Below are 54602 nucleotides of genomic sequence, written 5' to 3' on the forward strand. Positions count from 1 at the left end.
ACTTGTTGGTGGTCAGGACGATGCCCACCAGCGCCACCAGGTAGATCAACCCACGTACCGGCAGCGCCAGGCGGAAAGAGCCCAGGTACAGGCTGAACACCGCCAGCATCATCGCCAGGCTCGAGGACATCCGCGAAAAGCCGGCGATGCGGTCCAGACCATAGGCGCTCCAGGAGCGGTTGCCGCTGATCTCGACGCCGCCCATGGAGTAGGTGTAACCCTTCCACGGCACGTTGATGGTGAGATCCAGGGCAATGCCGAGCAGCGAGGCGAGCAGGCAGAAGAAGATGATCCAGCCCATCGCCTTGCGATGCATTTCCAGGTAGGGGCCGCAGAGCAGGCCGAACAGCAGCGGCGCGTAGATGAACACCGAGAAGAGGCCGCTCTTGAACTCGGCCCCATGCAGCCGGCCGAGCAGTAGCGAAGCTGCTGCGAGGATCAGCAGCAACCAGAGGCCACGCTGCTGCGGGCGGGTGAAAAGCTCCCAGCCCACCGCGACGATGCAGGCCACCTTGGGCAGGTAAACGATGGCCGACAGACCCGCCTGGTCGGTGTAGAAGCGCAGCGCACCGTTGAAGGTCTCCACCAGCAGCAAGGCCACCAGCACCCCGAGCGCCAGCAACGAGCGGTCGAAGGTCACGCGGCGGTCGACCTCAAAGCGTGGATACGGGGATTGCAGTTCCATGCTGGACTCCGCGGGTAAGCAGGGTGTGGCGCAGGATGGCTTCGTATTCGTCAAGCATCCGTTCCACGCTGAGCATTGGTGCCACGACCTCACGGGCGCGCGCGGCCAGGCGCTGGCGCAGCGCCGGCTCACGCACCAGGCGTTCGATCGCGTCGCCCAGCGAGTCGCTGCGCTCGGGCGAGCAGAGCAGGCCGTTGATTTCGTCCAGGACGATTTCCGTCAGGCCGCCCATGCGTGAGGCGATCACTGGCAGGTGATGGGCGCAGGCTTCCAGCGCCACCAGCCCGAAGGATTCCGGTGACAGGCTGGGCACCACGGCGACGTCGATTTCACCGAAGAATTCGGCCGCCTTGCGGTAGCCGACGAAGTGCACGCGCTGGGGATCGGCAAGGGACTTCAGCTGGTTCACGTAGGTGCTGTCGCCCCGTCCGGCGATCAGCAGCGAGGCATCGTCGCCGCGTGCCTGGAACTGCTCGATCAGCCACTCCACGCCCTTGTTCGGGGTCAGCGCGCCGATGAAGCCGAAACGCAGCGGACGTCGCCCGCTTACCGGCGGCGCGACGGGCACCTCCGCCATCGGCGAGCCGTTATAGACCACATGGGTCTGGCTGCCGGCGAAGTACCCGGCATCGAGCAGCGCATTGAGCTGGTAGCGACTGACGCCGACCACCGCATCGATTTCGCTCGAAGCCGATGCGTGGGAGCGCCGCAGCAGCGCACAGGATGCGCACTGCTGCTCACAGTGGCGACCCTTGTGGAAGCGCACGCCGCGCGGGCAGGTCAGGTACTGGTCATGAAGTATCTGTACGAGCGGCAGACCGGCGTCGCGGATTGCGTCCCAGGCGGAGATCGACCAGCCCGACAGGTTATGGCAGACCACCACGTCCGGCTCGACCTCTTCCAGCACCTTCGCCAGCACGCTGCGCATGCTGCGGTTGTAGCGGTCCAGCCCGTGCCAGGCGAGGCGCTGCAGCGGGCCGTGGCGCTTCTCGTCGAACGGCCAGTAGAGATTGCGCAGGCCGGCGCGCAGCACCGCTACACCGTTGAACGTCTCGCGCTGCAGACCCGCATCCGGCCCGGTGCAGAGCACCTGCACGTCATGCCCACGCCCGCGCAGGCCCTCGGCCATGAGCTGCAGCATGACCTCCGCCCCGCCACCGATGTGCGGGGCGTAGAGGGTGTTGAGCAGCAGCACTCTCATAGCGGGTAGGCCCGGTTCATGCCGAGTGCGCCGGCTTCGCCATCGCGGATCGCCTGCAGCAGCAGGGCCAGGCGGCTCTCGCGCTGGTGGCGGCGGGCGAAGAAGTGCAGCAGGCGGATGAACACCCAGCGGTTGAAGCGGTACATCAGCGGCGAGGTGACCCACAGGTTCTTGTCGAACCAGGCCTGGTTGCGCGCGGCGTAGTAGGCGCGCAGGTCGGAGCTGCCGAGCAGGTAGGTCTCGTAGATGTTGGAGGTGCGCTCCTTGATGTTCCAGGAGTGCTCCAGGTCGTCCAGGCCAGCCTCGGGCACCAGGTAGAGATGCCCGCCGAGGGCGCCGATACGGAAGGTGTACTCGGTGTCGTCGGCGTAGAGCACCAGATCGCGGCGCGGCAGGCCGATGCGCCGGAACAGGTCGGCATGCCCGAGCAGGCCGCCGTAGTAGGCGAATGGCAGCTCCAGCAATGGCTGCGCGCGGCGCGGCTTAGGCTTGCCCCAGGGCGTGCGGCGCCAGAGCTTGTAGGGCAGTTGGCGGACATGGAAGCCGAAGTAGCTGGAGCGTGGCGGCGTGATGAAGCGGGTCGGCACGCCGGAGGCGACATCGGCCTGGTGGGTCGGGCGAAAGCCAAGCACGGCGGTATTGTCGGCGCCATGGCGCAGTGCACAGTCGATCAGACGTTGCTTGAGCAGAGGGAAGGAGCCCGGCGTCGGCGCGTTGTCGTCATCCATCAGCCAGATGAAGTCGCAGCCGGTCTTCAGCGCAGCCTCGATGCCCACGGCGTAGCCATTGGCCGAACCGGTATTGCTGTCCAGCTCGATCACCTGCACGCGGTTGGGCCAGAGCATGAACAGCTGGTCCAGCTCCGCCACCGAGGCATTGCTGACGACAATGGCGCGGGTGATGTCCTTCTCGCGGAAGGCACGAGCCAGCAGCTCTTCCAGATATTCCAGGCGATCGCCATAGGTCAGCGTCACCAACACGGTCGATCCATTCATCTCGCCACTCCTCCTTGTACCTGGCCTTGTCTGGGTTATGCGCCTCAGGCGCGCCAGCCGTCGTTGCCGCCCACCGCCGAGAGCTGGCTGAGCGGGACCCGGATGCGTTGTTCGCGTTGCAGCAGGTTGAGCAGGATCAGGGCGCGCTCGGTGCCGTCGTCGCAGAGGAAGATGGCCTCGACCTCGCATTCGCCTGCGCACTTCAGGCGCACCACCTGGCCTTCGTGGAAGCTGCTGGCAGGCCGCTCGGGCATGCTCGCCAGGCGCTGGCGGATGCCTTCCACCAGGTCGTCGGCCACTGCCAGCGGCTGCGCGCCGAAGCTGACGATGCGCGCCACACCACGGGTGGAGCGGATCGGGAACCAGTTGTCGTGCTGCTGATCGAGGCGGATGAACAGGTAGCCGGGGAACAGCGGCTGGGTCCGGCTGCCCTGCTTCACCACCGGGCGATAGCAGGAAAAACCCTGGCGACCAAGGTTCTCCTCGGCGCGCAGTTCCTGGTGTGGTTTGGTCTGGATCAGGTACCAGCGGTACTGCGCGACATCCAGATCAACGCTGATCACGGAATTCATGACTCACTCTCCATGGCGCTTTCAGCGCGCCCTCGGATGTCTGACGCGGGAGAAATGGAACGCTCCAGGGTGTAGCGGCCCAGCAACCGCTGCATCTCGTCCGGCGGGTTGAACATCAGCACGTCGATGATCGACAGGCTGGGGACGAAATCAGGGCTGAACTGCGGGTAGCTCAACTCGTCCATGCGCAGGAATTGCAGCTCCAGGCCGTGGGCCTGGAACACCTCGGGCGAGTACAGGTGACGTCCGCCCTCCGGGTTGAGGTAGACGTCGCCACCGCTCTGTTTCACCGCTTCGATCAGGCGCTGGTCGCGGCCGATATCGTCGGCCAGGTCCAGCTCGGAAACCCGCGCCATGGGTGTGTCGATGCCCATGTAATGGCAGATGCGGCGGATCGAGTGTTCGGCGAAGTGCGACAGGTTGCGCTCGGGGTGTTCGAGGATTTCCTCCAGCAGCGGCATCACCTGCGGGTAGCACGGTGCGCGGTGGTAGGCATGGCGGATGGTGTGCAGCAGGCGCTGGTTGCTCAGGCGCATCTGCTCGCTCAGCCTTCTCTCATTGATCGCCTGGGTCTGCGAGCCCTGTTCCAGCGGGAAGCTGAACTGCCAGATCTTCCCGCCGACCAGCAGGCGATTGCGATTGATCCAGCCGCGCCGGGTGTACTGCAGGCTGTCGCCGAGAATGAACAGGCTGCTCGCGGCGATCAGCTGGAAGTACCCCAGGTAGGGGAACAGGTACGGCTGCATGAGGCTGACGATATGGACCATGGCTGCATCCCTTCCCTATTCCTGATTCAGTCCTTGGCGTCGTAGCGGTAGGCGTAGGCGCCGTAGTCGTATGCCGCGGTCGAGGCCTTGCGTTTCACACCGTTGAGGATCGCGCCCTGCAGGTGGATGCCGCTCTGCCCCAGGCGCCGCCGTGCGGTGTCGATCTCGCTCGCCGGGCTCTGGCCGAAGCGCGTCACCAGCAGGCAGATGCCGCACAGCCGGCCGACCAGGGCGGCGTCGGTCACCGCCAGCACCGGCGGGGTGTCGACTATCACCAGGTCGTACATCGACGAGGCATCGCGCAGCAGCTGGGCAAAGTTCTCGTGCATCAGCAGCTCGGAGGGGTTGGGCGCGGCGAAGCCGCAGGAGATGAAGTCCAGCTCCGGCACCTCGGTGGGCAGGATCACTTCGCTCAGCGGGCGGTGCGAACTCAGCGCGTCGGACAGGCCGTGGCGCGGGGTCAGGCCGAACACCCGGTGCAGGTAGCCCTTGCGCATGTCGGCGTCGATCAGCAGGGTGCGCAGGCCCGATTGCGCGACGATGGCCGCGAGGTTGCTGGAGACGAACGACTTGCCGGCGCCCGGCGCCGGGCTGGTGAGCATCACCACGTTGTTGCGCGCTTCGAGCAGGGCGAAATGCAGGTTGGTGCGCAGGCTGCGGATCGCCTCGTTGGCCAGGTCACCGGGGGCCGACGCGGCCAGCAGCTTGGGTGTATGGCCGAGGATGTCACCCTTGCGCTCCTTCTCCAGGCGCTCCTGCTGCCGCGAGTAGGGGATCGCGGCGAGGACCGAGAGGCCGAGCTGTTCGATCGCCTCGGGGTTCTCCACGCCACGGTAGAAGGCCTGGCGCAAGAACAGGATCGCGAGGGCGACGCAGAAGCCGAGCAGGGTGGCGAGCAGCACGATGACCTTGCGCATCGGCTTGGCCGGCTGCTCGACGTTGGCCTGGGCGGTGTCGATCACCCGCACGTTGCCGATGGTGCCGGCGCGGATGATGTCCTGCTCCTGGGCCTTGTTCAGCAGGTTGGTGTAGGTCTGACGGGTGACCTGCATGTCACGGGACAGGCGCAGCAGTTCCTGCTGGGTAGCCGGCAGGGTCTGGATGCGTTTCTGCAGTTGTGCCTTGCGGTCTTCCAGACTGCCCATCTGCTTGAGCAGCGCCTGGTAGGTCGGATGCGTCGGGGTGTACAGGCGGTCGTACTCGGCGCGCTTGAGCTTGAGCTCGGAAAGCTGGTTGTCGATGCCCACCACCTGGTCCAGCACACCACGGGTCTCGACGCTGATGTCGGCGGATTTGGCAGTGGTCTGGTAGGCGTTGTAAGCGGCCTCGGCCTTCTCCAGGTCCAGGCGTACCACCGGCAGTTGCGAGCGCAGGAACTGCAGGCGCTGGGACGCTTCGGCGGAACTGCGCTCGACGTTCTGCAGCACGTAGAGGTGGCTGATCTTGTCGAGGATGCGGTCAGCCTGCAGCGGGTTCGGATCTTCCAGGGTCATGTAGATGATCCCCGAGTCCTTGCCGGCCTCGGCCACCTTGAGCAGCTTCTGGTAGTTCAGGGTCGTGGTGAGCAGGCGGTTCTTCGCCACGATGAACTCGGTGCCGGGGCGCGCCACCAGCTCATCCACCTCGATGCTGAAGCCCTTCTCCATCACGGTTTTCTTCAGCTCGCCGCGCAGGATCAGCTGGTCGTCGGCGTTGAGCAGGTGATAGGCGTCGCCACCGTCGGCCACCAGGGTCAGCGGTTCGCCCAGGTACTCCTCCGGTACGTCGAGCGAGAACACCTTGATCTGCTCGCCGCCCCAGCCGTAGGCCCCCATGCCCAGCCAGGGCGCAGCCAGGGTCTGCCCGGCCTCGGGATGGTAGCGGCGCGCCAGGTAGTCACCGATCAGCGGCAGGCGCTTGGGCTTGGCGATGATGTCCAGCTTCAGCAGCTCGACCGCCTTGCCGAGTACCGCGCGGGATTTCAGCAGTTCGATTTCGGTGGAGGCGATCGACACCGAGTCGGGGCGATTGATCACCTCCGGCGTGCCGTTCAGGCCGTTCTTCTTCTGCTCGATCTGGATCATCGCGCCGGAAACGTAGATCGGCGTGGCGACCACTGCATAGAAGAGCCCGAGCACCGCGAACAGGCCGGTGACGGCGAGGATCATCTTCTTGTGATCGAACAGCAGACGCAGCAGGCCGGCAACGTCGATGCGGGTGTCCTGGAGCGTTTCCAGGGACGAGCGGGGCATGACACTCATGGACTTCCATCCTCCATTGAGGTGGCGCGGATCAGCGCGCCTGAATCGGGTTCAGCCGCTTGAGCAGGTTGGCGCCGTGGTTGCCGATCAGCAGCAGGAAGGCCTGCACCTTGCGCATGGGCGAGACGGCGGCCATGGACATCCGGCAGACCTGCATCAGGAAGTACTCGTTGAGCTCCTGGCTTCCCACACGCTGGTAGTAGCGCGACAGGCAGTAGTAGGTGTGCAGGGTCATCTGCTGCTGCACGCGATCGGCCTGCATGGAGAAGATCCCGCCCTGGTGCACGCGATAGGCAGCCGGGCGGATTTCCTCGATGAACTTGCCCTTGCCGAAGGCCCCCAGCAGCGACCACCAGCACAGGTCGACCATGCGCGTGGTGCGAAGCTCCTCGGGCATCTCGGTCAGGACGTTGCGGAAACAGGTGGTCAACGTCGAGATCGGCCGCGCCTGCTGCAGCTCCAGACGGCTGGCGTCGCGGCGGTACTTGCCGGTGAGTTGCCGGGGCTTGATCACGCCGTCTTCGTTGTAGGTGTAGGCGTCGTGGTAGGTGATCACGTAGTCCGGGTTCTGCTCCAGGAAGTCGACCTGGATCTGCAGCTTGCGCGGGTCGGTCCAGTAATCGTCGCCCTCGCAGTAGGCGATGTAGCGCCCGCGCGCCTTGCGGAACACCGGCAGGCCGTGGGAGACGCCCTTGGAGTACTGGTTTTCCTTGTGGAAGATCGGCTTGATGATGTGCGGGTAGCGCGCGGCGTAGTCGGCGATCAGCTCACTGGTGCCGTCGTTGGAGGCGTCGTCGTTGACCAGCACTTCGAAGCGGAAATCGGTGACCTGCTCGAGGAAGCTGTCCAGCGTGCGGCCGATGTAGTTCACCTGGTTGTAGGCCAGGCAGACGATGCTCAGGAGGGGCTTCGGGTCTTCCGGCCAGTTGGAGAGGATCTGCAGCTCGGAGCGGATATCCATGTCTAAACACTCGGCTTTTGGGACGGTTTGAACAGGCGCAGCAAAGCCGGGGCAGAGCCCGCGCCCACGAGGAACAGAGTGATCAGGCCGCACACGGCCAGCGCCGCCAGCAGCCACAGGCGCTCGCCGGAACGGGCCAGCAGCGCGTAGAAGGGCTCGCTGAGCAACAGACCGGCGGCGCTGAGCGCGGCGATCTGCAGCGTGTCGCGCAGCCAGGTGCCGTGCAGGCCGGGGGCGAAGGTGCGGTGCACGATCGCCGGCCAGATCAGGAACGACGCCAGGCGCAGTCCGAACCAGCACATCGCCACGCCCACTACGCCGTAGAGATAGGCGCTGGCGATCACCAGCGGCACCGTCACCAGGGTGGAGATGACGCTGTACCAGACGTGCATGCGCAGCTGACCGTGGGCGTACTGCAGGTAGAACTGGAAGCTGGCCACCGCCAGCAGGCCTGAGCCGAGTACGTACCAGGCCAGGATCGGCCGGCACCAACTGGCGGCCACGGCATCGCCGCTCCAGGCCAGGACCAGGTCATGACCATGAGCGGCGATCACCGCGACCATCGGGAACAGCAGCACACAGACGAAGCGGTTCGCCTTGAGATAGAGCTGCTGCATGTCTTCGTGGCGTTCTTCGGCGACCAGCATGGTCATGCGCGGCAGCAGCGACTGCGCCAGCGGATTGACCAGCGTGAGGATGCCGCCCGAAATCAGCGCCACCAGGGAGAAGTAGCCGTACTGCTGCAGCGGCAGCAGGTTCGACAGCAGGACCTTGTCCAGCTGGGTAAGCACGATCCACAGGCAGGAGGAGAAGGACATGCCCAGGGCGAAGGGCAGCACCGGGCGCACCGTGTCCCAGCAGAAGCGGGTCAGCAGGCGCACGTCCATCCACAGGTAGGCCTTGCCGCCCAGCAGCAGCGCCTCGATCAGCGACACCACGACCTGGAACTGGAAGAACACCAGCGGGTCCTGGCTGACCTGAGCCACCAGCAGCAGGCCGCCGAAGTAGCGCAGGGTGGTGATGAACACGTTCACTGCGTTGATGAAGCCGTGCAGCTCCTGCCCCTGCAGCGCACTGCGGTACAGGGTGGCGTATAGCCGCAGGGCCACCAGCAGGCCCATCAGGCTGATGCACTGCGCCACCAGGTCGGGCGAGAGTTGCTGCACGTTGAGCCACTGCCCGGCGATCCAGGTGCTTGCGCCCCACACCGCCAGGCTGCTGAGGAGGGTCAGCGGCAGCATGATCAGCTCGAAGGAGCGCAGCAGGCGCGCCTGGCCCTGACCTTCACCGTTGACGCCGCGGCCATGGGCGACCTGGCGCACCAGCGCGGGCGACAGGCCGGCATCGAGCAGCAGCAACCAGCTCTGCAACACCGCGAAGAAGCCGATCAGACCGTAGGCCTCGGCCCCGAGGTGGCCGAGGTAGAACGGCTGGATCAGGATGCCGATGACGATGGCGTACGCCTGCCCTGCGTAGTTCAGCAGGGTGTTGCGGACCATCGACAGCGAGCGGGCGGCGCGCATGATCGTCCCCTTACACCGCGACGGCGACGCGGCCGCTTTCCAGCAGCAGCACTTCGATCACCGCGCGCTGGATTTCCTGCGGCAGCCCCGGGTACAGCGGCAGGCAGAGAATGCGCTGGCTCAGCTCGCGGGACAGCACTTGAGGCACCTGCGGAGCGAGGTAATCGAGGGTGTCCAGCGACGGGTAGAAGTACCGCCGCGGGTTGACCCCGATCTCGTTCAGCGCGGTGCGCACGCGCAGCACCTGGGCCTCGTCGCGCAGGCCGATGGGGTAGTAGCTGTTGTTCAGCCGGGCGTAGCTCTCGGTGGCTTGCAGGTCGTAGTAGCCGCTGAGCGCGGCGGTGTAGCGGGCGGCGATCTCCTCGCGCTGGGCGAGGATGCTGTCGATTTCGTCGAGCACGCACAGGCCCATGGCGGCGGAAAACTCGTTGAGCTTGGCGTTGATCCCCAACCCGACGATCTGGTCGACGCCGGCGATGCCGAAGTTGCACATCAGGCGGATCTGCTTCGCCAGGTCGTCATCGGAGGTGACGATGGCGCCGCCCTCGATGGTGTGGAACAGCTTGGTGGCATGGAAGCTCAGGGTGGTGGCATCCCCCCAGGCCAGCACCGAGCGGTCGCGGTAACGCGAGCCGAAGGCGTGTGCGCCGTCGTAGATCACTTTCAACTGGTTGCGCTGGGCCACCGCCTGAATCTCCTCCACCGCACAGGGATTACCGAACACGTGGGTGGCGACGATGGCGGTGGTATCCGGCGCAAGGCTGGCTTCGATGCGCGCAGGGTCGAGGTTCCAGGTCCGCGGATCGATGTCGGCGAAGCGCGGACGGATGCTCTCCCACTGCAGCGTGCTGCTGGTGGCAACGAAGCTGAAGGGGGTGGTCACGGCACTGCCGGTCACGCCCAGGGCCCGGTAGGCCACTTGCAGGGCGATGGTGCCGTTGTTGGTGAGAATCACATGGCGAACGCCGAAGTAGTCCTGCAGGCGCTCTTCCAACTCCGTGACGAAGGGGCCGTGGTTGGTGATCCAGCCGGAGGCATAGATCTGTTCCACGTAGGCCTTGAACTTGTCCAGGTTGCCCAGGTAGGTCTTGGTCACATTGATCACGGTCGCATCCCTCTGTTGGATGGAAAGTCCGTTGGCAGTCGAGCCGGCGAACACGCCGCTCAACCCAGCGCCGACAGCGCGAAGGGTGCGTCGTCGATGCGGGATTCCATGGATTGCGCCGCTTGCGGCGCGCGGTTGGCCAGGTGTTCCTGCAGGGCCTCGATGACCCGGCCGCTGGCGTCGTTGTGGAACTGCCAGACGCCGTAGATGCGGCTGTCGAAGGAACGCTCGCTGCCCAGCATCGGGTTGGCCGCAAGACCGGAGCCAAGGCCGAAGCTGTAGAGGCCGGGAATCGGCCGGCCGGTGTGGTCGCGCAGGCAGCCGGCAGCGTCGGAGTCCAGCCCGCCTTTGCTCTCGCGCACCTGCAGCGGCTCACCATTGGCACGGCGTAAAGCCGGCAGGCACGGCTGGTAGCCGATGGCCTGGACGAATACGCCATCGTCGCTGCAGCACTGCTCCAGGCGCTCGCGGACGGCGGGTGAGCGATCCTCCAGGCTCAGCAGCTCGACCTTCACCCGGGTGCCGCTGACCAAGCCGTTGGACAGCACGTCGGTACCGACCTGGTGGGCGCGGTAGCGCAGGCCCCCGGAGCGGTTGACTCGACCGGACACCGGGCAGACGTCCATGCCTTCGTCCACCACGTAGCCGGCCGCGCGCGCTTCTTCGACGCTCTCGAAGAACAGGCGGATCGGCGCGCGGTGCAACAGGGTAATCTGCTCGAGGCCCAGGCAATCCAGGGCGCAGGCGAGGTTGTCGAGAATCGAGAAAGCGCTGTGGGAGCCGCCGACCACGGTGAAGCGGGTACCCGGAGTCACCCGGTCGCCGAACAGCTCCACCAGCTCCGCGGCGTTCAGACTCAGCAGCGCGTCGGAGGAATAGACCGTGGGGCCGTCGTGGGACAGGTGCAGGTCCTGCTCGGCCAGGCTCCAGTTCAGGTACTCGCGGTTCTGCCGGCCGCCCAGGTTCATCACCAGCGAACCTGCGCCAATCTGAGCGGTGTGGGAGCCGCTGCGCAGTGCCAGCTGGAAGCTGCCGTCGTCCAGTGCGGTGATCTTTTCGATACGTGTACCCAGCGCCACTTCGACGCCCAGGTGCTCGGTGACGTAGCGCATGAACAGCGTCGAGGCGTGCGCCAGCAACTCGCCCACCTGGGTGAGCATCGGCGCGCCGTGGGGATCGTTCTGCAGGGCGCGGAAAGCCTGGGAATGCGCCAGCGGCGCAAAGATGGGCAGCAACGCCGGATCGCGCAGGCAGTCGAGGAACACATCCCCCACCGAGTTGGCGGTGATGTGGTAGTCCCCCAACCGGCCACGGCCGACCGCCAGCGCAGCGTCCACCACCAACAGACCATCACGGGCGAGGCTCGCCAATGCGCCGGTCTTGTAGGCGTTGAACAGGAAGCCCATGCCTGCTGGACCGGCGCCGCCGACCACACAGGCATAGTTGGAACGAAGCGATTGCTCGGCCATCAGCCTTGACTCCCAGCGCGGCGGGGCGCGCGGCTCTCGTGAGGCCGGCGCTGTCGGCCGGCAGGGTGGCGGCGTTCGCGCCGGGATTCCGTCACTCGCGGCGCGGCCGCAGGCGCGCGCACCTGTTTCGAGAAGGTCGCGGGGGCTGGTCCGGAAGGGGTGGCGAACACCTGCAGGGCAACTTCAACACGGCATCGAAGTTGCTGTTTCAGAGTTGAAACAATCAGTGTCTGGCGCGGATAAAGTTCAACCGAAAGTTCAGGCCTGTTACACCTTGAACTACGCCTGGAAAGAGGGGCATAACTAACTTTCGAACTAACAAAAGCACTAGGACTAAACTTTTCAATTGCGCCGCGGGGAGGGGCGCAATACTCCTGCCGTTTCACCAGCGAAACACTTTCCGCCCGGGAAGCGTTGCTCTTCCTGCTTGTTTTCACGGCATGGAAAGTGCCGTCGAATTCCATCAATGCAGCGGCCATCGTTACTCACTCCACTCCAGGAGACGCTCTGCACCGGGCCTTTGGTAAAATTCGAAGACAAGGCTACCGCCCGAGTTCGAATGACCCGATTCAAACAACGACAATCAACTGTTCGTCCCTGGAGTGGCCGCTAGTTTTCGCTGGGCAAAGCTACCGCCCTTCGGCCTGTTCCGAAAATCTGGAAAAACAACAGCAAAAAACTATCGCGCTTCCGCAGCCAAGAAGGCCGGCGAAAGTTGTCAGGCAGCGATAGGAAAATGACAGGAAGAAGAGGGGGGCAGAATCTTCCTTGACCTTACTGCTCTTGCGACTACTCCCTGAGGTGTCTCATCCGGACACCACACGATATTGCTATGTGGATAGTAATAGAGGGGGGGACAAAGGCGTGTCAACGTAGGAAGCGATCCTACGCCGGGAATCCGACAGAAGGCAAATCAGTATTCGTAAATCATTGATTTATAAGGCGCCATAATCCCGACATAGGCATTTTGACAGCATAAACGTACACCTTCGTATCTGCGCGAAAAGGATTAGTCGGAAAGTATTAATGTATCCGCCGCGGACACGGCAGATGTGTTTCATCCCTGAACAATACGATCCTTTCCGGTACGTTTTGCCTGATACAGCGCCGCATCGGAACGGCTGTAGAGCGCGGAAAGATTCTGGTCATCCGGCTGTAGCAGCGTCAGCCCCTGACTGATGGTGACGCTGAAGAAATGCTCGGCCTCGTTGAAGCGCAGACGCTGCACTTCCCGCTGCAGGCGCTCGCCAATCTGCCGCGCCATGTTTTCGTCGCAGCCGGGCAGCAGCACGGCGAATTCCTCTCCGCCGATACGGCCGAACAGATCACCGCGACGCAGCGCGCCCGCCCCACTCTGAGCGATGCGCTGCAAGACCACGTCACCGACCTGGTGGCCGTAGACGTCGTTGATCTTCTTGAAGTCGTCCACGTCCAGCAGCAGGAAGGCCAGCGGCGTGGAGGTCGCCTTGCAGTCGCGGAAGGCCTGCTCGGCGCTGTCGAAGAAGTAGCGGCGGTTGCTGCTCTGGGTCAGCACGTCGGTGGTAGCCAGGCGGTGCAGCTCGGTTTCCAGGTGCTTCTTGTCGGTAATGTCCTCGGCGATGCCGACGATCATCAGCGGCAGGCCGGCGTCGCTGTGCTGACTGACGAAACATTTGTCGCTGAGCCAGCGCACTTCGCCGTCGGCACGCAGGATGCGGTACTCGCGCTGCTCGATGGCGCCGCGCTCCAGCACCTCGTGCAGGGTGCTCTGGGCGTAGTCCAGGTCATCGGGGTAGATGCAGTTGCGCCACTCGTTGTAGTCCGCCAGCAGCAGCGCAGCGGAGCGGCCGAAGATGCGTTCGTACGCCGGACTGACATAGACCATGCGCTGCGCCTGCCAGTCGAAGGCCCAGAGTACCGAGTTCACGCTCGCCAGCAGCGCACTGAAGAGCTGTTCGCGCTCCTTCAGCCGGGTTACCTCGGCACGGCTGTGCAGCAGTGCCAGCAAGGCCTCTTCCTGATCGGCCGGCAATTTATTCTCATCCATGTATCAGCGTCCTCCCGCTCATTGACCGGGGCTATGACCGCAAACTACGCCAGGCTGCTGCAAATTAAACGAAAAGCCCGCCGAACGGCGGGCTTTTCTGAGACGCATCTCTCAACGTCCTAGGACGTTTCCGCCATATCAGACGGCCGGACGCAGGGAGTAGGTCTTCAGTTGCTCGGCGAACTCGCGCAGGGACTGGATGCCGCTGGCCTCCGCCTCGTGCACCCACTGCTTGATCGCGGCGAGCATGTCGTGGCCGTTGGCGCTGGTTTTCACCCAGATCTGCTGCAGGGCCAGGCGCTTCTCGTAGATCACCTGCAGGGATTGGCTCTGCGCGAGCAGATCCTGGATGCGCGCATGATGGCGCTCTTCCAGCAGGCTGGTTTCACGCGAGAGCAGGCGCTTGGCGCGGCGGAACAGGTGGCGCACCGACTCGTCGGCCTTGGCCACTTCCTGCTTCACCAGCGGACCGATCACCAGCTTGCGGTACTGGGCCATGATCTGGAACCGGTTGTTGAGGATGGCCATGGCGGTATCCATGTCCAGGCTGCCCTTGCCTTCCACGCGATGCGCGATGGGCGCCACGCGGGCAACCTTGGCCAGGCGCAGGAAGCTGAACACCTTGATCCAGGCCCAGCCCAGGTCGAATTCCCACTTCTTCACCGACAGCTTCGCCGAGTTCGGGTAGGTGTGGTGGTTGTTGTGCAGCTCCTCGCCGCCGATCAGGATGCCCCAGGGCACGAGATTGGTAGCGGCGTCACGGCACTCGAAGTTGCGGTAGCCGACAGCATGGCCCAGGCCGTTGATAACGCCGGCGGCCCATACGGGGATCCACATCATCTGCACGGCCCAGACGGTCATGCCGAGCACGCCGAACAGAGCGAGGTCGATGATCGCCATCAGCACGATGCCGCCGGTGGGATAGCGCGAGTAGACATTGCGCTCGATCCAGTCTTCCGGGCAGTTCTTGCCATAAATACGCAGGGTGTCGGCGTTCTCCGCCTCCTTGCGATACAGCTCGGCGCCAGTACGCAGCACGGTACCCAGGCCCTTGTACACCGGGCTGTGCGGGTCTTCGGCGGTTTCGCACTTGGCGTGGTGCTTGCGGTGGATGGCCGTCCACTCGCGGGTGTTCATGGCCGTGGTCATCCACAGCCAGAAGCGGAAGAAATGCTGCAGCGCCGGATGCAGCTCAAGCGCTCGGTGCGCCGAGTAGCGGTGCAGATAGACGGTGACGCTGACGATGGTGATATGTGTCAGGACCAGGGTGACTGCCACCAGTTGCCACGGCGACAGGTCAAGGAAACCGTTGTACCACATAGGCGATACTGTACCTCGGAAGGGGTGTAGGACTACTCCCTGGCAGGCAGGGACAGCCGCATTATCACCAAGCGGGTCCGGATTACCATCCGGTCTTTTAGATACGAACGCGGCCAACTGGCCATCATTTATACTGCGCAGCCAATAAATCCACCCCACTACCGCATGAATCCACGCCTCAGCGCCCTGCGCATCAGCTTTCTGTACCTGATCGCCGCCACCCTCTGGGTCTGGCTGAGTGACCAATGGTTACAAAATGTCCTGCATGACCCCGCCTCACTGGCGCGGGCGCTGGAGCTGAAGAAGTACGGGTTCCTCGCACTCACTTTCCTCGTGCTGTTCTTTCTGCTTTGCCGCCACTTCCGCCGGCAGGACGCCGCGTTCGCCGCGCTGGCGGACAAGGAGCAGCGTTTGAGCCGCGTATTCGAGGTGGTCGAGGACGGCATCTGGGACTGGGACCTGGAAACCCAGCGCGTCTACTACTCACCCGGCTACGCCAACCTGATCGGCCTGCCCCTGGAGCACCTGAGCGACGACCTGCTGCTCTGGGAACAGCGTCTGCACCCGGAAGACCGCGCGCGCATCCTCGCCCTGCACCAGGACTGCATCCAGGGCTTGCGCACACGCCTGGAGTGCGTCTACCGCATCCGTCATGGCGACGGCAGCTACCGCTGGGTCCGCAGCAGCGGCCGCCTGACCCGCGGCGAGGATGGTCGCCCGCTGCGCCTGACCGGCGTCAACCGCGACATCACTCACCAGCGCAGCAACGAGGATCACCTGCGCCAGGCTGCCGCCGTATTCGAGGCGACCCAGGAAGGCCTGCTGGTGACCGACGCGCGCGGCGTGATCGTGCACACCAATCCGTCCTTCTCACGCATCACCGGCTACAGCGCCGAAGACGTGCTTGGCGGCGAGCCGTCACTACTCAAATCCGGCCGTCAGGACGCCGCCTTCTACCAACACATGTGGACGGCCCTGCACGAGAACGGCGTCTGGAGCGGCGAGATCTGGAACCGCCGCAAGAGCGGCGAGGTTTATCCGCAGTGGCAGCACATCCGTGCCGTGCGCAATGAGGAGGGTGAACTGACCCACTACGTCGCGGTGTTCTCCGACCTCAGCAGCCTCAAGCGCTCGCAGCACGAGCTGGATTTCCTCGCCCACCACGACCCGCTTACCGGCCTGCCCAACCGCCTGCTGCTGCGCGAGCGCATCGACCAGGCGCTGGCCCGCGCCGAGCGTGAACAGGGTGGTGGCGCACTGCTGAGCATCGATCTCGATCACTTCAAGCACATCAACGACAGCCTCGGCCACAACATTGGCGACCAGCTGATTCGCGCCGTCGCCGAGCGCCTGGAAAGCTGCCTGGATGAACGCTGCTCCCTGGCCCGCCTGGGCGGCGACGAATTCGCCGTGGTCCTTGAGAGCCAGCAGCCGCACCATGCCAGCAGCCTCGCCCAACGCCTGCTGGAAGCGATGAGCGCGCCCTTCGAGGTCAACGAGCAGACCATCTATATGTCGGTGAGCCTGGGCGTCAGCCTGTTCCCCGAGGACGCGCGCAACGTCGACCACTTGATGCAGCATGCCGACGCCGCGCTGTTCCAGGCCAAGGCCAGCGGGCGCAACCTCTACGCTTTCTATACCCCCGAGCTGACCGCCCGCGCGCGCTCCCATGTGCAGGTGGAATCGGCGCTGCGCCATGCGCTGGACCATGACGAGCTGCGCCTGTACTTCCAGCCGGTGCACGACCTGGCCACGGGCCGCATGGTCGGCGTCGAGTCACTGGTGCGCTGGCAGCATCCGCAGAAAGGGCTGATCGCGCCCGGCGAATTCATTCCGGTGGCCGAGGAAAGCGGCCTGATCACCGCCATCGACGCCTGGGTGCTGGAGCAGGCCTGCCGGCAGATGCGCCAGTGGCTCAACGCCGGAATCCATCTGGACTTCATAGCGGTCAACGTCTCCAGCCGGCTGTTCGGTCGCGGCGGCCTGGAAGAGCGTGTGGCCCTGGCCCTGGAGCAGAGCGGTCTGGAGCCGCATCACCTGGAGCTGGAAGTCACCGAAAGCGCGGTGATGGAGAACTTCGACCAGGCCCTGGAGCTGCTCTGCCAATTGCGCCTGCTGGGCGTCCACCTGGCCATCGACGACTTCGGCACCGGCTACTCCTCGCTGATGCGCTTGAAGCGCATGCCGGTGCACAAGCTGAAGATCGACCAGGGATTCGTCGCCGGCCTGCCGGACGACTCCGAGGACGCCGCCATCGCCTGCGCGGTGATCGCGCTGGGCCAGAGCATGGGCCTGCAAGTGGTCGCCGAGGGCATCGAACGTCCCGACCAGGCCGCCTTCCTGCTCACCCACGCCTGCGATTTCGGCCAGGGATACTGGTACGGCGCCCCGCAGCCGGCCGAAGTCCTGCTGGCACAATTACCGCGCGGAACCGCATGAATCCGCCCTAAAAACTTTCTGATATATAAAAATTCTTAAACAGTATTTTTAAGAATATCCAGCTCCTGCCTAAGATGCGCTCACACCGCACGCGCCGTTGGTGAATCGGCCGGTGGTCAACCCATTAGGAGCAGATACCCATGAGCGCAACCCTCCGTAGCCTGGACGGCCAGGACGAAGCCAACATCCTGCGCGAAGTGCAGAGCGCCCTGCGTGGCCTGCGTTTCGGCGCCGTCGAGATCACCGTGCACAACGGCCAGGTGGTGCAGATCGAGCGCAAGGAAAAATTCCGCCTGCAACAGAGCCCGGGCAAGCCTGCCTGAGCCACCGTGTCCCTTTATCAAGGGGCAGGACTGGACCACCGGAGCGTCGCCATGACCGCACTGCCCCACCGGTACTGCAGCTGCCAGCCACGAATGCGTGGCTGACATCGCCCCCCGAAAGACCCTGCCAAACAAACACAAATAGAACTGCATTTTTTTCAGGAGCTGCACATGTCCATCCGCCGTTTCGCCCTGGCCGCACTGGCCAGCGCCTTGATCGCAGGCCCCGTCTCCGCCGCGACCCAACTGCTGAACGTTTCCTACGACCCGACCCGCGAGCTGTACCAGGCCTACAACGCCGCCTTCATCAAGCACTGGAAGGCCCAGGGCGGTGACGACCTGACCGTGCAGCAATCCCACGGTGGCTCGGGCAAACAGGCCCGCGCCGTGATCGACGGCCTGAAGGCCGACGTGGTGACCCTGGCCCTGGCCGGCGACATCGACGAGCTGAACAAGCTGGGCAAGCTGCTGCCCGCCGACTGGCAAGCCCGCCTGCCCGACAACAGCACCCCGTATACCTCGACCATCGTGTTCCTGGTGCGCAAGGGCAATCCCAAGGGCATCAAGGACTGGGCCGACCTGACCAAGCAGGGCGTGGAAGTCATCACCCCGAACCCGAAGACCTCCGGCGGCGCCCGCTGGAACTTCCTGGCCGCCTGGGCCTGGGCGAAGAAGGAATACGGTAGCGACGAGAAAGCCCAGGAATACGTGCAGAACCTGTACAAGCACGTTCCGGTTCTGGACACTGGCGCCCGCGGTTCGACCATCACCTTCGTCAACAACAACATTGGCGACGTGCTGCTGGCCTGGGAGAACGAAGCCTTCCTGGCCAAGAAGGAACAGGGCGGCGAGAACTTCGAGATCGTCGTCCCGTCCGTGTCCATCCTGGCCGAGCCGCCGGTGGCCGTGGTCGACAAGACCGTCGACAAGAAAGGCACCCGCAAGGTCGCCGAGGAATACCTGAAGTACCTGTACAGCGAAGAAGGCCAGCGCATTGCCGCGCAGAACTTCTACCGCCCGCGTAACGAGAAGGTCGCAGCCGAGTTCGCCAACCAGTTCCCGAAACTCAACCTGGTGACCATCGACAAGGACTTCGGCGGCTGGAAAGTTGCGCAGCCCAAGTTCTTCAACGACGGCGGCATCTTCGACAAGATCTACCAGGCGCAGTGATGCGCCACCCGCCCGGCCCTGTGCCGGGCGGCCCGATCCGGGCGGGCCGGTGCACAGCCCGCGCGGAACGAAAACCCCCGCCCCATGGCGGGGGCTCAACGCGTTCACGAGAAAGGACAGACAATGTCGCGACGCATCTCCCCGGTCATACCCGGCTTCGGGCTGACTCTGGGCTACACCCTGGTGTATCTCAGCCTGTTGGTGCTGATTCCGCTGGGGGCCTTGTTCCTCAAGACCACTGAGCTCACCTGGGATCAGTTCTGGACCATCATCACCGCGCCGCGCGTCATCGCCGCGCTCAAGCTGAGCTTCGGCACCGCGCTGATCGCCGCCCTGATCAATGGCGTGATCGGCACCCTGCTGGCCTGGGTACTGGTGCGCTACCGCTTCCCGGGCCGCAAGATCATCGATGCGATGATCGACCTGCCCTTCGCCCTCCCCACCGCCGTGGCCGGTATCGCGCTCACCGCGCTGTACGCGCCCAACGGCATGGTTGGCCGCTTCGCTACCGAACTGGGCTTCAAGATCGCCTACACCCCGTTGGGCATCACCCTGGCGCTGACCTTCGTGGTCCTGCCGTTCGTGGTGCGCACGGTGCAGCCAGTGCTGGCGGACATCCCCCGTGAAGTTGAAGAAGCCGCCGCCTGCCTGGGCGCCAAGCCGCTGCAGGTGTTCCGTCACGTGCTGCTGCCGGCGCTGCTGCCGGCCTGGCTGACCGGTTTCGCCCTGGCCTTCGCCCGTGGCGTCGGTGAATACGGTTCGGTGATCTTCATTGCCGGCAACATGCCGATGAAGACCGAGATCCTGCCGCTGCTGATCATGGTCAAGCTGGACCAGTACGACTATACCGGCGCCACCGCCATCGGCGTGCTGATGCTAGTCGTCGCCTTCGTCCTGCTGCTGTTGATCAACCTGCTGCAACGCCGCATCGAAACGCCTTGAGGAGCGCGCCATGAGTACCGCAAGCCTTTCCGCCGCGGCCGCTGCCAACGCTGCTCGCCGGGGTAATGTCTGGGGCCGCCGCGCCCTGATCGCGCTGGCCTGGCTGGCCTTCGCCGTGTTCCTGCTGCTGCCGCTGTTCGTGGTGCTGAGCGAGGCGCTGAAGCAGGGCTTCGGCACCTTCTTCGAGGCCATCCTGGAACCCGACGCGCTGGCCGCACTGAAGCTGACGCTGATCGCCGTGGGCATTTCGGTGCCGCTGAACCTGGTGTTCGGCGTGGCCGCCGCCTGGTGCGTAACCAAATTCGAGTTCCCCGGCAAGAGCATCCTGGTCACCCTGATCGACCTGCCGTTCTCGGTCTCGCCGGTGATCGCCGGCCTGATCTACGTGCTGCTGTTCGGCGCCCAGGGTTACTTCGGCGAGTGGTTGAGCGACCACGACATCCAGATCGTCTTCGCCGTGCCCGGTATCGTCCTGGCGACCATCTTCGTTACCTTCCCCTTCGTCGCCCGCGAGCTGATCCCGCTGATGCAGGAACAGGGCACGCAGGAAGAGGAAGCCGCGCGCCTGCTCGGCGCCAACGGCTGGCAGATGTTCTGGCATGTGACCCTGCCGAACATCAAATGGGGCCTGATCTACGGCGTGGTGCTGTGCACCGCGCGCGCCATGGGCGAATTCGGCGCGGTGTCGGTGGTTTCCGGGCACATCCGCGGCGTCACCAACACCCTGCCGCTGCACGTCGAAATCCTCTACAACGAATACAACCACGTCGCCGCTTTCAGCGTCGCCACCCTGTTGCTGCTGATGGCCCTCGTCATCCTGCTGCTCAAGCAGTGGAGCGAGTCGCGCCTGTCCCGAACCAAAGTCAAAGCTGACGATGAATAAGTGAGAGCCCAGCCATGAGCATCGAGATCCGTAACGTCAGCAAGAACTTCAACGCCTTCAAGGCGCTGAACGACATCAACCTGGATATCCACAGCGGCGAACTGGTTGCCCTACTCGGCCCGTCCGGCTGTGGCAAGACCACGCTGCTGCGCATCATCGCCGGCCTGGAAACCCCGGACGCCGGCAACATCGTGTTCCACGGCGAGGACGTCTCGCAGCACGACGTGCGTGATCGCAACGTCGGCTTCGTGTTCCAGCACTACGCGCTGTTCCGCCACATGACGGTGTTCGACAACGTCGCCTTCGGCCTGCGCATGAAGCCCAAGAAGGAACGCCCGAGCGAGTCGCACATCGCCGAGAAGGTCCACGAACTGCTGAACATGGTGCAGCTGGACTGGCTGTCCGACCGCTACCCGGAACAGCTCTCCGGCGGTCAGCGCCAGCGTATCGCCCTGGCCCGCGCCCTGGCGGTGGAGCCGAAGATCCTGCTGCTCGACGAGCCCTTCGGCGCCCTCGACGCCAAGGTGCGCAAGGAGCTGCGCCGCTGGCTCGCACGCCTGCATGAGGAGATCAACCTGACCTCCGTGTTCGTCACCCACGACCAGGAAGAAGCGATGGAAGTCGCCGATCGCATCGTGGTGATGAACAAGGGCGTGATCGAGCAGATCGGCTCGCCGGGCGAAGTCTACGAGAACCCGGCCAGCGACTTCGTCTACCACTTCCTCGGCGACTCCAACCGCCTGCACATCGGCGGTGACGAGCACGTGCTGTTCCGTCCGCACGAAATCTCGCTGTCGCGTTCCGAAGTGGCCGAGCACCGAGCCGCCGAAGTCCGCGACATCCGTCCGCTGGGCGCTATCACCCGGGTGACCCTCAAGGTCGACGGCCAGGACGAGCTGATCGAGGCCGAAGTGGTGAAGGACCACGACAGCCTGGCCGGCCTCGCCCGTGGCGAGACGCTGTACTTCAAGCCGAAGGCTTATCAGCCAGTGGCGAATATCTGAACCAACGTTCGGCCTATCCGCCCCCGGTCGGATCTCTGCGCAGCAACTTGCCCTCTCCCCCCCGCCCTCTCCCTGATGGGAGAGGGGGCTATCCGTGCCGGCTGATACCGAAGTTTTCTCCTGCACCGAACGGTCCCCTCTCCCTTCAGGGAGAGGGTTAGGGAGAGGGGCCGCGCTTCCCCAAGGCTTTCAAACCCTCGTATCCTGGCCGCCTTGCCTTCAATAAGACCCGGCCATGTTCGACACCCTCCCCCAGCACCTCGAACTGATTGTCCTCACCTTCCTCCTCGCCGGCCTGGTGAAGGGCGTGGTGGGGCTCGGCCTGCCCACGGTCGCCGTCGGGCTGCTCGGGCTGGTGATGCCGCCGATGCAGGCTGCCGCGATCCTCGTCGTTCCCTCCACCGTCACCAACGTCTGGCAGCTTGCCGCCGGGCCGCGCTTCCTCGGTCTGCTCAAACGCCTTTGGGGCATGCTCGTCGGCATCGTCGTCGGCACCTTGCTGGTAGGCTGGCTGCTGGCGGGGCGCAACTGGCCGGCGGCTACGCCGCTGCTGGGCGTGGCGCTGATCCTCTATGCGCTGCTGGGGCTCTCGAACAAGCGCTTCCGCGTGGCGCCACGGCATGAGCGCTGGCTGTCGCCGCTGATCGGCGTGATCACTGGCGGCGTCACCGCCGTGACCGGCGTCTTCGTGATTCCCGCGGTGCCTTTCCTGCAGGCGCTGGGACTGGAGAAGGACGACCTGGTACAGGCGCTGGGACTGTCCTTCACCGTCTCGACCCTGGCCCTGGCGATCACCCTCAGCCAGCACGGCTCGCTGCTGCAGGCCGATGTCCTCGGCCTGTCGCTGCTGGCCCTGCTGCCGGCGCTGGCGGGGATGTATCTGGGCACCTGGCTGCGCTCACGGATCAGCCCGCTGGCGTTCCGCCGCTGCTTCTTCGGTGGATTGCTGTTGCTCGGCGCGGACCTGGCCATCCGCGGCCTCTAAACCTCACGCCATGGCACTGCCGCTGTAGGGCGCATAACGCCTATGGCGTTATCGGCCATTCCGGCGGATAACCCGTGCCGGGTTATCCGCCCTACGTGAGATGCTGAACAACGCCGAGATTGCGCCCCGAAGGGTAGTCGCTCACTTCTCGTCCAGGTGCCGAATCAGGAAGTCCCGGCTCGATTCGACGATGGTCTTCTGCACCTTCACCGTCGCGACCATCCGCGCCAGCACCAGCGCACCGACGCACTGCGCCAGCAATGCCCAGGCGTCCTCCGGCGACCCGAGTGCCTCGGCCCAGGCCTGCTGCAACTCCACCAGGGCATCCTCGGCGCTCTGCCGCACGGATTCGTCGGCACGGGCGATTTCCGCCCCCAGCGCTGGAATCGCGCAACCGGCGCTGGCGTCCTGTACGTGGCTGACACTCAGGTAGCGCTTCAGCCCTCGCTCCAGGCGCGCCCGGTCGAGCACCTTGCCCTTGGCGGCCAGGCGCTCGACGCTCTGCTGCAATTCGCGTTCGACGATGGCGGCGAACAGTTCGTCCTTCGAGCCGAAGTGGTTGTAGAACGCCCCGCCGGACAATCCCACCGCCTTCATCAGACCGTCCACGCCTGAGGTGGCAAAGCCGCCCTGCTTGGCGAGCGCGCCGCTGCTGTCGAGCAGGCGCTGGCGGGTTTCTTCCTTGTGGGTGGCTGAGTAGCGCATGGAGCGCCTCCGTCGAAGCGGTTGACGATGCGTCGAATGTTAACATAACGTTCGTTTACCTAACGACCGTTTACCCATTTTGCGCAACCCAGAGGAAACGAGAATGTCGAACAAGAAAGTCGTCCTGGTCATCGGCGCCGGCGATGCCACCGGCGGCGCCATCGCCCGCCGCTTCGCCCGTGAGGGCTACGTCGCCTGCGTCACCCGGCGCTCCGCGGACAAGCTGCAGCCGCTGGTGGACCAGATTCGTGCCGAAGGCGGTGAGGCCCACGGCTTCGCCTCCGATGCGCGCCAGGAAGAGGCGGTGATCGAGCTGGTGGAAACCGTCGAACGCGACATCGGCCCCATCGAAGCCTTCGTCTTCAACATCGGCGCCAACGTACCTTGCAGCATCCTTGAGGAGACCGCGCGCAAGTACTTCAAGATCTGGGAGATGGCCTGCTTCTCCGGCTTCCTCACCGGCCGCGAAGTGGCCAAGCGCATGGTCAAGCGCCAGCGCGGCACGATCCTGTTCACCGGCGCCACCGCCGGCCTGCGTGGCGCCTCGGGCTTCGCTGCCTTCGCCGGCGCCAAGCACGGCATCCGCGCCCTGGCCCAGAGCATGGCCCGCGAGCTGGGACCGATGGGCCTGCACGTCGCCCACGTGGTGGTGGACGGTGCCATCGACACCGAATTCATCCGCGAGAACTTCCCGCAGAAATACGCGCAGAAGGACCAGGACGGCATCCTCGACCCCGAGCATATCGCCGACAGCTACTGGTACCTGCACAGCCAGCCGCGGGACGCGTGGACCTTCGAGCTGGACCTGCGCCCCTGGATCGAGCGCTGGTAATCCACTTATAACGACAACAAGAAGAGAGCCACTCATGAGCAAATCCGTCGAGTTCTACTTCGACTTCGGCAGCCCGACCTCCTACCTGGCCTATACGCAGTTGCCGAAGATCTGCGCCGAGACCGGCGCCGCGCTGGTCTATCGCCCGGTCCTGCTGGGCGGCGTGTTCCAGGCCACCGGCAATGCGTCGCCCATCGCCGTGCCGGCCAAGGGGCGCTACACGCTGATCGACATGACCCGCTTCGCCCGCCGCTACGGCGTGCCGATGAAGATGAACCCGCATTTCCCGATCAACACCCTCACGCTGATGCGCGCAGCCACCGGCGTGCAGTTGCGCCAGCCGGAGCGCTTCGAGGCGCTGCTGGCCTGCGTGTTCAAAGGCATGTGGGTGGACGCGCTGAACCTGGGCGATCCGGCGGTGCTCGGCCCGCGACTGGCCGAGGCGGGCTTCGACCCGCAGGCGCTGCTGGCGCTGACCGCCGAGCAGGACGTGAAGGACGCGCTGAAGGCCAACACCGAGGCGGCGATCAAACGCGGGATGTTCGGCGCGCCGACCTTCTTCGTCGGGGACGAGATGTTCTTCGGCCAGGATCGTCTGGACTTCGTCCGCGAGGCGCTGGCGTAAGTCGGTTCGCGCGCAGGAGCCGAGCGTCCCCTCTCGCAGAGTCGCCGACGAGCACCAACGTAGGATGGCGTGGAGCGCAGCGATACCCATCGATTCCATGCACCAACCGCATGGGTATCGCTGCGCTCCCCACATCCTACAAAGCACCGTCGACAATCCCCGGCGTAAAGCGCTTACAGGGCCAGAACCGCCGACCGCCGCAGGCCGAAAAACTCCAGTTCAGCGAGCAGCAGGACCACCAGCGCCTGACCGATGACGAAGGCGTAACCCAGGGCAGTCGGCTGTACGTAGCCGGTCACCAGCAGGGCGACGCTTTCCACCACCCAAAGCGCGTTCAAGGCAATCACCGCCCAGACACCGGTGCGCGACAGCGCCAGTTGCTGGCTCATCCAGTAGAGCACCAGCGCCAGCGGTAACAGCACGATGCCTGCCACCAGCAGCAGGACGAAGGGCAAGCCGAACAGTTCGCCCAGCGGTTGCGCGGCCAGCGCCATCAGCAGGCCCATGGCGCCACCGGCGATAGCATCGACTTTCAGGGTCAGGCGAAGCAGCGGGGAGGATTGCAGCAGAGTCATGGCGAAGCTCCTTCAAGGGGCGCCACCGGTTGGCGGCGTGTGGCTGAAGAATCCGCCCGGGACGTAGGTGCGTCGATTACCTGCCAGGTAATGGCCGTTACGGGGCGCCCCGTCTATTGTTCGATGCCATGACCCGCACCGCCACGAACGGCCCAGCTATGAATAGCCCAGCCCAGAAAAACCCGGCCCAACCCGTCGGCGCCCTGCTCCGCCAATGGCGCCAGCGCCGCCGACTCAGCCAGCTCGATCTCGCCTGCGACGCGGAGATTTCCACGCGCCACCTGAGTTTCGTCGAAACCGGACGCGCCCTGCCCAGCCGCGAAATGCTCCTGCATCTGGCCGAACAGCTGGACATCCCGCTGCGCGAACGCAACCGCCTGCTCAGCGCCGCCGGCTATGCCCCGGTGTATTCGGAAAAGGGCCTCGACGACCCCGCGCTGACCGTCGCCCGTCAGGCCATCAACCAGTTGCTCAAGGCCCACGAGCCGAACCCAGCGATGGTGGTGGACCGCCACTGGAACCTGCTGGCCTCCAACCGTACGGTGGATATTTTCCTGATCGGCGTCGACCCGGAGCTGCTGCAGCCGCCGATCAACGTATTGCGCATGAGCCTGCACCCCAAGGGGTTGGCGCCGCGAATCCTCAATCTGGGGCCGTGGAAGGCGCATGTGGTGGAGCGACTGCAGCGCGACTTCGAGGCCAGCGGCGATCCCGCGCTGGCGGCGTTGCGCGACGAGGTGGCGGCGTACCCGGCACCGCCCTACGACGAGGCGGCCAACGGCGACATGGTGCTGATCCCGGTGCAATTGCAGACCGAACTGGGCGTGTGCAGCCTGATCGGCACCATCACGGTGTTCGGCACACCGGTGGACGTGACGCTGTCGGAACTGGCCCTGGAAACCTTCTTCCCGGCCGACCCCGACAGCGCGCGAATCCTGCGCCAGCTCAGCGGTACGGACTGAAGCGAATCAGGCGGTCGCCTTCTTCTCGCGGATGCAGGTGGGGCCGGCGCGCTCTTCCACGGCATGGCGGACTTCATCGCGCAGGCCGAGCAGGAACGCGGCTTCGGCGGCCACGAACAGCGGACCGACGATCAGCCCGGTGAGGTCATCGACGAACGCCGGTTTGCGCCCTTCGTACCAGTGGCCGACGAACTGGATGATCCAGCCCACCACGAACAGGCCGATGCCCCAGGTGAGCCAGTAGGCAGTCGTGCCGGCAGCCAGCGCCGCGCCGATCCACAGCGACAGCGCCAGCAACGCGGTCATCAGCAGGCCGAAGCGCAGGTCCAGGCGCAGGTAGAACACCACCGAAGCCAGCGCCAGCAGCGTGGCGGGCGAGACCAGCAGGCCGGCCAGCTCGAAGCCGGGGCGCGACAGCAGGGTGGCGATGGCCAGCACGATCATCGGGATGCCGATGAAGTGGCTGACGATGTTCCGCCGGTCACGGTGGTAGGCGGCATATTGGGCAAGGTGATCGACCAGAGTTTTCATTGTTGTTCTCCCGCAAGGTACTGGCATGATGGCGATGTGTGCCCTGCCACTCTGTCAGCTAGCCGACATTGCCCATGACCGACGCCAAGCCTTACCTCTCCTGCCTGCAAGAAGGCCGCTGGTTCCAGACCCTTCCGGACGGTCTGCGCCAGGCCTTGCGCGACGCCGCCGTGGTGCGGCGCCTGCCCGCCGGCCAGCGCCTGTTCGCCCGTGGCGACGCGCCGTGTGGCCTGTATTGCGTGGTGGAAGGCGCAATGCGCGTCAGCGTGGTTGGGGAAAGTGGCAAGGAAGCATTGCTGGCGCTGGTGGAGGCGCCCAACTGGTTCGGCGAGATCTGCCTGTTCGACGGCCAGCCGCGCACCCACGACGCTTACGCCGAGGGTGCCACCGTCCTTCTCCAGGTTCCCCTCGCGCCGCTGCAAGCGCTGCTGACGCAGCACCCGGAATACTGGCGCGACTTCGCCCTGCTGATGAGCCACAAGCTGCGTATCACCTTCGCCGTCCTGGAGGAGCTGTCACTGCTGCCGGCCGCGCCTCGTCTGGCCCGGCGCCTGCTGATGATCGCCGAGGGCTACGGCGAGTCGGCCACCGCCAAGCGCGAACTGCACCTGCCCCAGGAACAGCTCGCGGCCATGCTGTCGCTGTCGCGGCAGACCACCAACCAGATCCTCAAGGACCTGGAAGCCCAGGGCATCGTGCGCCTGAGCTATGGCGGCATCGAGATTCTGGACGGCGAGCGCCTGCGCCAGGCCGCCCACGCCTGATCCGAACCGGCACTCTCCAGAACAGCAGCCTCTAGAACAAAAGCCAGGCGACTCTCGACAAGCTTCGATGGTCGCGCACGCTACCGCCCCGCTCTAATGCCCCCCGCCGCCGCGCTGGCGCCGAAAAGCCCGCGCCAGAGCGGCATCCAAATCCTCCGCAAGACAGCAAGGCGGCCGCTGCTTCCCACCGGCCGCAAGGGAATCCTATGCGCCTTTCGAAACTCCTCTGCGCTCTCGCGCTGACCGCTCCGGCACTGGTGATGGCCGACGACCGCGGCCTCTACGTCGGCGGCGGCGTCACTCGCCTCGAGATCGACGACCGCTCCTTCGACGACCAGGACGACAGCTACAAGCTCTACGCCGGCTACCGTCTGAACAACTACCTGTCCTTCGAAGGCGCAGTGGTCGATTTCGGCGAGATGAGCGACGACCGCAGGCACTTCGACGGTCAGTCCGTACAAGCCAACGTCCACCTGGGCTTCCCCATCGGCCAGCGCATCCGCCTGTACGGCATCGCCGGCGTGCACGCCTGGCATGCCGACGATGACGTCGCCGGCAAGTCCGACGACCTCGACCCGCTCTACGGCTTCGGCGGCGAAGTGGACGTACTGGGCGGCCTGGGCCTGCGCCTGGAACAGGAATACCTGGACGTCGGCGACATCGACCTCGACCAGACCACTCTCTCCGCCTACTGGCGCTTCTGACACGCGCACGGCTACCCCTCAAGCCCGGCGGAAGGTCCGGCTCTCTCCCCAGAGCAGTCCTCCCCCTCCTGACCTTCCGCCGGCACCTTCTCCCGCACCAGGCATCGCCTGCGCAAATCACTCTTTCGGACGGTTGCAGCGCCCGCTTTCGCGGCTAGCCTAGGGGTAGCTGCGTTTCTGGCGCCAAAAAGACACACACCCGGCGAATCGCGCGGCACACAATAACAATAAGGACGCCTCCGCCATGTTCGATGTCGTTCGTGGGTTCATGCTGTGCTGTTTCGGACTCTTCGCCCTCGCCGCCCAGGCCAACCTCCCCAGCGAGGAACTGCAGTTGCAGACTCTCCAGGTCTACACCTGCCGCTCGATCAACAGCCTGTTGCTGCTGCGCGGCGAAGGTTTCCAGGAAACCCATGCCGCCCAGCTGGAGAAGGACCTGGCCACGCTGGACGGTGCCGTCAAGGCCTACGCCAAGGCCGATGACGCGCTGCGCAAGGCCCACACCGAGTTCGTTACGCAGATTCGCAATGGCGTTTCCTACGGCCCCAAGGAAGAAGACCTGCCCTGGCGCTACAACCAGGACCTGAGCCGATCACTGCGCGAGTTGCTCAACCAGATCGAGCGCTTCGTTCCGGCCACCGCCGATACCAACCAGATTCCGTTGTGGGAATTGCCGGTGCGCGTCGAATACCTGGCCACCCAGTACCTGGGCCGCGCCTACATCAGCGGCCTGGAACTGGCCCGCGAACAGCCGCAGGAATACCTCGGCCAGGACGAAAGCGTGCTGGTGCCGTTGCTGACCCAGCGCATCGACCAGTTGCCCGACAGCGACGCCACCAAGAAGCTGCGCACCCGCTGGGAGTACCTGAGCAAGGCGCTGCTGGACATGAACAGCAAGAGCAACAGCGGTGTCAGTGCCTCGGGCCGGCCCTGGGCGCCGATCATCGTCGATCGCAACGCCCGCGCCGTCTCCGGCCAGCTCATGCTGATGAGCCAGCAGTAACGCCTCAGGCCGGGATGGACTCCGATTCCGGTTCAGGCTCAGGTTCCGGCGCCTGCACCGGCACCATTGCCTGGGCCGGGCGCTCCAGCTCATCGCGGTCCATCAATGCGGCACGGCCCGTCAGCAACGCATCCGGAGCGCGGGCGATCTTCGGGTTCTTGTCCGGGTAATCCAGGCTGTGCAGGAAGTGCCGCAGGCAGTTGAGTCGCGCGCGCTTCTTGTCGTCGGACTTGACCACCACCCAAGGCGCATCGGCGGTGTCGGTGTGGAAGAACATCGCTTCCTTGGCCTGGGTGTAGTCGTCCCAACGGTCCAGCGACTGGATGTCGATGGGCGACAGCTTCCAGTGCTTGAGCGGGTCGTCGCGGCGCGAAACGAAGCGGCGCAGCTGCTCTTCGCGGCTCACCGAGAACCAGAACTTGAACAGGTGGATGCCGTTGCGCACCAGCATGCGCTCCAGCTCCGGCGTCTGCTGCATGAACTCCAGGTACTGGCGCGGCGAGCAGAAGCCCATCACGCGCTCGACCCCGGCGCGGTTGTACCAGGAGCGGTCGAAGAAGACGATCTCGCCGGCCGTGGGCAGGTGCTGTATGTAGCGCTGGAAGTACCACTGGCCGCGCTCGGCGTCGCTGGGCTTCTCCAGCGCCACCACGCGGGCGCCACGCGGGTTGAGGTGCTCGGTGAAGCGCTTGATGGTGCCGCCCTTGCCGGCGGCATCACGACCCTCGAACAGCAGAACGATGCGCTGGCCAGTCTCCTTCACCCAGTTCTGCACCTTCAGCAACTCGATCTGCAGCTCGGCCTTGGCCTTCTCGTATTCCCTGCGCTGCAGGCGCTTGCGGTAGGGATAGCTGGCTGGCAGCTGGGCGGAGCTGGAGTCCTCGTTGCTGCCGCGCGGGGCCATGGCGACAGTCAGTGCGACCGGGCCCTGGCTCTGCGCCTGGATCTGCGCGCCGCCCTCGGAAGGCGCTTCGGGCGGCGACGCGATGGCGGGCTTGTTGGCTTCGGATTGCGGCATGGTCTCCTCCTGTGAGACGTGGGGACGGCCTTCCACTGTGCAACCCGCGCGGCGAGCCTTTCTTGACCCGCATCAACCCCGTCTAGAGCCAGCCTTTGTACTTGAACCAGTAGTAGGGAATGATCGCCGAGATCACCATCGCCACCAGCGCCATGGGGTAGCCCGCCAGCCACTGCAGCTCCGGCATGTGGGCGAAGTTCATGCCGTACACCGTGCCCACCAGGGTCGGTGGCAGGAACAGCACGGCGGCGATGGAAAACACCTTGATGATGCTGTTCTGCTCGATGTTGATCAGCCCCAGCGTGGCGTCCAGCAGGAAGGTGATCTCCCCGGCCATCTTCGTCTGGTACTCGCTGAGCGAGCGCACATCGCGCTCCACCGACTTCATGCCCAGCTTCACCTCGTCGCTGATCCAGCCGTTGCTGCCCTGGCGGAAGTAGGACAGCGGCCGGCTGATGCTCAGCAGGCTCTCGTTGAGCTTGGACAGCAGCGAGTTCTTGCGCCCCAGCTGCTTGACCACTTCCTGAAGGTCGGCCTTCTCGTTGGACGGGCCCTCGCGGAAGATACTGGTGCCCAGGCTATCGAGCTGCTTCTGCACGTTCTCCAGCACGTCGGCGATGCGGTCCACCACGCTGTCCATCAGGGTGACGAACAACTGGTCGCTGCGTCCCTCGCAGCCGCCGCGCTGGGTCCGCGTCTCGAAAGTGCGGAAGGCCAGCAGGTCGGTGTAGCGCACCGTCACCAGCCAATGCGGAGTCAGCACGCAGGTGACTTCCGAAGTACTCGGCTTGTGCTCGCGGATGCCACCCACCACGGTGGTGGTCATGTAGAGCGCACCCTTGCTCTCGTAGAAGCGCGAGGAGTCCTCGATCTCCGCCATTTCCTCCTGGGTTGGCACGTCGACCTCGATGATCGACTCCAGCAACTTTTCCTCCTCGGCCGTGGGCCGGAACAGGTCGATCCATAGCGTGTCCTTGGGCATGCCATGGCACTCGCTGCCGTTGTGGCGCACCAGGCGGTCGCCGACCAGGGTGTAATAGGTGATCATGTCGCCCGACGATCCTTTACAGCCAGAAGTTGCCCCGCAGGTTGGCCAACTTCCCGGCGCTTCACAAGCCCATCGGAGAACACTGTGATGAGCGAACACGACGACAGCGAAGAGTCCTTTGCCGAAGACACCCTGGTCCAGGCCATCGAGAACCAGATCGAAAGCGAGAGCCCGGCGGCCGCCCGCGCGGTATTCAACAAGCTGACCCTGGTCGGCTACGAGCGCGAGGACGCCCTGCACCTGATGGCCCTGGTGCTCGCCCACGAGATCGAGGCAATGCTGGCCGAAGACCGCCCGTTCAACGGCGAATGGTACGAACAGGCCCTGCGCGCACTGCCGACACTGCCCGACGGCACTGTTGCCGAATGAGACAGCGGCATAACAGCGCTTGCCGAACCGGTCGGACTTGAGACTACACTGAAGCCTCATTGACCATCGGGAGTTAGAAGAATGGCTTTCACCAAAGAAATGGTTGAAGAACTTGATCTGCTGGCGCTGTATGACCTGGAGAACAGCCAGGCGGGCTTGAAAGTCCATCATGACGCCTCTGCCGAGGCCGTGGCCGCTGCCGGCCGACTCCACGCCAAGGGTCTGATCGACAAGGAGGACGGCGGCTATCTCACCGGCCTCGGACTCGACGCCGCCGAGCACGCCCAGGTCCTGCTCGGCATCCTGCGCGGCTGACCTCAAGTTCCCCTGCGAGCGGGCGATAACCTGGCACACTTCCAAGCGCCGCATTCGGTAATGCGGCGCCGCTGGCCAGGCAGCAGTACGCCATGACGCTCTCCCCCGAAATCCGCCCGGACATCGACGACGGTATTGACCGAAAGGTGCTGGCGCAATTGCGTCAGCGCTTCCTGAAGGTCAATGCCGCGCGCCTGCATCGGGCCAGCGAAGCGCTTTCTACGCGCCAGCAACTGGTCCTCAAGCTGTTGCCGCTGCTGCTGGACGTGAACCACCCACTGCTGCCCGGCTACGTCTCGGCCAGCACGCCCGCCGGACTGTCGAACTTCGTCCCTGACGACGAGATCCTCGCCGAGGCCCAGCGCCTGACCCGCTCCTTCAGCTACAAGACCCGTCGCGGCAATCCGCCGCTGCCGATCCACGGGCTGTTCCTGATGGGCAGCCTGGGCACCGTCGCCCAGGCCGAGCAGAGCGACCTGGACCTGTGGGTCTGCCATGCGTCTGACCTCAGCGAACGCGAGCTGGCGGAGCTGCGCCGCAAGTGCGAACTGCTCGAACAATGGGCCGCCACCCAGGGCGCCGAGGTGCACTGTTTCCTCGTCGACCCGCAGCACTACACCCAGGGCGCCCGCGAAGCCCGGCTGACCTCGGACGACTGCGGCACCAGCCAGCACTACCTGCTGCTGGACGAGTTCTACCGCACCGCCATCTGGCTCGGTGGCCGCACGCCACTGTGGTGGCTGGTGCCGGTCTACGAAGAAAATCGCTACGCCGAATACTGCCAGACCCTGCTGAGCAAGCGCTTCATCCGCGCCGAGGACGTCCTCGACCTCGGCCACCTGGCACGCATCCCACCGGGCGAGTTCATCGGCGCCGGCATGTGGCAGCTGTTCAAGGGTATCGAGTCGCCCTACAAGTCGGTGCTCAAGCTGCTGCTCACCGAGGTCTACGCCAGCGAACACCCGCAGGTCTCCTGCCTGAGCCTGCGCTACAAGCAGGCGATCTACGCCGGACGCCTGGACGTGGAGGAACTGGACCCCTACGTCATGCTCTACCGCCGCCTGGAGGAATACCTCAAGGAACGCGGCGAAACCGAGCGCCTGGAACTGATCCGCCGCTGCCTCTACCTGAAGGTCGGCAAGAAGCTCAGCCGCCCGCCACGCCTGGGCCACAAGAGCTGGCAGCGCAAGGTAATGGAGCGCGTTTCCGCCCCCTGGAAGTGGGACAGCCGTGCCTTCGCCCAGCTCGACAGCCGCAGCCAGTGGAAGGTGCGCCAGGTGTTGCTGGAGCGCCGCGCGCTGGTCAACGAACTGACCCACAGCTACCGCTTCCTCTCGCAATTCGCCCGCCTGCAGCACGCCGCCAGCGGCATCAATCCACGCGACATGGGCATCCTCGGTCGGCGCCTGTACGCCGCCTTCGAGCGCAAGGCCGGCAAGGTCGAGTTCATCAACCCGGGCATCGCCCCGGACATGGCCGAGGACATCCTTACCCTCGCCCAGCTGCCAGGCGGCGAAGCGGGCAAACCACCGTTCTGGGCGCTGTACAGCGGCAACCTGTCACTGCAGGAGATGGCCGACTTCGCCCCGCTGCGCCGCGCCCGCGACCTCATGGAGCTGCTCGCCTGGAGCCACCGCAATGGCGTGATCGACGCCACCACGCGCCTGTCTCTGCAACCGGGCGCCAGCGACCTCAGCGAATTTGAACTGCAGAACCTGCTGGGCTGCCTGCAGCAAGCCATTGCGCTGCCGCTGAACGAGGTGCCGGAAAGCGCCCTGCTGCGTAACGCGGTGCCTTCGCAGGTGCTGCTGCTGGTGAACGTCGGCGTCGATCCGCTGCGCCAGCACAGCCAGATGAACGTGCACATGACCACCGAGCGCACCGACTCGCTGGGCTACTCCGGTGTGCGCGACAACCTGGTGCTGACGCTCGATCAGATCACCCTCAACAGCTGGAACGAGCTGCTGGTCAGCCGTTACTCCGGGCCACACGCGCTGCTCGACTGCCTGCGCGAATTCCTCAACACGCTGCCCACCGACGCCCCGCCACCGCGCCTGCTGGTTCGCTGTTTCTGCCGCAACCGCGCCACGGCCATCGCCCAGCGCGTAGAAGACCTGTTCCGCGACGCCCACGCGCAGCTCGCCAGCGGCAAGGGCGGGCGCTACCTGCTGCAGGTGCGCCAGCACTTCCACCTGCTGCACCTGATACCGGGGAGCGTCAGCCATCGGGTGATCGAAGGGCTGCCGGCACTGGTCGATCACCTGGGCGACACCCAGGACGAGAGCGGCTTCCTGCAGCTGGACCGGCACGCGCTGGAGGGCGACGACCTCGCCATGATCCTGCCGCTGGGCCGGGCCAACACTGTGCAGGTGTTCTACCGCCTGGACGAAGGCAGTGCGGAAATCACCATTCTCGACGAGCGCAACGCCCTCTGGCGGCGCCGCCAGGAATACGACACCGAGGAAGGCCTGCTGCTGCCACTGCAACGTTTTTTGCAATCGGTGCAGTATCGCCGCAACGCAGTGATCTCGCTGCTGGAAGCGCAGGGGCCGGTGGGCGCCGACATTCTCTTCTACGAGGTAGTGACCAACGGTCACCAGCGGGCACAACGCATCGAACGGCGCAACGCACCGCAGCCGCTGGAGGCATTGCCGTTCTACAACGTGCAGGCGATCGTCGAACCGGGCGAGGGCCAGCGCGCACGCACCACGCTGTTCTGCAACCACCGCGAGTTCTCGGAGCTGGAGTTCGGCAACGAGCTGTTCCAGGCCGTGGCCCGGCACATCCTCGACCGCCGGCGCGGACAGGAGCGCTACCCCTGCTACATCACCGACCTGGACCTGTCGGCCATGCGCGAAGGCGGGGGATTACAGACGGTGCACTTCCTGCGCTACAAGCAGAGCCTGGAGCAGGCTCTGAACCGGGCGCTGGCCGAAGCCTGAAGCGCCCGGGGAGAGACGTTCCCGGCAGGGGAACTCAGCGATCGAAGTCGCCGGCCGCTTCGGGCTGGTATTCCACTTCCAGCAGGGTCAGCTTCAGCGTCTTGCCGCTGGGCGCGGGCCAGTCGATGGTCTGCCCGGTGGTCAAGCCCAGCAGCGCGGTGCCCACTGGGGCGAGGATCGAGACCTTGCCCTCGCCCTTCACGTCAGCCGGATAGACCAGGGTCAGGTGGTACTCCTTGCCGCTACCCTCTTCGCGGCAACGCACGGTGGAGTTCATCGTGACCACGCCCGGCGGAATCTCGTCGTGGCCGACCACCGTGGCGCGGGCCAGCTCGGCCTCCAGCGCCTCGGCCGCGGGGCCGTACTCATCCAGGCTGTCGAGCATGCGCTCCAGACGTTGCAGGTCGAGTCGAGTAACGGTGATGGGTGTCGTGGTCATGATGGTTGGCAGTCTCCTTACAGGAGAGCCCCGGACGCTCGCGCGTTCGGGGCCCTGGGTGTTCTGGCAGTAAAGACGTTCGGCAGGCGAACGCGCAGTGAAATCCGAAAAAAGAAAAACCCCGCCCAAGGCGGGGTTTTCCCGGACACTAACACAGCACAGAAAATAAGCAATACCGACCGGTCACCACTTCGGAGAGGGGTTGTTTCGGCGCTTTTCGCAGTCCGCCAGGATCGCCCGGCGCCGCTCGCCGTCGGCCTCGTTCCATTCCAGGATTTCGCTCAGCGTGCGCCCGCAACCGACGCAGATATCCGCGTCGTCCAGGCAGCAGCGCCGACAGCAGGGCGAGGCGACGCTCACCTGCGGTTCAGATGCCGGGGAAGTCGACATCCTCACCGGCCTGTTCCAGGGTCGCGCGGTTGAGCAGCGCGCCCAGCGGCTCGCGGGTGCTGTCGCTGATCCACAGCGAGCCGGATTCGTCGTAGTCGAAATGGAAGCCGCCCGAGCGCGCCGCCACCCAAAGCTGGCGCAGTGCCGGCTGGCGGCTGAGGATCAGCTGGGTGCCGTTCTCGAAGCGCACGGTCAGCACGCCGCTGGAGTTCTCCAGGTCCACGTCCAGGTCGCTGTCGTCGAAGGCGTCCTCCACCGTTACCTGTACGGCGTCCACCAGGTCATGGAAGCGGGCTTCGCTCAAAGTGCTCATGCATCGTCCTCGGGATCAGTCAAAGGCACCAGTTTACGCCGGTATTCGCCCAGACTCTGCCCCGTCCAGCGCCGGAATGCGCGGGCGAGCGAGCCGGCCTCGCTGAAGCCCAGCAGGTAGGCGATGTCGGCGCTGTCCAGCGCCGGGTCGCGCAGGTAGTGCAGCACCAGTTGCTGGCGGGTTTCGTCGACCAGCTGGCTGAACGACAGGCCGGTATCGCGCAGGCGCCGCTGGAGGGTGCGCGGGCTCAGCGCCAGCGTCTGCGACAGGCGTTCCAGGTCCGCGCCCTGCTCCGGCAACTGGCGCGCCAACTCCAGGCGCGCGCGGTCGAGCACGCTGTCACCCTTGTTGATCTCCACCAGCAGGCGTTCGGCGTAGGCATCCAGGGTGCGCTGCACCTGGGCGTCGGCCTGACCCAGGGGCAGCGCCAGCAGTCGCCTGGGGAAGACCAGGGCGTTGTCCGGCTGATCGAACAGCACCGGGCAACGGAAGATACGTTCATGCTCACCGATATCGGCGGGGGCACTGTGGCTGAAGCGCACCTCGTATGGCGCCTCGTCGACGCCGCTGACCCAGTGGCCAAAGCTGACCCAGCCGGCCAGCGTCTCCTCGCTCATCTGCCGCTGCTGCTGTGGCAGCAGCGGCTCCCAGCTGTGTTTCACCAGCGGCTCGCAGCCCGCGCGCGGAGGCTCGTCAGCCAGTTCGACACGGCCCAGGTTGCCCACCAGCGAGGCGTAGCGCGCCTGCCGATGCAGGGCGTCGGAAAGCGTCGCGCAACTCATGATCAGGTAGCCGAGCACACCGTAGTAACCGGGGCGCACGGCCTCGCCCAGGTGCAGGCCGAGATTTTCATCGCCGCTCAGGCGCACGCCGGCACCCACCAGTTCCAGATAAGCGCTGGCGGCGATGCGCTGGTCGCGCTGGGCAAGGATCGAGGGCTCCAGGTGCACCGTCGCCAGCAACTGCGCCGGGTCCACGCCCTGGCGCTGCAGATGTTCCACGAGGCCCTGCAGGTAGGCCACCGACACCGAACTGGGCAGGGGATCGCGATAGTCCATGGGGCATTCCGTTTTTTGCCCGCCATCATAGGGCCACTGGCCCTTCCGGCGCGAGCCGCAAGCCCCGCCGGGCGGGCGCCCGCTTGAATAGGCAAGCCGGCGGGGGGTCGGTATACTCCGGGACAATCGACGCTTTATTACAAGGATTCCGCCATGAAGCGACTGCTGCTTCCCTTCGTCGCGCTCGCCGTCTTCACCGCCGCGCTGGCCGGCTGTGGCCAGAAAGGCCCGCTGTACCTGCCGGACGACCAGAAGGCCAAGAGCGAGCACAGCAAGGACCGCTACGGTCTCTGAGGGCGTTCCCATGGACGCCTTCGACGTCCGCGACGGGCAACTGTTCGCGGCAGACGTGCCGCCGCCGGCAATCGCCGGGCGCTTCGGCATGCTGCAAAGCGGTAACGGCGATCTACACGCTCAGCTCCGCAACCCCGTCCGCGAAGAAGGTAACCGGCTGGCCGTGCGTTCGGCCGGCGCCTATGGTTTCGTCATGAATTCCAACTACAACACCCGGGGCCGCGCCGCCGAGGTGCTGGTGGATAGCTCGGCCGCGCACTGGGTGCGTCGCCACGGAACACGACAAGAGCTGTTCGCCGGCGAAAGCCTGCTGCCGGACTGAGGCCGAGACGACGATGCTTCTGCGCTTTACCAAGATGCATGGGCTGGGCAATGACTTCATGGTCCTGGACCTGGTCAGCCAGCACGCCCATGTGCAACCACGCCACGTCAAACAGTGGGGCGACCGCAACTTCGGGGTCGGCTTCGATCAACTGCTGATCGTCGAGCCGCCGAGCACGCCGGACGCGGACTTCCGCTACCGCATCTTCAACTGCGACGGCACCGAGGTCGAACAGTGCGGCAACGGCGCGCGCTGCTTCGCCCGCTTCGTGGTCGACAAGCGCCTGACCTCGAAGAAGACCATCCGCGTGGAAACCAAGGGCGGCATGATCGAGCTGACCATCGCCAACGATGGCCAGGTCACCGTCGACATGGGCCCACCGCGCCTGCAACCCGAGCAGGTGCCGTTCAAGGCCGATGGCGAGGCGTTGAGCTATCCCCTCGAAGTGGACGGCCAGCGCTACGACCTCGCGGCGATCTCCATGGGCAACCCGCACGGTGTGCTGCGCGTGGATGACGTGGACAGCGCGCCGGTACGCACCCTGGGCCCGAAACTCGAAATCCACGAAAGCTTCCCGCAGAAGGCCAACATCGGCTTCCTGCAGATCGTCAACCCGCACCAGGCGCGCCTGCGCGTCTGGGAGCGCGGTGCCGGCGAGACGCTGGCCTGCGGCACGGGCGCGTGCGCCGCTGCGGTCGCCGGCATCCGCCAGGGCTGGCTGCAATCGCCGGTTCAGATCGACCTTCCCGGCGGACGGTTGTCCATCGAGTGGGCAGGACCGGGTCAGCCCGTTATGATGACCGGGCCCGCCGTGCGGGTGTTCGAAGGCCAGGTACGTCTATAACCGGGACGCTTATGACCGATACTCCGCAGGACCCCACCGTTACGCTCGAAGCCGAACAGGTCGCCGACTATCTTCGCCGGCACCCTGAATTCTTCGTCGATCATGACGAGCTGATCCCGGAGATGCGCATTCCGCACCAGCCGGGCGATGCCGTGTCGCTGGTGGAGCGCCAGGTACGCCTGCTGCGCGAGCGCAACATCGAGATGCGCCATCGGCTGTCGCAGCTGATGGATGTCGCCCGCGACAACGACCGCCTGTTCGACAAGACCCGCCGCCTGGTGCTCGACCTGCTCGATGCCACCAGCCTGGAGGAAATCGTCAGCACGGTGGAAGACAGCCTGCGCCACGAGTTCCTCGTGCCCTACGTCAGCCTGATCCTGTTCAGTGACAACAACCTGCCGGTCGGCCGCTCGGTAAGCAGCGCCGAGGCGCACCAGGCCATCGGTGGCCTGCTGTCGGGCGGCAAGACCGTCTGCGGCGTGCTGCGCCCTCACGAGCTGGCCTTCCTGTTCTGCGAAAGCGAACGCGAGCAGGTCGGCTCCGCCGCCGTGGTGCCGCTGACCTTCCAGGGCCTGCACGGTGTGCTGGCGATCGGCAGCCCCGACCCGCAACACTACAAGAGCTCGCTGGGCACCCTGTTCCTGGGCTACGTCGCCGAAGTCCTCGCGCGGACCCTGCCGCGCTTCTCCACGCCACTGCGCTCGGTACGCTGACCTTCGCAACGCGGTAAGCTGCCAGCCTGGCTGTATCACTGGGAGCTTTCCGCTTGTCGCTCGACGCCGATCTGCAAGCCTATCTGGAACACCTGCGTAGCGAACGCCAGGTCTCCGTGCACACGCTCGACGGCTACCGTCGGGACCTGGCGCGCCTCGCCGCGCTGTGTGAGAAATCCTCGATCAACGAATGGTCGGCGCTACAGGTGCGCGACCTGCGCCTGTTCGTCGCTCGCCTGCACCAGCAGGGCCTCGCCAGCCGCAGCCTGGCGCGTCTGCTGTCGGCCACCCGCGGGCTGTACCAGTACCTGATTCGCGAAGGCCGCTGCCGGCACGATCCCGCTGACGGTCTCGCCGCCCCCAAGGGCGCACGCAAGCTGCCACGCACGCTGGATACCGACCGTACCGCGCAACTGCTCGACGGTGGCGTCGAGGATGACTTCATCGCTCGCCGCGACCAGGCGCTGCTGGAGCTGTTCTATTCCTCGGGCCTGCGCCTCTCCGAACTGGTCGGACTCGACCTGGAATGGCTCGATCTCAAGGACGGCCTGGTGCGCGTGCACGGCAAGGGCAACAAGGTGCGCGAGCTGCCGGTCGGCCGCGCCGCACGGCAAGCCATCGAGGCCTGGCTGCCGCTACGCGCCACCGTGTCGCCGCAGGACAACGCCGTGTTCATCGGCCGCAGCGGCAAGCGTCTGACGCCGCGCGCGATCCAGCTGCGCGTGCGCGAAGCCGGCGTGCGCGAGCTGGGCCAGCACCTGCATCCGCACATGCTGCGGCACTCCTTCGCCAGCCATATGCTCGAATCCTCCCAGGACCTGCGCGCGGTGCAGGAACTGCTCGGCCACGCCGACATCGCCACCACGCAGATCTACACCCACCTGGACTTCCAACACCTCGCCTCGGTCTATGACCAGGCCCACCCGCGGGCACGCCGTAAACCCGGAGCAGAAGAATGAGTATCCGCCTGGTCACCTTCGACCTCGACGACACGCTGTGGGACGTTGCCCCGGTGATGAACAGCGCCGAAGCCACCCTGCGCGACTGGCTCGCCGTGAACGCGGCGCAGCTGGGGCCGGTGCCCATCGAGCACCTGTGGGCGATCCGTTCGCGGCTGATGGAGCAGGACCCGATGCTGCGCCACCGCCTGAGCGAACTGCGCCGGCGCATCCTGTTCCACGCCTTGCTCGATGCCGGTTATTCGCAGCCCGAGGCGACCGAACTGGCCGAGGCCGGCTTCCAGACCTTCCTACACGCGCGGCACCAGGTGGCGCTGTTCCCCGAGGTGCACCCGACCCTGGAGCAATTAGCCAACCGCTTCATCCTCGGCGTGCTCACCAACGGTAATGCCGACGTGCGGCGTCTGGGCCTGGCCGATTACTTCCAGTTTGCCCTCTGCGCGGAAGAGCTGGGCGTCGGCAAGCCCGACCCGCACCCGTTCCAGGAAGCCCTCAAGCGCGGCGGCGTGGCGGCAGAATATGCCGTGCACATCGGCGACCATCCCAGCGATGACATCGCCGGGGCGCGCCGTGCGGGCATGAAGGCGATCTGGTTCAACCCGGCGCGCAAGCCGTGGGATGGCGAAGAAGCACCGAGCGCGATCATCCACAACCTCTCCGAGCTGCCGGGTATCCTGGCAAAGCTCTGACGCATGGGCTTTTCGTAGGAGCGAGCTTGCTCGCGAACGGCGCTCCGGGAGGCTCTGAGACTCGGGGCGGTTCGCGAGCAAGCTCGCTCCTACATAACTGAACAATGCAACAAATGGACATGAAAAAGCCCCGCCGCTCCTTGAGGAGCGGCGGGGCTTTTTCATGAAGCGTCAGCTATCAGATAGGGCGGCTGCCGTATTTGCTATCCGGCTTCTTGGGCGGGTCAGCCACAACGTTCGGCTCGATCTCCTGCACCTTGCCACCGCGAGTGAGGAACTCCTCCATCGCGCGGGCCAGTGCGTCACGATCCTTCTGCTTGGCTTCGACAGAGGGCAGTTCCTCTTCTTCCGCAGCGGCCTTGGCTTTCTTGCCACCGCCCTTGGGAGAAGGGGCTTCATCCCCATCGCTGCTGTCTGCTTCGGCGTCGCCGTCGTCAGCCGCGGCGAGTTCCTCACCATCGTCCTCGTCAGCGCCGTCCAGCTCGTCCTGTTCCAGTTCTTCGTCGCTCATTGTTCAACCTCTGTGGTGCTGCAAAGCACGTTAGTTATAGCCCAGCTGCGCGCTTTGACGAACGCCGCCGGAAAAAATTCATACAGGCTCGCCCTGCCAGGTCGCCACGACCCTGCGCGGGCCGCCGTGGTCTCGGTGCTCGCCGAGATAAATACCCTGCCAGGTGCCCATTGCCAAGCCTCCCTCCTGTATCGGCAGCGTCAGCTGACAGCCCAGGAGGCTGGCCTTGAAATGCGCCGGAAGGTCATCCGGACCTTCGTAGTCATGTTCATAGCCGCTACCGCCCTGGGGCACCAGGCGATTGAAGAATCGCTCGAAATCGCGGCGCACCGAGGGGTCGGCATTTTCATTCACCGTCAGCGAGGCGGACGTGTGCTGCAACAGCAGGTGCAGCAGGCCCACCCGGCATTTCGACAGCTCCGGCAGCGCGGCCAGGATCTCGTCGGTGACCAGGTGAAAGCCCCGCGGACGAGGGCGCAGGGTGATGGATTTCTGCTGCCACATGGCGGGCCTCCTCCGTCGGCTACGGTGATGCGCGCGCATTCTAGCGTGCTGATCGAAAAAACAAAGGGCGCCCGAGGGCGCCCTTCGTCGAACTTGCGCGAACCCTTACAGGTTGTAGCCGCGCTCGTTGTGCAGGGAGAGGTCCAGACCCACGGTTTCCTCTTCCTCGGAGACACGCAGGCCCATGACCAGGTCCAGGACCTTGAGGATCACGAAGCTGACGATCCCGGTGTAGACGATGGTGAAGGCCACGCCCTTGAACTGGGTGAACAGCTGCGCGCCGATGTCGGTCACGGTGCCGAAGCCGCCCAGGGCGGGAGCTGCGAACACGCCGGTGAGCAGGGCGCCGACGATACCGCCGACAGCATGCACACCGAAGGCGTCCAGGGAGTCGTCGTAGCCGACGGCGCGCTTGAGGCTGGTGGCGGCGAAGAAGCAGATCACGCCGGCAGCCAGGCCGATCACGATGGCACCCATCGGGCCGCAGGTACCGGCAGCCGGAGTGATGGCGACCAGACCGGCAACCACACCGGAAGCGATGCCCAGGGCACTCGGCTTACCGTGGGTGATCCACTCGGCGAACATCCAGCCCAGGGCGGCAGCGGCGGTGGCGATCTGGGTGACCAGCATGGCCATGCCAGCGGTGCCGTTGGCGGCAGCAGCGGAACCGGCGTTGAAGCCGAACCAGCCGATCCACAGCAGGGCAGCGCCGATCAGGGTGTAGCCCAGGTTGTGCGGAGCCATGGCAGCGGTCGGGTAGCCCTTGCGCTTGCCGAGGACGATGCACGCCACCAGGCCAGCGATACCGGCGTTGATGTGCACCACAGTGCCGCCGGCGAAGTCCAGCACGCCCCAGTCCCACAGCAGGCCGCCGTCACCGCTCCAAACCATGTGGGCGATCGGTGCGTAGACCAGGGTGAACCACAGCGCGGTGAAGATCAGCATCGCAGAGAACTTCATGCGCTCGGCGAAGGCACCGACGATCAGCGCCGGAGTGATGATCGCGAAGGTCATCTGGAACATCACGAAGACGCTCTCAGGGAACAGCGCGGCGGCGGAAGTCAGGCCGCTGGTGGTCAGGCCGCTGAGGAAGGCCTTGTCCAGGCCGCCGACGAAGGAAGCGAAGTTGACCACGCCCTTTTCCATGCCGACGGTATCGAAGGCCAGGCTGTAGCCGTAAACGACCCAGAGGATGCTGATCAGCGCGGTGATCGCGAAGCACTGCATCATGATCGACAGGACGTTCTTGGCGCGCACCATGCCGCCGTAGAACAGGGCAAGGCCAGGGATGGTCATCAGCAGCACCAGGGCGCTGGAAATCAGCATCCAGGCGGTGTCGCCGCTGTTCAGGACGGGGGCCGCAGCCTCGTCGGCCAAGGCCAGACCGGGCATTGCGAGGGGCAATAGGGCGCCTAGCCCTGCGTATTTGCGCAGAGTCATTGTTGTTTCTCCTGGGGCGTGGGGTTCGGTGTGGGCTTGGCTTAGATCGCGTCGGTGCCGGTTTCGCCGGTACGGATACGAATGGCCTGTTCCAGATTTACGACAAAGATCTTGCCGTCACCGATCTTCCCGGTGTTGGCGGCCTTGGTGATGGCTTCGATAACACGATCCAGCTGGTCATCGGCAATGGCGACGTCGATCTTCACCTTCGGCAGGAAATCGACAACGTATTCCGCGCCACGGTACAGCTCGGTGTGACCTTTCTGCCGGCCGAAGCCTTTGACTTCGGTCACAGTGATGCCCTGCACGCCGATCTCGGACAGCGACTCACGAACGTCGTCCAGCTTGAACGGCTTGATGATGGCTGTGACTAGCTTCATGTAACTCTCTCCCGTGTTTTGGTGGACCCGCCCCAGGAAGAACGAACCCGGAGACAAGTCTAAGCGCAGTGTCTGGCTTTTGTAATGCGCCGGCCGCCCTACCTCAGCACTCCGACTGCCTTGATCGAAGCGATCCCCTGCCTCGCCTGCAGCACCGGAACTGCATCGGTGCACGCCATGTATGCCCCAAAGCATGAAGCTTGCCAGTTCGTGGAAATGCCCGTGCCATCAGGCACTTGGCGCAAAAACGGGGTTTCTGGCGATTCGCCAGCGCGCTTTTGGCGCACCGAAAGCGCGCACGCCGAGCGGGCACACTGCTCAAAAAGCGTGCAACCCCACGCGCCGCAGCCAGCGCCGGCTGCGTGATAGACTGCGCTCTGATTCAATCCGGAACCCATGAACCATGCTGCCGCCCAAAGCCTTCCTCGATGCCATCAGCCAACAAGCCGGACGCCTGTTCGGTGGCGAATCGCCCCTGCCGAAGGCCGAGCTGGAAGCCCAGTTCAAGGTTCTGATGCAGAGCGCCTTCAGCAAGCTCGACCTGGTCAGCCGCGACGAATTCGACAGCCAGATGGTCGTCCTCGCGCGCACCCGCGCCCGCCTCGAGGCGCTCGAAGCCAAGGTCGCGGAGATGGAAGCCAAGCTCTCGCCGCCTGCCGACACCGCCGTCCCCACCGAATAACGCTCATCGGGCGGGCGGCATGCGATCCAGGAGTGATCCATGTCCCTCGCCATCGTCCATAGCCGCGCCCAGGTCGGTGTGGAAGCGCCCGGCGTCACCGTCGAGGCGCACCTCGCCAATGGCCTGCCTTCCCTGACCCTGGTCGGCCTGCCCGAAGGCGCCGTGAAGGAAAGCAAGGACCGCGTCCGCAGTGCCCTGCTCAATGCCGGCTTCGACTTTCCCAACCGACGCATCACGCTCAACCTCGCCCCGGCCGACCTGCCGAAGGACGGCGGACGCTTCGACCTGGCCATCGCCCTGGGCATCCTCGCTGCCAGCGGCCAGTTGGCCGACGCCGCCGGGCTCGACGAGCTGGAATGCCTGGGAGAACTGGCGCTCTCCGGCACGCTGCGGCCGGTGCCCGGTGTGTTGCCCGCCGCCCTGGCTGCCCGCGCCGCCGGCCGTGCGCTGGTGGTGCCGAAGGAAAACGCCGAGGAAGCCAGCCTCGCCAGTGGCCTGACCGTCTACGCCGTCGGCCACCTGCTGGAACTGGCCGCGCACTTCAGTGGCCAGGAGCGACTGCGCCCCTACGAGGCCAACGGCCTGCTGCGCGCCACGCCGCCCTACCCCGACCTCGCCGAAGTGCAGGGCCAGACCGCTGCCAAGCGCGCCCTGCTGGTCGCCGCCGCCGGCGCGCACAACCTGCTGTTCAGCGGACCACCCGGCACTGGCAAGACCTTGCTCGCCAGTCGCCTGCCCGGTCTCATGCCGCCGCTGGACGAAGACGAGGCGCTGCAGGTGGCGGCGATCCACTCCGTCGCCGGGCGCGGGCCGCTGACCCACTGGCCTCAGCGGCCCTTCCGTCAGCCACACCACACCGCCTCCGCCCCCGCACTGGTCGGTGGCGGCAGCCGCCCGCAGCCGGGGGAAATCACCCTGGCGCACGAAGGCGTGCTGTTCCTCGATGAGCTGCCGGAATTCGATCGCAAGGTGTTGGAAGTCCTGCGCGAGCCGTTGGAAGGCGGCGAAATCGTCATCGCCCGTGCCAACGGCCGCGTGCGCTTTCCGGCGCGCTTCCAGTTGGTGGCAGCGATGAACCCCTGCCCCTGTGGCTACCTTGGCGACCCCAGCGGACGCTGCCGCTGCTCGCCGGAGCAGATCCAGCGTTACCGGGCCAAGCTGTCGGGGCCATTACTGGATCGCATCGACCTGCACCTGACCGTCAGCCGGGAAAGCACCAGCCTCGCGCCGAGCGGCCCGAGCACCAGCAGCGCCGAGCTGGCCACGCAGGTTGCCGCCGCGCGCCAGCGCCAGCTAGCTCGTCAAGGTTGCGCGAACGCCTTCCTGACCCTGAAGAAAATGCACCAATATTGTGCATTAAGCCCGGAAGACCAGGCCTGGCTGGAGAAGGCTGGCGAGCGCCTCAACCTGTCACTGCGTGCCCTGCACCGAATTCTCAAGGTGGCGCGCACCCTCGCCGACCTGCAGCAGGCAGACAGCATTGCGCGCCCGCACCTCGCCGAAGCGCTGCAGTACCGCGCAGGGCACTAGCCGGGCAGGTCCTGCGCGACGGCCAGGAGATTCAGCTCGACCGTCGCATTCTTCGGCAACTGATAGACGCCGACCGATGTGCGCGTATGCACACCGGCCGCACCCAGCACCTCATACAGGACTGCAGAAGCACCGTCGGCCACCTCGCTCTGCTGCGTGAAGTGCTCCGCTGACTGCACGAACACATTGAGCTGCAACACCTTGTGCACGCGCTCGAGGTCGCCCAACGCCTGCCACAGCAACGCCAGCGCCCGCATCACGCAGACCTTGGCAGCCCGCTGGGCGTCGGTCAGCGACACCTCGCTGCCCGCCCGGCCGGTGACGACCACCTCATCACCCACCCGTGGAATCTGTCCACTGAGGTGCACCTGGTTGCCTTCGATGAGGAAAGGCACGTAGTTGCCGCCGATCTTCATTTCACCGCTGAAGTCGTAGCCGAGTTCGGCAGCGATACGTTCAAACGCAGCAGCGCGCGCTTCGCTCATGTTGAATCCCTTGATCAGCAGCGCCAGAACGGCCGCATCGCTTCCAGCTTCGCCTGCTCGCGGCTGATGCCGATGTCGCGCAGTTGCGCGTCGGACAGCTCCAGCAGTTGCTTGCGGGTACGCACACGGCGCCAGAACTGCTGCCAGCGGCTCTCCTGCGGGCCGCGCGAGGCCACGCGGGCGCCGGGGATTTCCAGCAGCTCCTGTTGATAAAGGGTCAGCCGCACATCGCTCAGGCCACTCATGTCGTCACTCCTCCAGTCGGTTGCTCCGGACGTGGAACTAGAGTGGCGAATCGAGAAAAATCATTACAGATTCAACAATGCGAGATTTTTTCCATACAGAAAGCGGCGAAAACCTTCTGAATGGCGTATTTTCTCCCGATCTGTACTGTATCAAGCCGAAGCACCCCGGCACGGGAGATCTGTCATGAAACGCTACGCGCAGCTGGCCGCTACCCTGGGCGAACGCATCGAGCAGGGCCTCTACCGCCCCGGCGACCGCCTGCCCTCGGTGCGCGCCCTGAGCGAGGAGCACGGCGTCAGCATCAGCACCGTGCAACAGGCCTACCGCGTGCTGGAGGACTCCGGACTGGTTGAGCCGCGCCCCAAATCCGGCTACTTCGTGCCCGAACGCCGCGAGCTGCCGCCGATGCCGGCGATGACCCGACCGGCGCAGCGGCCGGTGGACGTGTCGCAGTGGGACCAGGTGCTGGAGCAGGTGCGCCGCGCGCCGGGCGGCGATTTCGTCCAGCTCGGGCGAGGCACGCCGGACATCGCCAGCCCGTCGCTCAAGCCGCTACAGCGGGCGATGGTTCACGCGGCGCGGCGCACCGATCTTCAGAGCCTCGGCTACGAAGGCATCCAGGGATCGCTCGCGCTGCGCGAGCAGATCGCCCGACTGATGCTGGACTCCGGCTGCCAGGTGCCACCCAGCGAGATCGTCATCACCACTGGCTGCCAGGAGGCCCTGGCCATCACCCTGCGCGCCATCTGCGAGCCGGGGGACATCATCGCCATCGACTCGCCGAGCTTCCACGGCGCCATGCAGGCACTCAAGGCGTATGGCCTGAAGGCGCTGGAAATCCCCACCGACCCCACCAACGGCATCAGCCTGGAAGCACTGGAGCTGGCCATGGAGCAGTGGCCAGTGAAGCTGATCCTGCTCACCCCCAACTGCAACAACCCGCTGGGCTACATCATGCCCGACGCCCGCAAGCGCGCCCTGCTGACCCTGGCGGCGCGCTACGACGTGCCGATCCTCGAAGACGATGTGTATGGCGAACTCGCCTACGCCTACCCGCGCCCGCGCAGCATCAAGTCCTTCGACACCGACGACCGCGTGCTGCTGGCCAGCTCCTTCTCCAAGACCGTGGCGCCCGGCCTGCGCACCGGCTGGGTGGTGCCAGGGCGGTACCTGGACCGCATCCTCCACTTCAAGTACATCGCCAGCGGCACCTGCGCGCCGCAGCCGCAGATGGCCCTGGCCGAGTTCGTCGGCGGCGGCCACTACGAGCCGCATATCCGCCGCATGCGCGCGCAGTACCAGCGCCACCGCGACCTGATGACCGAATGGGTCGGCCAGTCATTCCCTTCCGGCAGCCTCGTCAGCCGGCCGCGCGGTGGCTTCATGCTCTGGGTCGAACTGCACCCGCAGTTCGACAGCGTGCGGCTGAACCAGGAATTACGGCGGGACAATGTGCAAGTGGCCGCGGGCAACATCTTTTCCGCCTCGGGCAAGTACCGCAATTGCATCCGCCTGAACTACTCCAACCGCGACTTGCCGGTGATCGAGGCAGCCGTACGCAAGGTCGGTGCCTGCGCCGCGCGGCTCACCGCCGAGCTGCACGAGCATGCCGAGGAGCCGCTGCCGGCCTGAGGCGAAACATTTATCCACAGCCCCGCGCTGCCGTGGGGCGCTGGGCTGCTGTACCTTGGTTTCCTTTTGCCAGGCCTCCGCTTTGACCAGTCTCACCCTCGGCCCGCTGGCCCTTCCCCTGCCCCACGTGCTGCTCTACCTCGGTTTCTTCGGCGCCCTGCTGGCCGGTTGGCTGGCCGGGCGCAAGCGTGGCGCCAATCCCGAAGGTGCGCTGTTCACCATGCTGATCGGCGGCCTGCTGGCGGCACGGTTGGCCTTCGTCGCGCGCTACTTCGAGCAGTACGCAGCGACGCCGCTGAGCATTGTGGATATCCGCGACGGCGGCTTTCTCGCTCTGCCGGGAGTGATCGCCGCCACGCTGATCGGCGCGGTGCTGGCCTGGCGCAAAACAGAGCTGCGCCGCCCGCTGGCCGTCGCGGCCGTGGTCGGTGTGTGCCTGTGGGGTGGCGGCAAGGCCGTGACCTCGGCGCTGGACCGCAGCCAGCAGCTTCCCGCACTCACGGTGATGGACCTGCGCGGTGCCGCCGTGGACCTGCGCACGCTGGATGGCCGGCCCATGGTGGTGAACCTCTGGGCCACCTGGTGCCCGCCGTGCCGGCGCGAGATGCCGGTGCTGGAGGCCGCGCAGAAGCAGCGCAGCGATGTGCGCTTCCTGCTGGTCAACCAGGGCGAGAACGCCGAAGCCGTGCAGCGCTTCCTCCGCGACCAGGGTCTGAGCGACGCGGCGGTGCTGCTCGACAGCGGCAACCGCCTCGGCCAGCTCACCGGCTCCTACGGCATGCCCACCACGCTGTTCTACGACGCCCAGGGGCGCCTGAAGCACAGCCAGATGGGCGAACTTTCCGCCGCCAGCCTGGAGTACGGGCTGGGCCAGCTCAAGGACTGACCCGCCCGGCGCCTCAGCGGAAGCGTCCGACTTCGTCGCGCAGGCCGGCCGCCAGGCTGTCAAGCTCCCGCACGGTCTGGGCCAGGTCGGCTACCACCTGACGCTGTTCACTGTTGGCCTGGGCGATGCCCTGCAGGTTGCTGCTGAGCAGGGTCGCGGTGCGGCTCTGTTCCTGTGTCGCCGTGGTAATGGCGGCGAACTGCTCGCCGGCCGCGCTGCTCTGCCCGGAAATCTGCGCCAGCGCGGCAGCGACCTTCTCGTTCAGCGTCAGCCCGTGCTGCATCAGCTGGCTGCCCTGCTCGATGGTCTCGATGGCACTGCCGGTGTCCTGCTGGATGGCACCGATCATCTGCGAGATTTCCGTGGTAGCGGCCTGAGTGCGCGCCGCCAGACTGCGCACTTCATCGGCAACCACGGCGAAACCGCGTCCCTGCTCGCCGGCACGGGCGGCCTCGATGGCGGCGTTGAGCGCCAGCAGGTTGGTCTGTTCGGCAATCGAAGTGATCACGCCGACGATACTGCCGATCTCCTGGGAGCGCGCGCCGAGTCGGTTCACCCGCTCCACGGTCTGCTCCAGTGCGCCGGCAATCTGCGCCAGCGAGGCGGAGGCGTCGTCCATGGACTGCAGGCCGATATGGGTCTGGCGGGTATTCTCGCTGGCCATGCGCTCGGTGCTGCGCATGTTGTCGGCGATATCCATCGAAGTGGCGCTGAACTCCTCCACCGCACCGGCCATGCTGTTGATCTCGCCGGACTGCTGCTCCATACCGGCATACGCGCCGCTGGAAAGGCCCGACAGCGAGCGCGAGCAATGCCCCACTTCCTCGGCCGCGCCGCGCACGCGCGCGACCATGCTGGAGAGCGCCTCGCCCATCTGGTTGAAGCTGCGCGCCAGGTCGCCGATCTCGTCATGGCTGGCAACGGACAGACGCGCCCCGAGGTCGCCGGCGCCCAGCGCATGGGCCTGGCGCACCAGGTCGCCCAGCGGTCGCAGACGACGCTGCAGCAGCCAGGTAGTGGCGATCACCGCCAGCAGCATGGCGATCAGGCTGCCCAAGGCCAGTTGGCCACCGACGCGCCAGGTCACCGCACGGATTTCGTCCTTCGGCATGCTCGCCACGACAGTCCAGGGACCGCCGGCGAAAGGCTGCGCCACGCTGTAGAAATCCTCCTGACCGTCGCTCCAGAAGCGGCCGCGTCCGGGGTTGTCCAGCAGGCTGGCAAGGCTGTCGGCAGCGCGCTCAGGGTTGCGCGCGCCGGCCGGCGGTACCAGCCAATGATGCTGTTCATCCAGCAACGCCAGCGAGCCGCCCTGACCGAGGCGGAAGCGGCCAAGGTTGTCGAACTGGCGCTTCTGCGCATCGGTGTAATCGAAGCCGACGAACAGCACGGCGATCACTCGCCCGCCAGCATCGCGCACCGGGGTGTACTGGGTCATGTAGAAACGGTCGAACAACAGCGCGCGGCCGACGTAGCTTTCGCCGCGCATCAGCAGCGGGTAGGCCGGGCTGTTGTGGTCCAGCATGGTGCCCATGGCGCGACTGCCGTCCTGCTTCATCAACGAGGTGGTGATGCGCACGAAATCGTCGCCATCGCGCACGAACACGGTGGCGACGCCGGCAGTGAGCTGGCGGAATTCGTCGACCAGGGTGAAGTCGCCATTCAGGCGGGTGTCGCCCAGGTACAGCGCCGGCGTCTGCAACGCGGCGACCGGCACACGCTCGTCAGAGTGCGCTTTCAGGCCGGCGGCGAAGCGCTGCTCGAACAGCCCGGCGAGGCGCTGGGTGCTTTCGCGCAGGGTGCCGTGGAAGGTTTCCAGCTGGTCCGCCAAGAGGCGCGCTTCGCTGGCGAGGTGTTCTTCGCGGGTGGTCAGGGTAGCGCTGTCTAGCGAGCGCAAGGCAAACAGGGTGCTGCCGCTGATCAACAGGATCAGGAGCACGGCCAGGGCCATCGCCAACTGCAGGGCGATGCGGGATCGGGGCTGGTTCATGTTTCGGGTTCTGCACGCAACGACAGGCCGGCGCCCGTGGTGTGGGAGCAGCCTGCTTCGGTTCGAGGGGAATGCCGGCGTTGTGCGCCGGTCTGCACAGGCTATCGGCGGCCCGTGGCAATACTTGAGTCATTCACCCGGAATAGGCGTGGGGCGGGGTTCCTGGCGATCCGACGGCATTCCCCACAGGGGCGCGGTGTCGAGCGGTTCGCGAGCAAGCTCGCTCCTACAGGTGGAGATTGGCGTAGGAGCGGACTTTGTCCGCGATAACGTCCGGCGCGATGCGAACCTATCGCGGACGGAGTCCGCTCCTACGTAGAGCGTTATGTGCTTATTGAATCTCTTCGGGGGTGACGATCACCCAGTTCTTGTCGGCGGTCACCGGCTGGCCGAGCTTGGCCTGAGCCTCGGCGTTCTTCTTGATCATGCCGTTGAGCTGATCCATGTACTTGGCCTTGCGGTTGATCCACAGGTGCACGCCATTCTCGGCGGTACCGTTGAACAGCATGTAACCGTCGCTGCTGGGGGTATCGCCGCCGACCAGGATGGGCTTCTTCCACTGGTCGATGTAGGTGAGGATCGCCGCCTGCTTGCCGGCCATCCAGGTCGCCGGGGTCCACAGGTAGGGAGTGATTTCCAGGCCCTCGTTGGCCTTGGGATCGTACTTGCCTTCGGCGATCTGCTTGCGCGCGGTGGTCAGGGCGCCGCTCTGGCGGTCCTTGAGCAGCGTGGTGACACCGATGACGTTCTCGGGCTTCACGTTGTAGCCGTACTTGGGATCGCTGGCGACCATGCGCACCAGCTCCTCATGGGCGGCGGTCATCACGTAGACCTCGATGCCGTTCTCCATCAGCTTGTTGTACAGCTCGGTCTGGCCGGTGAAGACCTTGGGCGGATTGATCTCGATGGTCTTGACCACGTCACCTTCGTAGTAGGTGCTGGGCACCGGCTTGCCGTAGGCCATCAGCTCGTCGACGTAGCCCTTGAGCTCCTTGAGGGTAAAGCCGGAGAACACCTGGGCAACCCACGGGTAGCAGACCAGGTCGTCGAGCTCGCAGAGGCGGTAGTAGTAACTGTTGAGGCTTTCCTTGTGGCCGTTGACGTCCTTGAAGGGGATGAGCTTGAGCGAGGGGTCGAGCTTCTCGCGGGTCAGCACACCTTTCATTTCGAGGAAGGGCAACAGCGACTCCTCGAGGTCATAGCGGTAGCTGGTGTTGTCCATGTCGAAGACCGCGAAGGCGCCCTTGTTGGCGTTGGCGGCGATCAGGGCGTCGAGTTGCTTGGCGGCGGGAGCCGGCCAGTGCTTCAGTTCGGTGGCGGCGAAAGAGGTGCTGGCGAGGCCGGCCAGGATCAGGCCGGCGAGCAAGGTGCGCATGGGCTTCATGGAATTCCCCCGAGTGGTCTTGTGGGTATGGGGAAGGTCCGGTACGGGCCTTCACTGGACTAGTCCAGCAGTGACCCTAGCAAAGCCCTGTTTCAGCTCTGCGACGGCAGCGACGTGAATCGTCGCGAGGGCGGCAGGACATATCCATCCGCGCCACGCGGGCTTTCCAGCCGCGACGGCTGGTCTAGTTCACCGCGCGGCGCAAGCGACCGGGGGCGTCGCCGTAGGTTTCCTTGAACTTCCGGGTGAAGGACGCCTGGGACTGGTAACCGACCTGGGCGGCGATGTCGGTCAGGCTGAGTTGCGAGTCGCTCAGCAGGCGGTGCGCCAGCTCCATGCGCACGCGGGTCAGCAAAGCCCACGGCGATTCGCCAGCGACCTGGGTGAACTGGCGCGTGAAGGTGGCCCGGGACATATTCGCCCGTTCGGCCAGCGCCTCGATGGTCCATTCATGGGCGGGATCTTCCAGCATCGCCTGCCACACACGGCCCAGACGTTTGTCGCTGAGCAGCGCCAGCGTGCCGCTGGCGGGGGCATGCTCGCGCAGGTAGACGCGCAGGATCAGGGTAAACAGCGCCGAGGACAGCGCGTCCACCAGGAAGCGCGCGCCAGCCTGGTTGCCGTCCGCCTCGGCGCGTAGCAGGGCGACCAACGCGGCCACGGAATCGCCTAGGCCATTATCCTGGCAGGACACCTTCAGAAAGGCCGGCAAGGCGCCCATCAACAGCGAGCCACGCTGGTAATGGAAGCTGCCGCAGAGCATGTCGAGCTCGCCCTCCCCAGCACCGAGGCGATGTACCGGCAGCAGGCCTTCGTCGCGGATGTCCGGAGCCTGCACCGCCACGCGCGTACCCTGGCTGCGCAGCAGGTGCGCGGCGCCAGCGGGCAGAACCAGCACCTCGCCTGCCTTCAGCTGCAGGACCTGTCCGTCCGGCATTTCCGCCTGACAGCTGCCGGACAGCACGATGTGGTACTGCGCGGTGCCGTCCGGCAATGGCTCGTGGTCCAACGCCCAACTGCCCAGGAACCGGCAACGCAGGTCGAGGCTGCCGCGCAGGCCGGCGAGCTGGATAAGACGATCGAGGGAGTTCATGGCATTCCAGGCGTAGGCAGTGGCTGACAGATTATCCACAGCGACGGTTCATTCGAAGTACTCCACCGGCGGCATCTGCATGGCCTGCATCTCCGCCTGAAGGAAGTCCCGCAACCGCCGCAGGCGCTCCTGGTGCCGGCGCGCACGGGGCCAGACCAGGTAGTAACTCTCGCCGCTGGCCACCGCGCTGGGCCACGGCAGCGCCAGGCGGCCCTGGTTGGCGTCCTCGGCGACCATCACCAGGTCGCCGATGGAGACGCCGTAGCCACGGGTGGCGGCGACGATGCCCAGCTCCAGCGTGTCGAACACCTGCCCGCCCTTGAGTGACACCCGCTCGCCCAGGTCCATGCGCTGCAACCAGCGCCGCCAGTCACGGCGGTCGGGCGTGGGGTGCAGCAGCTCGGCGCCGGCCAGCCGCTCGGCGTCCCAGGGGCCGTCCGCCAGCAGTGCAGGAGCCCCGACGGGAATCAGCCACTCGGGAAACAGCAGGGTGGCCTCCCAGTCCGGCGGGAAATGCCCGGAGCTGAGCAACACCGCGCAATCGAAGGGCTCATGGACGAAATCCACGCGGTCCACGTCCATCCAGGCGCTGGTCAGCTGCACCTCGATATCGCTGTGCTGCATGCGGAACTTGCTCAGCCGCGCCAGCAGCCAACGCATGGTCAGCGTGGAAGGTGCCTTCAGGCGCAGCACCCCTTCCTCCGCGCGCAGGCTGGCGCAGGCGCGCTCGAGGGAATCGAAGCCATCACGCAGGCCAGGCAGCAGCATCCGCGCCGTTTCGGTCAACTCCAACTGGCGACCGCGGCGCTGGAACA

General features: G+C 65.5%; 55 protein-coding genes and 3 pseudogenes (2 of these 58 cut by a window edge). 26 read left to right on the top strand and 32 right to left on the bottom strand.

Annotated features, from left to right (window positions below):
* The 12 genes from ACKI1H_RS03290 to desA form a co-directional block, all read right to left on the bottom strand.
* On the bottom strand, positions 1–685 hold the start of the coding sequence (locus tag ACKI1H_RS03290; protein ID WP_440467651.1) for a GH39 family glycosyl hydrolase. It extends 1931 nt beyond the left edge of the window; the window shows 685 of its 2616 coding nt (coding positions 1–685); its start codon is at positions 683–685; its stop codon lies beyond the left edge, outside the window.
* Positions 654–1886, bottom strand: a complete 1233-nt coding sequence (locus tag ACKI1H_RS03295) for a glycosyltransferase family 4 protein (RefSeq protein WP_440467652.1) — start codon at positions 1884–1886, stop codon at positions 654–656. The genes ACKI1H_RS03290 and ACKI1H_RS03295 overlap by 32 nt, the downstream gene beginning before the upstream one ends.
* Positions 1883–2881, bottom strand: coding sequence for a glycosyltransferase (locus ACKI1H_RS03300; protein WP_138524453.1), 999 nt, complete (start codon positions 2879–2881; stop codon positions 1883–1885). The genes ACKI1H_RS03295 and ACKI1H_RS03300 overlap by 4 nt, the downstream gene beginning before the upstream one ends.
* A 44-nt stretch (positions 2882–2925) precedes the next feature.
* Entirely contained in the window at positions 2926–3453 is a 528-nt protein-coding gene (rfaH, locus tag ACKI1H_RS03305; RefSeq protein WP_440467653.1) for a transcription/translation regulatory transformer protein RfaH, read from the bottom strand.
* Positions 3450–4220 carry a WbqC family protein gene (locus tag ACKI1H_RS03310; RefSeq protein WP_440467654.1) on the bottom strand — a complete coding sequence of 257 codons (771 nt, stop codon included), beginning with the start codon at positions 4218–4220 and terminating at the stop codon, positions 3450–3452. The genes rfaH and ACKI1H_RS03310 overlap by 4 nt, the downstream gene beginning before the upstream one ends.
* 26 nt (positions 4221–4246) lie before the next feature.
* Positions 4247–6460: a polysaccharide biosynthesis tyrosine autokinase gene (locus tag ACKI1H_RS03315; RefSeq protein WP_138524459.1), complete on the bottom strand. Its 2214-nt coding sequence runs from the start codon at positions 6458–6460 to the stop codon at positions 4247–4249.
* 31 nt (positions 6461–6491) lie between these two features.
* Positions 6492–7421, bottom strand: coding sequence for a glycosyltransferase family 2 protein (locus ACKI1H_RS03320; RefSeq protein ID WP_138524461.1), 930 nt, complete (start codon positions 7419–7421; stop codon positions 6492–6494).
* Between the two features lie 2 nt (positions 7422–7423).
* Entirely contained in the window at positions 7424–8944 is a 1521-nt protein-coding gene (locus tag ACKI1H_RS03325; RefSeq protein WP_440467655.1) for a lipopolysaccharide biosynthesis protein, read from the bottom strand.
* Positions 8945–8954: 10 nt separating this feature from the next.
* Positions 8955–10049: a DegT/DnrJ/EryC1/StrS family aminotransferase gene (locus ACKI1H_RS03330; RefSeq protein WP_138524465.1), complete on the bottom strand. Its 1095-nt coding sequence runs from the start codon at positions 10047–10049 to the stop codon at positions 8955–8957.
* 59 nt (positions 10050–10108) lie between these two features.
* Positions 10109–11518 (bottom strand): hypothetical protein, encoded by a 1410-nt coding sequence (locus ACKI1H_RS03335; RefSeq protein WP_138524467.1) that lies wholly within the window; start codon positions 11516–11518, stop codon positions 10109–10111.
* Between the two features lie 1057 nt (positions 11519–12575).
* The gene (locus ACKI1H_RS03340; protein WP_440467656.1) at positions 12576–13544 is read right to left on the bottom strand and encodes a GGDEF domain-containing protein; all 969 of its coding nucleotides are present in this window, start codon (positions 13542–13544) and stop codon (positions 12576–12578) included.
* A 138-nt stretch (positions 13545–13682) separates the two neighbouring features.
* The gene (gene desA / locus ACKI1H_RS03345) at positions 13683–14864 is read right to left on the bottom strand and encodes a delta-9 fatty acid desaturase DesA (RefSeq protein ID WP_138526610.1); all 1182 of its coding nucleotides are present in this window, start codon (positions 14862–14864) and stop codon (positions 13683–13685) included.
* Positions 14865–15029: 165 nt separating this feature from the next.
* On the opposite strand from desA, the gene ACKI1H_RS03350 reads away from it, so the two are divergent.
* The 7 genes from ACKI1H_RS03350 (at position 15030) to ACKI1H_RS03380 (ending at position 22610) form a co-directional block, all read left to right on the top strand.
* Positions 15030–17303, top strand: coding sequence for a putative bifunctional diguanylate cyclase/phosphodiesterase (locus tag ACKI1H_RS03350; RefSeq protein ID WP_440467657.1), 2274 nt, complete (start codon positions 15030–15032; stop codon positions 17301–17303).
* 140 nt (positions 17304–17443) lie between these two features.
* Positions 17444–17626, top strand: coding sequence for a sulfur starvation response protein OscA (gene oscA / locus ACKI1H_RS03355; protein ID WP_017520779.1), 183 nt, complete (start codon positions 17444–17446; stop codon positions 17624–17626).
* A gap of 171 nt (positions 17627–17797) precedes the next feature.
* Positions 17798–18796 (top strand): sulfate ABC transporter substrate-binding protein, encoded by a 999-nt coding sequence (locus tag ACKI1H_RS03360; RefSeq protein WP_138526608.1) that lies wholly within the window; start codon positions 17798–17800, stop codon positions 18794–18796.
* Positions 18797–18919: 123 nt separating this feature from the next.
* The gene (cysT, locus tag ACKI1H_RS03365; RefSeq protein ID WP_440467658.1) at positions 18920–19738 is read left to right on the top strand and encodes a sulfate ABC transporter permease subunit CysT; all 819 of its coding nucleotides are present in this window, start codon (positions 18920–18922) and stop codon (positions 19736–19738) included.
* A gap of 10 nt (positions 19739–19748) precedes the next feature.
* A complete protein-coding gene (cysW, locus tag ACKI1H_RS03370) occupies positions 19749–20621 on the top strand; it encodes a sulfate ABC transporter permease subunit CysW (protein ID WP_138526606.1) in 873 nt (290 codons plus the stop codon).
* A 14-nt stretch (positions 20622–20635) separates the two neighbouring features.
* Positions 20636–21625 (top strand): sulfate/molybdate ABC transporter ATP-binding protein, encoded by a 990-nt coding sequence (locus tag ACKI1H_RS03375; protein WP_440467659.1) that lies wholly within the window; start codon positions 20636–20638, stop codon positions 21623–21625.
* Between the two features lie 235 nt (positions 21626–21860).
* Positions 21861–22610, top strand: coding sequence for a sulfite exporter TauE/SafE family protein (locus ACKI1H_RS03380; RefSeq protein WP_138526604.1), 750 nt, complete (start codon positions 21861–21863; stop codon positions 22608–22610).
* A 141-nt stretch (positions 22611–22751) separates the two neighbouring features.
* Here ACKI1H_RS03380 and ACKI1H_RS03385 read toward each other — a convergent pair whose 3' ends face one another.
* Positions 22752–23315 (bottom strand): TetR/AcrR family transcriptional regulator, encoded by a 564-nt coding sequence (locus ACKI1H_RS03385; protein ID WP_440467660.1) that lies wholly within the window; start codon positions 23313–23315, stop codon positions 22752–22754.
* Positions 23316–23418: 103 nt separating this feature from the next.
* Between ACKI1H_RS03385 and ACKI1H_RS03390 the strand changes: the two genes are divergently transcribed.
* Positions 23419–24147, top strand: a complete 729-nt coding sequence (locus ACKI1H_RS03390) for an SDR family oxidoreductase (RefSeq protein WP_440467661.1) — start codon at positions 23419–23421, stop codon at positions 24145–24147.
* A 34-nt stretch (positions 24148–24181) separates the two neighbouring features.
* The gene (locus ACKI1H_RS03395) at positions 24182–24772 is read left to right on the top strand and encodes a 2-hydroxychromene-2-carboxylate isomerase (RefSeq protein ID WP_440467662.1); all 591 of its coding nucleotides are present in this window, start codon (positions 24182–24184) and stop codon (positions 24770–24772) included.
* A 173-nt stretch (positions 24773–24945) separates the two neighbouring features.
* Here the strand turns inward: ACKI1H_RS03395 and ACKI1H_RS03400 are convergent, their stop codons facing one another.
* Complete coding sequence (locus ACKI1H_RS03400; protein WP_316865853.1) at positions 24946–25347, bottom strand: hypothetical protein; 402 nt, start codon at positions 25345–25347, stop codon at positions 24946–24948.
* 158 nt (positions 25348–25505) lie between these two features.
* Between ACKI1H_RS03400 and ACKI1H_RS03405 the strand changes: the two genes are divergently transcribed.
* Positions 25506–26309 carry an MmyB family transcriptional regulator gene (locus ACKI1H_RS03405; RefSeq protein ID WP_440467663.1) on the top strand — a complete coding sequence of 268 codons (804 nt, stop codon included), beginning with the start codon at positions 25506–25508 and terminating at the stop codon, positions 26307–26309.
* A gap of 6 nt (positions 26310–26315) precedes the next feature.
* Here the strand turns inward: ACKI1H_RS03405 and ACKI1H_RS03410 are convergent, their stop codons facing one another.
* On the bottom strand, positions 26316–26840 hold the full coding sequence (locus tag ACKI1H_RS03410; protein ID WP_138526598.1) for an Mpo1 family 2-hydroxy fatty acid dioxygenase: 525 nt from the start codon (positions 26838–26840) through the stop codon (positions 26316–26318).
* Between the two features lie 74 nt (positions 26841–26914).
* Here ACKI1H_RS03410 and ACKI1H_RS03415 point away from each other — a divergent pair, with 74 nt between their 5' ends.
* From ACKI1H_RS03415 to ACKI1H_RS03425, 3 genes are all read left to right on the top strand, one after another.
* Positions 26915–27604 (top strand): Crp/Fnr family transcriptional regulator, encoded by a 690-nt coding sequence (locus ACKI1H_RS03415; RefSeq protein ID WP_440467664.1) that lies wholly within the window; start codon positions 26915–26917, stop codon positions 27602–27604.
* 206 nt (positions 27605–27810) lie between these two features.
* Positions 27811–28308, top strand: coding sequence for an outer membrane beta-barrel protein (locus ACKI1H_RS03420; RefSeq protein WP_138526596.1), 498 nt, complete (start codon positions 27811–27813; stop codon positions 28306–28308).
* 244 nt (positions 28309–28552) lie between these two features.
* Positions 28553–29311, top strand: a complete 759-nt coding sequence (locus ACKI1H_RS03425) for a hypothetical protein (protein WP_138526595.1) — start codon at positions 28553–28555, stop codon at positions 29309–29311.
* Between the two features lie 4 nt (positions 29312–29315).
* On the opposite strand, the gene ppk2 is transcribed toward ACKI1H_RS03425, so the two are convergent.
* A complete protein-coding gene (gene ppk2 / locus ACKI1H_RS03430; protein WP_440468817.1) occupies positions 29316–30215 on the bottom strand; it encodes a polyphosphate kinase 2 in 900 nt (299 codons plus the stop codon).
* A gap of 196 nt (positions 30216–30411) precedes the next feature.
* Positions 30412–31377, bottom strand: a complete 966-nt coding sequence (locus ACKI1H_RS03435; protein ID WP_440467665.1) for a magnesium transporter CorA family protein — start codon at positions 31375–31377, stop codon at positions 30412–30414.
* A gap of 87 nt (positions 31378–31464) precedes the next feature.
* Between ACKI1H_RS03435 and ACKI1H_RS03440 the strand changes: the two genes are divergently transcribed.
* The 3 genes from ACKI1H_RS03440 to ACKI1H_RS03450 all read left to right on the top strand — a co-directional run bounded on the left by ACKI1H_RS03440 (position 31465) and on the right by ACKI1H_RS03450 (position 35003).
* Positions 31465–31746, top strand: coding sequence for a hypothetical protein (locus ACKI1H_RS03440; RefSeq protein ID WP_138526592.1), 282 nt, complete (start codon positions 31465–31467; stop codon positions 31744–31746).
* Between the two features lie 81 nt (positions 31747–31827).
* Positions 31828–32061, top strand: a complete 234-nt coding sequence (locus ACKI1H_RS03445) for a TIGR02647 family protein (RefSeq protein ID WP_138526591.1) — start codon at positions 31828–31830, stop codon at positions 32059–32061.
* Between the two features lie 92 nt (positions 32062–32153).
* Positions 32154–35003: a class I adenylate cyclase gene (locus ACKI1H_RS03450; RefSeq protein WP_440467666.1), complete on the top strand. Its 2850-nt coding sequence runs from the start codon at positions 32154–32156 to the stop codon at positions 35001–35003.
* A 34-nt stretch (positions 35004–35037) separates the two neighbouring features.
* Here ACKI1H_RS03450 and rnk read toward each other — a convergent pair whose 3' ends face one another.
* The 4 genes from rnk to ACKI1H_RS03470 form a co-directional block, all read right to left on the bottom strand.
* On the bottom strand, positions 35038–35442 hold the full coding sequence (gene rnk, locus ACKI1H_RS03455; RefSeq protein ID WP_138526589.1) for a nucleoside diphosphate kinase regulator: 405 nt from the start codon (positions 35440–35442) through the stop codon (positions 35038–35040).
* 183 nt (positions 35443–35625) lie between these two features.
* Positions 35626–35832 (bottom strand): DUF1289 domain-containing protein, encoded by a 207-nt coding sequence (locus ACKI1H_RS03460; RefSeq protein WP_440467667.1) that lies wholly within the window; start codon positions 35830–35832, stop codon positions 35626–35628.
* Positions 35810–36145, bottom strand: coding sequence for an iron donor protein CyaY (gene cyaY, locus ACKI1H_RS03465; RefSeq protein WP_015479506.1), 336 nt, complete (start codon positions 36143–36145; stop codon positions 35810–35812). The genes ACKI1H_RS03460 and cyaY overlap by 23 nt, the downstream gene beginning before the upstream one ends.
* Complete coding sequence (locus ACKI1H_RS03470; RefSeq protein WP_440467668.1) at positions 36142–37203, bottom strand: AraC family transcriptional regulator; 1062 nt, start codon at positions 37201–37203, stop codon at positions 36142–36144. Before ACKI1H_RS03470 ends, cyaY begins: the two co-directional genes overlap by 4 nt.
* Positions 37204–37356: 153 nt before the next feature.
* Here ACKI1H_RS03470 and lptM point away from each other — a divergent pair, with 153 nt between their 5' ends.
* The 6 genes and pseudogenes from lptM to ACKI1H_RS03500 all read left to right on the top strand — a co-directional run bounded on the left by lptM (position 37357) and on the right by ACKI1H_RS03500 (position 41024).
* Positions 37357–37497 (top strand): LPS translocon maturation chaperone LptM, encoded by a 141-nt coding sequence (gene lptM, locus ACKI1H_RS03475; RefSeq protein WP_081515193.1) that lies wholly within the window; start codon positions 37357–37359, stop codon positions 37495–37497.
* Between the two features lie 106 nt (positions 37498–37603).
* A pseudogene (locus ACKI1H_RS03480) lies at positions 37604–37819 on the top strand (diaminopimelate decarboxylase); the annotation flags it as partial.
* A gap of 13 nt (positions 37820–37832) precedes the next feature.
* Positions 37833–38663 (top strand): diaminopimelate epimerase, encoded by an 831-nt coding sequence (gene dapF / locus ACKI1H_RS03485; RefSeq protein WP_138526584.1) that lies wholly within the window; start codon positions 37833–37835, stop codon positions 38661–38663.
* Positions 38664–38674: 11 nt separating this feature from the next.
* Positions 38675–39376, top strand: coding sequence for a DUF484 family protein (locus tag ACKI1H_RS03490; RefSeq protein WP_045215418.1), 702 nt, complete (start codon positions 38675–38677; stop codon positions 39374–39376).
* A gap of 53 nt (positions 39377–39429) precedes the next feature.
* A complete protein-coding gene (gene xerC, locus ACKI1H_RS03495) occupies positions 39430–40335 on the top strand; it encodes a tyrosine recombinase XerC (RefSeq protein ID WP_440467669.1) in 906 nt (301 codons plus the stop codon).
* Positions 40332–41024, top strand: a complete 693-nt coding sequence (locus tag ACKI1H_RS03500; RefSeq protein ID WP_440467670.1) for an HAD family hydrolase — start codon at positions 40332–40334, stop codon at positions 41022–41024. Before xerC ends, ACKI1H_RS03500 begins: the two co-directional genes overlap by 4 nt.
* 178 nt (positions 41025–41202) lie before the next feature.
* On the opposite strand, the gene sutA is transcribed toward ACKI1H_RS03500, so the two are convergent.
* The 4 genes from sutA to glnK all read right to left on the bottom strand — a co-directional run bounded on the left by sutA (position 41203) and on the right by glnK (position 43859).
* Entirely contained in the window at positions 41203–41535 is a 333-nt protein-coding gene (gene sutA, locus ACKI1H_RS03505; RefSeq protein ID WP_138526581.1) for a transcriptional regulator SutA, read from the bottom strand.
* A 78-nt stretch (positions 41536–41613) separates the two neighbouring features.
* Complete coding sequence (locus ACKI1H_RS03510; protein WP_440467671.1) at positions 41614–42039, bottom strand: secondary thiamine-phosphate synthase enzyme YjbQ; 426 nt, start codon at positions 42037–42039, stop codon at positions 41614–41616.
* Positions 42040–42144: 105 nt separating this feature from the next.
* Complete coding sequence (locus ACKI1H_RS03515) at positions 42145–43479, bottom strand: ammonium transporter (RefSeq protein ID WP_138526579.1); 1335 nt, start codon at positions 43477–43479, stop codon at positions 42145–42147.
* 41 nt (positions 43480–43520) lie between these two features.
* Positions 43521–43859 carry a P-II family nitrogen regulator gene (gene glnK / locus ACKI1H_RS03520; RefSeq protein WP_003457590.1) on the bottom strand — a complete coding sequence of 113 codons (339 nt, stop codon included), beginning with the start codon at positions 43857–43859 and terminating at the stop codon, positions 43521–43523.
* A gap of 403 nt (positions 43860–44262) precedes the next feature.
* On the opposite strand from glnK, the gene ACKI1H_RS03525 reads away from it, so the two are divergent.
* Both ACKI1H_RS03525 and ACKI1H_RS03530 read left to right on the top strand, forming a co-directional pair.
* Positions 44263–44541 (top strand): accessory factor UbiK family protein, encoded by a 279-nt coding sequence (locus ACKI1H_RS03525; RefSeq protein WP_138526578.1) that lies wholly within the window; start codon positions 44263–44265, stop codon positions 44539–44541.
* 39 nt (positions 44542–44580) lie between these two features.
* Entirely contained in the window at positions 44581–46071 is a 1491-nt protein-coding gene (locus tag ACKI1H_RS03530; protein WP_440467672.1) for a YifB family Mg chelatase-like AAA ATPase, read from the top strand.
* On the opposite strand, the gene ACKI1H_RS03535 is transcribed toward ACKI1H_RS03530, so the two are convergent.
* Positions 46068–46556, bottom strand: a complete 489-nt coding sequence (locus ACKI1H_RS03535) for a RidA family protein (RefSeq protein ID WP_440467673.1) — start codon at positions 46554–46556, stop codon at positions 46068–46070. The two genes, ACKI1H_RS03530 and ACKI1H_RS03535, sit on opposite strands and share 4 nt — an antisense overlap.
* A gap of 14 nt (positions 46557–46570) precedes the next feature.
* Complete coding sequence (locus tag ACKI1H_RS03540; RefSeq protein ID WP_440467674.1) at positions 46571–46801, bottom strand: DUF1127 domain-containing protein; 231 nt, start codon at positions 46799–46801, stop codon at positions 46571–46573.
* A 184-nt stretch (positions 46802–46985) separates the two neighbouring features.
* Between ACKI1H_RS03540 and ACKI1H_RS03545 the strand changes: the two genes are divergently transcribed.
* Both ACKI1H_RS03545 and ACKI1H_RS03550 read left to right on the top strand, forming a co-directional pair.
* Positions 46986–48434, top strand: coding sequence for an aminotransferase-like domain-containing protein (locus tag ACKI1H_RS03545; RefSeq protein WP_138525957.1), 1449 nt, complete (start codon positions 46986–46988; stop codon positions 48432–48434).
* An 82-nt stretch (positions 48435–48516) separates the two neighbouring features.
* Positions 48517–49320 carry a prolipoprotein diacylglyceryl transferase family protein gene (locus ACKI1H_RS03550; protein WP_440467675.1) on the top strand — a complete coding sequence of 268 codons (804 nt, stop codon included), beginning with the start codon at positions 48517–48519 and terminating at the stop codon, positions 49318–49320.
* 13 nt (positions 49321–49333) lie between these two features.
* Here the strand turns inward: ACKI1H_RS03550 and ACKI1H_RS03555 are convergent.
* The 5 genes and pseudogenes from ACKI1H_RS03555 to ACKI1H_RS03575 all read right to left on the bottom strand — a co-directional run.
* Positions 49334–49846, bottom strand: a pseudogene (locus ACKI1H_RS03555) (methyl-accepting chemotaxis protein); the annotation flags it as partial.
* A gap of 342 nt (positions 49847–50188) precedes the next feature.
* Positions 50189–51310, bottom strand: a pseudogene (locus ACKI1H_RS03560) (Cache 3/Cache 2 fusion domain-containing protein); the annotation flags it as partial.
* Between the two features lie 331 nt (positions 51311–51641).
* The gene (locus ACKI1H_RS03565; RefSeq protein ID WP_440467676.1) at positions 51642–52694 is read right to left on the bottom strand and encodes a haloacid dehalogenase-like hydrolase; all 1053 of its coding nucleotides are present in this window, start codon (positions 52692–52694) and stop codon (positions 51642–51644) included.
* A 184-nt stretch (positions 52695–52878) separates the two neighbouring features.
* On the bottom strand, positions 52879–53787 hold the full coding sequence (locus ACKI1H_RS03570; protein ID WP_440467677.1) for an AraC family transcriptional regulator: 909 nt from the start codon (positions 53785–53787) through the stop codon (positions 52879–52881).
* A gap of 48 nt (positions 53788–53835) precedes the next feature.
* Positions 53836–54602: the 3' portion of a LysR substrate-binding domain-containing protein gene (locus ACKI1H_RS03575; protein ID WP_440467678.1), read on the bottom strand. 154 nt of this gene lie beyond the right edge of the window; the window shows 767 of its 921 coding nt (coding positions 155–921); its start codon lies off the right edge, out of view — the gene reads right to left on this strand; it ends in the stop codon at positions 53836–53838.

It is taken from the genome of Pseudomonas sp. YH-1, from assembly GCF_051990045.1.
GTDB classification, from domain to species: Bacteria; Pseudomonadota; Gammaproteobacteria; order Pseudomonadales; family Pseudomonadaceae; genus Pseudomonas; species Pseudomonas nicosulfuronedens.

Bases quoted from the DNA above. Each gene is read 5' to 3' on its own strand.
- ACKI1H_RS03470 (WP_440467668.1), bottom strand. From the start codon at position 37,203: ATGGACTATCGCGATCCCCTGCCCAGTTCGGTGTCGGTGGCCTACCTG.
- rnk (WP_138526589.1), bottom strand. From the start codon at position 35,442: ATGACCACGACACCCATCACCGTTACTCGACTCGACCTGCAACGTCTG.
- ACKI1H_RS03405 (WP_440467663.1), top strand. From the start codon at position 25,506: ATGAATAGCCCAGCCCAGAAAAACCCGGCCCAACCCGTCGGCGCCCTG.
- ACKI1H_RS03435 (WP_440467665.1), bottom strand. From the start codon at position 31,377: ATGATCACCTATTACACCCTGGTCGGCGACCGCCTGGTGCGCCACAAC.
- dapF (WP_138526584.1), top strand. From the start codon at position 37,833: ATGCTTCTGCGCTTTACCAAGATGCATGGGCTGGGCAATGACTTCATG.
- ppk2 (WP_440468817.1), bottom strand. From the start codon at position 30,215: ATGGCCCCGCGCGGCAGCAACGAGGACTCCAGCTCCGCCCAGCTGCCA.
- ACKI1H_RS03510 (WP_440467671.1), bottom strand. From the start codon at position 42,039: ATGTGGCAGCAGAAATCCATCACCCTGCGCCCTCGTCCGCGGGGCTTT.
- ACKI1H_RS03360 (WP_138526608.1), top strand. From the start codon at position 17,798: ATGTCCATCCGCCGTTTCGCCCTGGCCGCACTGGCCAGCGCCTTGATC.
- ACKI1H_RS03420 (WP_138526596.1), top strand. From the start codon at position 27,811: ATGCGCCTTTCGAAACTCCTCTGCGCTCTCGCGCTGACCGCTCCGGCA.
- cysW (WP_138526606.1), top strand. From the start codon at position 19,749: ATGAGTACCGCAAGCCTTTCCGCCGCGGCCGCTGCCAACGCTGCTCGC.
- ACKI1H_RS03375 (WP_440467659.1), top strand. From the start codon at position 20,636: ATGAGCATCGAGATCCGTAACGTCAGCAAGAACTTCAACGCCTTCAAG.
- ACKI1H_RS03545 (WP_138525957.1), top strand. From the start codon at position 46,986: ATGAAACGCTACGCGCAGCTGGCCGCTACCCTGGGCGAACGCATCGAG.
- ACKI1H_RS03440 (WP_138526592.1), top strand. From the start codon at position 31,465: ATGAGCGAACACGACGACAGCGAAGAGTCCTTTGCCGAAGACACCCTG.
- ACKI1H_RS03395 (WP_440467662.1), top strand. From the start codon at position 24,182: ATGAGCAAATCCGTCGAGTTCTACTTCGACTTCGGCAGCCCGACCTCC.
- ACKI1H_RS03500 (WP_440467670.1), top strand. From the start codon at position 40,332: ATGAGTATCCGCCTGGTCACCTTCGACCTCGACGACACGCTGTGGGAC.
- ACKI1H_RS03525 (WP_138526578.1), top strand. From the start codon at position 44,263: ATGCTGCCGCCCAAAGCCTTCCTCGATGCCATCAGCCAACAAGCCGGA.
- ACKI1H_RS03295 (WP_440467652.1), bottom strand. From the start codon at position 1,886: ATGAGAGTGCTGCTGCTCAACACCCTCTACGCCCCGCACATCGGTGGC.
- lptM (WP_081515193.1), top strand. From the start codon at position 37,357: ATGAAGCGACTGCTGCTTCCCTTCGTCGCGCTCGCCGTCTTCACCGCC.
- ACKI1H_RS03300 (WP_138524453.1), bottom strand. From the start codon at position 2,881: ATGAATGGATCGACCGTGTTGGTGACGCTGACCTATGGCGATCGCCTG.
- desA (WP_138526610.1), bottom strand. From the start codon at position 14,864: ATGTGGTACAACGGTTTCCTTGACCTGTCGCCGTGGCAACTGGTGGCA.
- ACKI1H_RS03400 (WP_316865853.1), bottom strand. From the start codon at position 25,347: ATGACTCTGCTGCAATCCTCCCCGCTGCTTCGCCTGACCCTGAAAGTC.
- cysT (WP_440467658.1), top strand. From the start codon at position 18,920: ATGTCGCGACGCATCTCCCCGGTCATACCCGGCTTCGGGCTGACTCTG.
- ACKI1H_RS03515 (WP_138526579.1), bottom strand. From the start codon at position 43,479: ATGACTCTGCGCAAATACGCAGGGCTAGGCGCCCTATTGCCCCTCGCA.
- ACKI1H_RS03335 (WP_138524467.1), bottom strand. From the start codon at position 11,518: ATGGCCGAGCAATCGCTTCGTTCCAACTATGCCTGTGTGGTCGGCGGC.
- ACKI1H_RS03445 (WP_138526591.1), top strand. From the start codon at position 31,828: ATGGCTTTCACCAAAGAAATGGTTGAAGAACTTGATCTGCTGGCGCTG.
- glnK (WP_003457590.1), bottom strand. From the start codon at position 43,859: ATGAAGCTAGTCACAGCCATCATCAAGCCGTTCAAGCTGGACGACGTT.
- ACKI1H_RS03540 (WP_440467674.1), bottom strand. From the start codon at position 46,801: ATGAGTGGCCTGAGCGATGTGCGGCTGACCCTTTATCAACAGGAGCTG.
- ACKI1H_RS03460 (WP_440467667.1), bottom strand. From the start codon at position 35,832: ATGTCGACTTCCCCGGCATCTGAACCGCAGGTGAGCGTCGCCTCGCCC.
- oscA (WP_017520779.1), top strand. From the start codon at position 17,444: ATGAGCGCAACCCTCCGTAGCCTGGACGGCCAGGACGAAGCCAACATC.
- sutA (WP_138526581.1), bottom strand. From the start codon at position 41,535: ATGAGCGACGAAGAACTGGAACAGGACGAGCTGGACGGCGCTGACGAG.
- ACKI1H_RS03325 (WP_440467655.1), bottom strand. From the start codon at position 8,944: ATGCGCGCCGCCCGCTCGCTGTCGATGGTCCGCAACACCCTGCTGAAC.
- ACKI1H_RS03415 (WP_440467664.1), top strand. From the start codon at position 26,915: ATGACCGACGCCAAGCCTTACCTCTCCTGCCTGCAAGAAGGCCGCTGG.
- ACKI1H_RS03535 (WP_440467673.1), bottom strand. From the start codon at position 46,556: ATGAGCGAAGCGCGCGCTGCTGCGTTTGAACGTATCGCTGCCGAACTC.
- cyaY (WP_015479506.1), bottom strand. From the start codon at position 36,145: ATGAGCACTTTGAGCGAAGCCCGCTTCCATGACCTGGTGGACGCCGTA.
- ACKI1H_RS03410 (WP_138526598.1), bottom strand. From the start codon at position 26,840: ATGAAAACTCTGGTCGATCACCTTGCCCAATATGCCGCCTACCACCGT.
- ACKI1H_RS03315 (WP_138524459.1), bottom strand. From the start codon at position 6,460: ATGAGTGTCATGCCCCGCTCGTCCCTGGAAACGCTCCAGGACACCCGC.
- rfaH (WP_440467653.1), bottom strand. From the start codon at position 3,453: ATGAATTCCGTGATCAGCGTTGATCTGGATGTCGCGCAGTACCGCTGG.
- ACKI1H_RS03340 (WP_440467656.1), bottom strand. From the start codon at position 13,544: ATGGATGAGAATAAATTGCCGGCCGATCAGGAAGAGGCCTTGCTGGCA.
- ACKI1H_RS03385 (WP_440467660.1), bottom strand. From the start codon at position 23,315: ATGCGCTACTCAGCCACCCACAAGGAAGAAACCCGCCAGCGCCTGCTC.
- ACKI1H_RS03380 (WP_138526604.1), top strand. From the start codon at position 21,861: ATGTTCGACACCCTCCCCCAGCACCTCGAACTGATTGTCCTCACCTTC.
- ACKI1H_RS03350 (WP_440467657.1), top strand. From the start codon at position 15,030: ATGAATCCACGCCTCAGCGCCCTGCGCATCAGCTTTCTGTACCTGATC.
- ACKI1H_RS03450 (WP_440467666.1), top strand. From the start codon at position 32,154: ATGACGCTCTCCCCCGAAATCCGCCCGGACATCGACGACGGTATTGAC.
- ACKI1H_RS03390 (WP_440467661.1), top strand. From the start codon at position 23,419: ATGTCGAACAAGAAAGTCGTCCTGGTCATCGGCGCCGGCGATGCCACC.
- ACKI1H_RS03570 (WP_440467677.1), bottom strand. From the start codon at position 53,787: ATGAACTCCCTCGATCGTCTTATCCAGCTCGCCGGCCTGCGCGGCAGC.
- ACKI1H_RS03490 (WP_045215418.1), top strand. From the start codon at position 38,675: ATGACCGATACTCCGCAGGACCCCACCGTTACGCTCGAAGCCGAACAG.
- ACKI1H_RS03310 (WP_440467654.1), bottom strand. From the start codon at position 4,220: ATGGTCCATATCGTCAGCCTCATGCAGCCGTACCTGTTCCCCTACCTG.
- ACKI1H_RS03530 (WP_440467672.1), top strand. From the start codon at position 44,581: ATGTCCCTCGCCATCGTCCATAGCCGCGCCCAGGTCGGTGTGGAAGCG.
- ACKI1H_RS03425 (WP_138526595.1), top strand. From the start codon at position 28,553: ATGTTCGATGTCGTTCGTGGGTTCATGCTGTGCTGTTTCGGACTCTTC.
- ACKI1H_RS03320 (WP_138524461.1), bottom strand. From the start codon at position 7,421: ATGGATATCCGCTCCGAGCTGCAGATCCTCTCCAACTGGCCGGAAGAC.
- ACKI1H_RS03565 (WP_440467676.1), bottom strand. From the start codon at position 52,694: ATGAAGCCCATGCGCACCTTGCTCGCCGGCCTGATCCTGGCCGGCCTC.